This window comes from Chryseobacterium sp. R2ACT005, assembly GCF_049949215.1.
In the GTDB taxonomy this organism is placed as follows: Bacteria; Bacteroidota; Bacteroidia; order Flavobacteriales; family Weeksellaceae; genus Chryseobacterium.
Window position 1 is genome coordinate 2,939,613 of the sequence record NZ_CP188192.1, and the last position, 57,671, is coordinate 2,997,283.

The following is a 57,671-nucleotide window of genomic DNA, read 5'->3' on the forward strand; positions in this document are numbered from 1 at the left end:
GTAGTTTGTTCCTTGTTTTCCATTGTGTTGATTTTCAGTTTTAAAAATTAAAGTGTCCCTGTAGATTTCAAAAGGTTGTAATACTGATACAAAACATTGATTTCGGCGTTAGCATAATCAAGTTCCGACTGCAGTTTCTGGTTTTGGGCATCTATCATTTCTGCCTGTACTGCCAGCTGATTCAGATATTTGGCTTCCGTAATCTTGTAGTTTTCTTCTGCCAGTCTTTTGGAATCATTCAGAATATCTGCCTGCTGAATGGCTTCCTGATATTTTGTATAGGCTGCATTCACTCCCATATCCACATTCTGCTGTACCAGAGTCATTGCATCATTCGCCTGATTCTTTTGCAGCTCTCCTAATTTTACTTTTTCTTTCGTTTTATACAGTGTATCTATGTTATAACTCAAAGAAACTCCGGTCTGCCATCCTCCTGAATACATATCCAAAACAGGATTTCTGGTTGTGATCGGTCTTTGTAGAGTATATCCGCCAAATCCAGCCAGTGTAGGTGCATTGTCCGTTTTGATGATCTCAATATTTTTATCTGCAACCGCAATATTTTTTTTGGCAGATTTCAACAATGGATTACTTTCATGGGCAAGATCTGTATAATATTCCATGCCTATTCCGGATTCTTTATTTTCCAAACTCTCTGTAGGAACAATTTCTGTGTCAGAAGATAAACCTAAGGCAATATTTAAATTATAATTAAGGATTTTTTTATTGTTGGTAAGAGTTAAAATTCCCTGATCGAGATTTTTGATGGCCAATTCTCCACGAATCACTTCATTTCGTGTTACCATCCCCTGCTGATAGAACTTCTGGATATTTTTAAGACGTTCCTGAGCCAGTTTTTTGTTATTCTCAAATACCTCTTCCTGATTGATGATTTTATAGACATCCAGATAATTGGAAATCACTAAAAACTTTACATCCTGCTTATTTTTCTCTAAATCCAGTTCGGAAAGCTGTTCACGAAGTCCTGCCATTTCAATAGATTTATTCACTAACCCTCCTTTGAAGATCAGTTGTGTCGCCTGAACCGCATATGAGCTTCCATAATGTGGCATCGGAACATTTGTAGAATTTGAAAAATCTTTGTCAATGGCTACTGCATCCCCTAAATAGAATTGACTTGTAGAAGCCGTAATTGTGGGAAGTTTCTGAAGCTTAACAACATTCGTGTTTTGCTTTGCAATACCGATGTTCTGTGCAGACACTTTGAGCTGCTGGTGATTCTGAACAGCGAGTTCCGCTACCTCACCTGCGGTCATCTGCTTAATCTGTTGTGAAAAAAACAGCGCAGGAAAAGCTGCTATCAATACAGATAGTGCTGTTTTTATTTTCTTTGTCATTTTACCTTGTTTTACAGATGCAAAGTTAGGTCAACAACAAAATCAATCAAATGTTTGATTTTTGGAAAAAGATGTTCAAATGTAAGATTTTAGTTTTCGAACTGATGTCTGTACTGTGTAGGGCTTACCTTCAGATGCTTCTTAAAAAAGTGAGAAAATGAGTATTGATCACTGAATCCGAGAATAGAAGAAACTTCTGAAACCGGTTTACTGGAAGAGTTTAAGAGCACTTTAGCCTCATTGATGACAATTAAAGCAATGATCTCGCTCGCAGATTTGCCCGTAATGGTCTTCACTACGGAAGATAGATGTCTGGTTGTAATTGACTGCCGTCCGGCATAAAACTCAACCGTTCTCTCTGTAAGATGATGTTCCGCAATATCAGTAAGAAATACAAATACAATTTCTTCCTGCCTGGACATCTGGCTCATAGAACTGTTATCTTCCTTGGAAATAATCCCAGCCATCTGATAACAGAAAACAGAGAAAAGATGTTCTACCATTTCTTTCTTGTAAAGCATTTCTGTTTCAGAATCAAGGATATATTTCAGGAAATTAACACTTTTCCAAACGACTTCCATTTCGTCTTCGGGAAAAGGAACCCCTTTATTCATTTGCTGTCTGAAATAACGATAGGTAATGAGACGGTTAAATTTCAATGATAGATCCGAAATAAATCCTCTTTGGTAAGAAACCATTCTGGACTGAAAATCGTCCGTCACAGAAATCACTTCATAAATAGTCTGCGGATCGGTTACCATAAACATGTTGGCAGAAACTTCCAGGTCACTGAAATGCTGGCAAAGTTTTATAGTTCCTGATTTAATAAATATAAAAGCAGGATTATCAGGACGAAACGGTTTGCCCACGGCTATTCGCTCGAAAATATTACGTTCCGTAAAAATATCAACTCCGAATTTTTCTAGGGCAGACATAAGACAAATGTAAGCAATCTTACCAGTGATTACAAAATTTTATTATTTTAGCACCAATCCAATTTTCTATTAGTATGAGAAAGGTTGATCTCTTATTTGCCGAATACAGTAAAAGCCATAGAAACGCGACCAACAAGTTTATTCACTGGATTTGTGTGCCATTAATCTTTTGGGCGGTTTTAGGTTTTGCATCCCTTATTCCCTCTCCTCATTTCTGCGCTTCCTATTTCGGATGTGTCAGCATCATTAGCCTTATTATGATTGTTCTTATAACTTTATTCTATATAAGACTTTCTCTTTTGATGGCTATCATGATGGCTGTTATCATGCTTATTCTGGAGCATTTCATTTATCTGACCAATATCAGTTTCGGAAAGCAGTCATGGATCGTTTACGTTTCTGTATTTGTTATTACCTGGATTTTTCAGTTGATAGGCCATAAAATAGAAGGACAAAAGCCATCTTTCCTCAAAGATCTTCAGTTTCTTTTGATAGGACCTATCTGGCTTTTAGGCTTTATTCTGAAAAAAAACGGGATCAAATATTAATCTTCCAGGGCATATACTGCAAAACTTGCCAGCCAGTGGTCTCCGCCATAATTCCCTTGAAACAATAAAGGCAATCCATTAGCAAGAAATACATCTGCCGTTTTTCTGAATTCTTTTTTCAGTGGATGGTTGGCAGGAAGTGCATTTGAAATCCCTTTCATACACCATGCCTTTGAAAAAGATAATCCCACAAGATGAACGGTCTGATAATCACTAAGATCACTTACCACAGGAATTTTTTCAACATTTTCCAGACTTCTTTTTTCATAGAAAGCACTCAGCCATTGCACAAATTCTTTTTGTGGAAGAACCCTGCGCATCAGATCTGCAATTTCCAGACTTGGCGAAAAGAAATCCGATCCGTCCGGTTCCAGATAAGCAGGGGTTTTCTGGTCTTTTAAGAAAAAATATTTGGACTTTTCTATCAACTGGTTTTCAAACTCTTTATCTTTATTAGCTCTTGCCCAATCTATAGCAAAAGCCATTGCAAATGCAGTATTGGGATGAACTCCGGTTCTGTTTGGATAGGTTTGCTTTGGAAGATAGGTTTTCCAGGATTTCAGAATCTGATCGGTTAGCGGTTTCAGGTTCTCATGCCATATTTTAGCTTTCGGATGATCCCAATTGGTAAGCTCTTCGTCCAGTTTTAAAATCCATGCCCATCCATAAGTTCTCTCGAAAGTTCCTGTCAGCTGATATTTTGTAAAATAGTCTGCTTCTGTCTTTAGTTTATCCTTCTGAAATGATTCATCCAGGATTTTTTCAATTTCTTTAGCACTAGGCAGATTGGGTTTTGTTTTCAAAAGTCTTGTCAGCATCCAGTGCCCATGAACAGAGCTATGCCAATCGAAACAGCCATAAAAACTAGGGTGAAGATCTTTGGGAGTCAAAGGAACCTCACCTGCATTATTGATAATATGGGCTGTTTTATTCGGGTATTCCTGATTGATACAGTGAAGTGGCTTATCAGATAATTTCATAGCCATCTCGTCTGTAAGTTTCGGAGCTTCCTGGGCATACATCAGAAATGGAGAAAACACAAATGCTAAAAGACTTTTTTTCATGAATTAAAAATAGAAATAATTTACTGTTTCAACAATTTTCCGGACCTATTTTGAGTTTACTCTACTTATTTTTTTGCTTTCCTATATGTATTTTGATCTTTTATTTAAAAATTTCAAACAAATCTGGAACACAATCATTTTTAAGCACACTTTTTGATCATACCCCTAAAAATTAACTTACCCATGAAAAACATTATTCTCCTATTATCAGGTCTTGTTCTGATCAACTGCAGCAAATCAGGCGGTGAAAAATATGAAGTGAAGGCCGATCTGATGGAAGTTATTCCGGAAGATAAAGCATCTGCTGCTTCTGTACCTGTGCCTCCGCCACTTTCTATTTCTGAAAAACTGCTTCCCGATGAAAACAGAGTAAACAAAGATGTTTATACTCCAAAAAAAACAGATACAATTTCCAAAAAAATTATCAAAAACGGAGATATGAAGATTCAGGTGGGTGATATTAAAAAAACTCAGAATCAGGTCAATGAGATTATCAAGAAAAATAAGGCATATATACAAAAGGAGGAGTTCCAAAACACCGATATGGATGATAATCTTACGCTGACCATCCGTGTACCTCATAAAAATTTTGATGCTCTCATCAACTCATTTTCGGACGGAGTAGGATCTGTTTTGTCTAAAAATATTTCATCCAATGATGTGACAGAGGAATATACTGATGTCGCTATAAAACTGGCCAACAAAAAGATATATCTTGAAAAATACCGTGACATGCTTAAAAGTGCTACTACGACAAAAGATATGCTGGAAATTCAGGAAAATATCCGGGAACTGGAAGATGAGATTGATGTGGCAGAAGGCAGACTTCGTTTTATAGATGACCGTGTGAATTACAGTACACTGAATTTAAATCTGTACAAAGAAAAAGTGAGAAGCTCAGCTACCTCAAAAATCGGTTTTGGAAGCCGTTTTATAGATTCTTTGACTGAAGGCTGGAACAGTTTTGTAAGTTTTCTGCTGGGAATGGTATCGTTGTGGCCGTTCTTCTTGCTTATTCCTATTATTATCATTCTTTGGAAAAAATGGAAGTCAAGGAAAAAAGATAAAAACTAATATATAAAAAACCCGGGCATCGAAGATGCCCGGGTTTCTACTGCATTATCAACAATTTATACTGTTTCCAGTATAGTCTTTAAAACAAGAATAATGCAATAGCCTTGTTAAGAGCTGTTAAATATTTTTATAATTTCTGACAAGAAAAAGCCGCCTTATCACAAAGACAGCTTTCTTGGTTTTATTTACTTCCTGATGGTTTTAGTAATACTGTTTCCTTCTTTATAAAGGATTTTCACAAAATATATTCCAGACTGAAGGCGGCTGATATTCATATTGTCCTTTCCAGGATTCATAAAGGTCATTATCTGATGCCCTTGAGGAGTAATGATATCTGCTCTCTTTATTTTGCTGTAATAACTTTCAGGTGCAAAATTGATCAAATGCTCAGATACTATTATTGAAAGATCATTTTCTTTATTGGTAAGACCCGGTGTTTTGCAGCTTTGTCCTTCATTACAATCATTTAAAACTTTCCATACAGCGTTATTTCCAGGTGCTTCTCCCGGATTCGCATACCATTTGTTTTCCCATATCTTGCAGGCATGGAATACCTTCGTTCCGGCTGTTGGATAATTTTTCACCGGATTATATTCCTGTGCTCCACAATAAGTAACCGGACCACTTGATTCACAGCCTGGACCTTCGGTGCATACACTTACTTCCTCCCATACCATATTTGTCCCCGGAAGTTCTCCCGGATTTGCATACCACTTATTTTTCCAGATTTTACAGGAGTAGAAAACTTTCGTTCCGGCTGTAGGATATGCATTGGCAGTATTATACTGTTCTACCCCACAGTAGGTTTGACCATTACCCGGCGTAACTTTCTTAGTTCTTACTTTTAATTCATTACTCATATCAGAGAGCTGATCGTTCATCGCAACAGATCTTACTGTATAGCGATATTCTGTATCTTGTGCTAAGCCGGTTCGTAAAAAGCTTGTTTGCACAGTCTCTCCTACCTTGATTCCATTTTCAAACACTTGGTAATTTTTGATGCCTTGTGTATGCATAGAGGCCATCCACATAAGTGACACAGAGTTCTCGGTAACGCTCATTGAATGAAGGTTAGATGGCGCTGTAGGTTTTTCAGGAATACCTTCACTGTTCGTTTTTACATTGAGTGGTGTACTTTTCCCTGAAGTGAGTCCTGAAGAACCTTTTGCCTGTATTTCATACGTATAAACCGTATTAGCAGTCAAGCCGGTATCTTCAAATGTTGCAGCACTTACCTGCTGAATATTCTGTCCATTACGGAAAACGTTATATGAAACGGCATCTGACTGTGGATTCCAGCCTATTTTAGCAGAAGAACTGGTAACTCCAAGCTGGGTTAATCCTGTAGGAGTAGCCGGTGTAGAAACTCCTGTCCCGGATGTTACGTTAACATCAATTACATTATAAAATGCATTGGCAGTATCTGCTACATCCCAAACCGCTAAAATAATATGGTAACCTGTACGGTTTGCAGGAACTGTAATCTGATGGGAAACATTGTCCTGTGGTGGTGTACCATTATGCACAACTGTACCAATGAGTTCAAGATCCTGGCGAGAAAGAGGTTTACCAGGATCCCAGCCTTGTTTTGTCATATAATAATGCCATTTTGCGGTTGCATGATACGCCAGATATTTCCAGATAAAGGCATTCGCACCGGTGGTGATATTTGTTTTCTTCCATCGGTCAGCTGTTTGAATATCCAGTGTAGTATCTCCGCCAATACTTCCATTAGCAGAAGCGATCTTTCCGTCTATAGGACCGGATGCAGGAAAACCTTTTGGGGCTTCCAGAGATCCGGGCTCATTAATTACTGAGCCATATTTTCCAAATGCTACAGAATAGCCGAGCGCAGCCTTATCAAGACTTCCCTGATATCCTCTTGAAGCAGGACTCAGTACATATCCGTGTGCAGACAGATGAATTAAAGAAGGTACCAGTATGGCCAGCATCAGCAATACCGGAAAAAAAATTTTACGTGTAATCATATTTAAGTATTTGGTGTTGAGTTTATTTGATCAATTTTATACAAAATTGAATTCTAAAATTATCGCCTTCTTTATAATTAAAGAAACACGAAAAATATTAGCTTAAATCTACGAAAACAGTTTAAATTATAAAATTTATAATAAAAATTAAATTAAATAACAAAATATAGTTAATATTATAAATTAAATTACAAATTTACGCCCAATAATGCATTATATATAATTAGAATATTTTACACCCTGAAAATACAATAATTTACATAAAAATTATCACACATTGTTGAAATAATGTCAATTTAAGCCCATATTGAATAGCTGGAAGAATAAAAGAGAAGTTCAGAAGAAATCATAATTATAACATTGAAATCTCTCTTCAAATAAAAAGAAAAAGGATCTGAGAAATAATTCAAAATACCTTTCTAGTTTTCAAACAAAAAAAATACTCCTATGCTTAGATTGTAAAGCTATAGGAGTAAAGTCTATTTCCCAAGTACGAATACCGCAGGAATTTTATGAAGTTCCGGCTTCTGTTTCTGCCAGTCTTTTATAGATTTTGTTTTGATGAATTCATGTTCCGGGTCGTTGATATTGGCCGCAATACACAGCTTGGTATTAGGTGATAAAAACTTGCACAAATCTTCAAAAAGCTGATTGTTTCTGTAAGGTGTTTCCATGAAAATCTGTGAATATCCGGTTTTCTGAACAAGGCTTTCAAGATTTGTGATATGCTTCTTTTTCTCTCCTTTATCAATAGGAAGATAGCCATGGAAGGTGAATTCCTGTCCGTTGAATCCGCTGGAAATCAAAGCAAGTATAATGGATGAAGGACCTGAAACAGGGATTACTCTGATGTTTTTCTCATGACACCATTTCACAATCAGATTTCCGGGATCTGCAATACAAGGCAATCCTGCTTCTGACAGCAATCCGAAGTCCTGGCCTTTCAGCATCAGTTCCTGAGCTTCTTTAATATCTGCATTTTCTGTGTATTTATCTAATAAAAATAACTTCAGATCAGCCTGCTTCTTTTCCGGAGCAAAAAATTTAACAACCTTTCGAGCTGTTTTCTCATTTTCCACAAAGAAGTAATCTGTCTGCATGATATAATCCTTCAAAACAGGTGAAAAGTGGTTGATAGAAGTGTTTTCTGATAAGTAAGCAGGGAGTAAAAAAAGCATCGTATTATTTTTTAGTTCTTTCGTTTAATGAAGGTTGCGGGAAGTATTTTGTAAGATCCATAGAAAAGGTAACGGAAGTGATCTTCCAGGTTCCGTTGATCTTCATCAGTGTCCAGATCTCCTTTCCCCAGTTTTCCATTTTACCGTCGTACCAAAAGCTGTAATCGAAATTGGCAGAAGCTATTGCTCCATCTTCCACGATCTTAATATTGTCAAATTTCTCTTCAGATTTGTCATCTTTAAAACTTTGGATAAAAGCCTTATAGTCATCTGCAAAGTAATAGTCTGCCTTAGGATTTTTCTCAAGGCGTTTGGCCTGTGTTCTGTCTTTGTAAATTCCGGTCCAGAGTACAGGTTCCTGAAATAAAGAGAGATATTTGGCTTCATCTCTGGATTTAATGCATCCCATAAAGTCATCCATTACTTTACGGATCTCAATTTCATCTTTGGTTTGGGCAAAAGAGAAATTAAAGCTTACCAAGAGGAGTAACAGCAGTTTTTTCATAATTATGATTGAAATATTTGGTTCTTAATAGCATCACATCCTCTATCCAGCAGCTGAAAGACCTTTTCAAAATCGCTCATATCTCCCCAATAAGGATCTGGAACCTCAGCATTTTCATGATCTCCCAATACTTCCAGAAATAAAGATACTTTCTGTCGTTCTTCTTCATTCCTGGTTTTAGAAACCACATCTTGTAATACATCAATATCCATACAGTAGATCCTATCAAAGGTTTCAAAATCTTTTCTGGTAATGGGTCTTGATCTCTGTTTTGAGATGTCAATATTATGGTTGGCAGCAGTTTTAACGGCTCTTTTGTCTGGATGCTCCCCTTCATGCATTGAAATGGTTCCGGCTGAATCTACCACAAAGTTTCCCGGCATCTTTGTTTTCATAATTCCCTCTGCCAAAGGGCTTCTGCATATATTCCCCAGACAAACCATTAATATTTTCATATTCTATCTATTTAAAAAGAGTCTTTGTTCCAACAAAACTAAATAAAAAATGAAGAATAAAACTATCCTTCATTTCAATTTATTTTGTTCAACAATGTTATTGTTTGATTCTTTCTGTAAGGTCTTTTACGTACTTCTTGATTTCTTTATCAATTTTCGATACATCTTTGATCGTATCACAAGCATACATTACTGTAGAGTGGTCTTTCCCTCCCATTTCTTCACCGATTTTAGTAAATGTAGAGTTGGTGAATTCTTTAGAGAAGTACATGGCAAGCTGTCTTGGTAATGCAATCTCTCTTTTTCTTGTTTTTGACAGTAATTGTTCTTTTTTGATTCCAAAATAATCACATACAACTTCCTGGATGTAAGGAATGTTGATGATCTTTTTCTGGTTGGCAGCAATCCTGTTGATGGTCTCCTTAAGCAATTCAAGACTCAGGTCTCTCTTGTATACGGTAGAGTAAGCGATCACAGAGTTAATTACTCCGATAAGTTCTCTTACATTGGTTTTCGTTTCCACAGCAAGGAAGTCAAGCATATCTCCTGGAAGAACAATTCCGTCTCTGCTTAGTTTATCTTCAATGATTTGTCTTCTTGTAGATAAATCCGGAGATTTGATTTCTGCAGAAAGTCCCCATTTGAAACGGGAAACAATTCTCTCCTGAATATCCATAATATCAGCAGGAGCTTTATCTGAAGTAAGGATAATCTGTTTTCCGTTCTGATGCAGATGATCAAAAATATGGAAGAAACTATCCTGTGTTGCTGATTTTCCTGATAAGAACTGAATATCATCAATAATCAGTACGTCAACCATTTGATAGAAATTCGCAAATTCTGTCTGCTTATGTGCTTTGGCAGCAGAGATAAACTGCTGGATAAACTTTTCAGAAGATAAATAAAGGACTACCTTATCAGGGAACTGATTTTTTACTTCAAGCCCCACAGCTTGTCCTAAGTGGGTTTTTCCAACTCCATAACCTCCATATAAGAATAACGGGTTGAAGGCAGTTGCTCCAGGTCTTTTTGCAATGGATCTGGCTACAGTGGCTGCAAATTTATTGCTTTCCCCTTCTACATAACTATCAAAAGAATAGTCAGGCTTAAGGTTAGAATCTATATTTACTTTTCTTATTCCAGGAACTACAAAAGGATTTACAATATTAGCAGAGAATCCTTGTGGCATTGTTTCCTGTGTTTTCGGAGTAGGAACACTTTGTCCCTTGATGTTCATGGTAACTGGTTTTTCTTCACCTTTTGGTCTGTTTTCCATCACAGAATACCATAATTTCACTCCTTTTCCAATATTTTTCTTCAGGGCAGCAGAAAGTAAGGACAGGTAATTGTCCTCTATATATTCCTTGTAAAAATCGCTCGGTACGATAAGCGTAAGGTTGTTTGCTACTAATGAAAGTGGCTGCACCTTATCGAATAACATATCGAAAGATTTTTCAAGTTTTTTCAGGTCAGAATTGTCTTCAGCTGCGTTCAGGTTATCACGCATAAACTGAAGGCATTTCTGCCATATCATCATTAAATTGTCATCCATTTTTTATGCCCCGATTATTCTTTGTTTGTACTGTGTTTAGAAGGAAGACAAAGGTCCAATTTTTTCTTTTCAAAAAAAAATATTGCAGGTATTGATTATTTAAAAATATATTTGTATGTATAATTTAGCACCTAAAATGATACACACAACACACTCAATACGAGTACGTTACGCAGAAACGGATCCTATGAAATACGTATACTACGGCAACTATGCAACATACTTCGAAGTGGGGAGAGTTGAGCTCTTCAGAAGCATAGGAATTTCATACGATGAAATTGAAAACCAAGGAATTTGGCTTCCTGTTTCGGACTATAAAATTAAGTATATCAGACCAGCTTTGTATGATCAAAAATTAGAAATCCATACTTATGTTAAAAAAATTCCAGGAGTAAGAATCGAATTTGAATATGAAATTTACAATGAAGAGCATATTAAAATAACAGAAGCTTCCACTACTCTATTCTTTCTGGATGCAAAAACCAACAAGATTATTAAGTGCCCCGATTTTCTGATGGAAATGATAGAGAAGAACTGGAAAGGAGCTTAGATGATAGGAATTAGGTTGCAGGAACCAGGGAAATTTTCTGTGAAATAGTAATGAAGATTTTTTAAGGTATAAGAAACAAGAGCCAAGATTTAAGATATTCGGATAATAACAAAACCGTTCAACCGGGAACAAAAAAAGAGCAACCAGTAACATAAAACCCAAAACCTTAAACTTTGAACTCTATTTATGAATACCTTTGTACCTTTATTTTAATCATCCCTTATATATTATATTATGAAGATTGCATTTTTGGGACCTCATGCCAGTTTCACCCAGCTTGCCGCAGCCCAGTTGTTTCCTGATGAAGAGTTATTACCACAAGCCAGTATTCTGGATTGTTTTAAGGCTGTTGAAAACGGAGAAGCAGTAAAGGCTGTTGTACCTTTGGAAAACTCTATTGAGGGAACGGTTTCTATGACGCTGGATTATTTATATAAAACCCCGTCTATTAAAATTGAAGCAGAAGCGGTAATGCCTATTGCGCATCACCTGATGATTCACCCGGAAAATTCTATTCAGAATATTGAAAGAATATATTCACATCCACAGGCCCTGGCACAGAGCTTCCATTTTCTGGATACACACTATAAGGAAATTCCGAAGCAGGATTTTTCTTCTACAGCTGCTGCTGCGAAATTTGTTTCAGAGAATAGGGAGACTGCTATTGCAGCAGTTGCCAACCAGTTTGCCGCCAATTTATATGGACTGAAAATCATCAACCGTAATATTCAGGATTTCGAACAGAACCATACCAGATTTATCATTATCTCTAAACAACAGAGTACATACCAAAATAACAAGCTGGAAACCTTAGGAGAAAAAGCAGGAATGCTGATCACCCTTCCGGAAGATCATCCAGGTGGGCTACATCAGGTTTTATCGGTTTTTGCATGGCGAAAGATGAACCTCAGCAAAATTGAATCCAGAACATTAAAGACAGGACTGGGCAATTATTTCTTCTTTATTAATGTAGAAGGACCCTGGAAAGAAGTCTTACATGGAAACGCCCTCAAAGAACTGGAATCTATCCATGCTAATGTTGATTTTCTTGGAAACTATAAAGAATTCCTCCTGGAGAGCTAGAAAAAAGTAGATAAATACACTAAAAACACTGCCATTAAAGCAGTGTTTTTGCTTTTAAACCTATTAAAAACGAGAAAAAAAAACAATTTTTATAGAGAAAAATCCGGTGTCCAACATCTTTCTTTTATCACAAAAATAATCCACACAATGGAGAGAAAATTTCATCTTTAAACACCTTATAAACAGATGAATAATTAATCGTCAGATATAATAACTCGTATTTAAATTATGTAATAATATTACCCAAAATACAAATATATGCTTAAATATATTACATCATATTAATGTTAAAATTATAAATTTCACAATGACGAGTGTAATTTTTATTGTATATTTGCTAAGCAACTAATTAAAAATCTTGATCATGAAAACCAAACTTTACAGCTTAATATTAGCATGCGCAACCCTACCTTTATTTTCGCAAGTTGGTATTAATACAGCCACTCCATCCGCAACCCTAGACGTTAATGGAACACTGAAAGTTAGAGATACACCCGCAGCTATAGCATTACCTGGCTATCAGGTTTTAGCAATTAACCAGGGAAGTACTCAGGTTTACTCTGTAGATCCTGCGCTGTTAATAGCCGCATCAGGAACCAACACTACCGTATATGCAGCAAAAAAAACAACCGGTATCAACCTTTTGAGTGTGGGAATTTTCCCTGCATCCTTCCAGCCTGTCAACTTTATAGCAGCTGACCGAAATATAGGTAGCGCAGCTTTATTTACAGATACTGACGGTTCTTACACCATCCCATCTACAGGAGTATATGCTATTGGATTTGCATTCAGATATGGTACAGGGCTACAGGCATCATTATTATCAGGAGGGCCGGGAATTGGAATCGCAAGAACCAGAGCAGCAGTGTCAACAATAATAGACACTCGCCCTTTCAGTGGTATTAATCTTGCGCTAGCAATCAACCTAACACTTTCTGACTCCAGCATCAACTCTTTATATTCATTCCAGGCAGGAGATAAAGTCTCTTTTGGACTTGTAGATTCTGGTGTTATTAATGCAGGCCTTCTAGGATCCAGTATTGCATCATTCTACATTTACAAAGTATCCAACTAGTAAAACATATTGTTAGTTATCTATACCATTTAACCCATCACAGTATAAGTGATGGGTTAATTTTTTAAATAGCTTTTCAAACATTTCTTTATATTTGGTAAAACTAATGAAATGAATGAACTTGTTGCTGTCATCATACTTATAGTAATCTTCATCATTTTCAACAATCTGAATACTAAAATCAGAAGACTTGAAAAGGAAATCTCGGACCTTAATCATAAAATAAATAAGGCTCCGGCTCAATCTGAAGTGATTCATCAAAAAAACTCACCGGAAGAAACTATTGTTCCTCAGCAAGTACAATCTCATCATATTGTTCCTGAAGAAACAAAACATGGGGAAGAAAATGAAGAAGTCCCAACACCAGCTCAAAAAGACTGGCTGGCTCCTGTTTTTGATTTTTTAAAACAAAATGCACTTACCATCATTGGTATTTTTACTCTTGTTCTCGGAATCGGTTATTTTGTGAAGTATGCTATAGATAAAAACTGGATTGGAGAAACAGCAAGAGCAGGTATTGGTTTTTGTACCGGAGCAGGAATTATTATTACAGGACATTTCCTCAGAAAGAATTATACAGCATTTGCCTCTATTATAACCGGAGGCGGAATTGCTGTGTTATATTTCACGGCAACCATTGCTTTCCGGGAATATCATCTTTTTACACAAAATACAGCTTTTGTTATCACCGCACTGATTACAGCAGCATCCATTATCTTATCCTATTACTATAAAAGTGAAGTCTTAATTATTTTCTCTTTAATAGGAGGCTTTAGTGCTCCTTTGATGATCAGTACCGGGCAAAGTAACTACCCTTTCCTTTTTATTTACCTGACTCTTTTAAATATTGGAATGCTGGTTGTCTCTTTTCTTCAACACTGGAAAAGCGTGGGATGGACTGCCTATATTTTTACTACCGCTTATCTATTTTATTGGACGAATGTGAGCCCTGAACTTTTAAGCATTACTTTCTACATGATCAGTTATGTGATTTTTTACCTTTTTGCCCTGCATGATTACATCAGGAAAGGTATACTTTCAACATCTGATATTTTAATACTTGCTTTTGCTAATTTTTCGAGTGTTCTGGGACTGTTCTATATTTTCGATACTTTAGCCTATGAACCTCCAATTATTTTTCCGCTTGTCTTTGCTGCAGTCAATTCTATTCTGCTCTTCAGAGAATATGGGCGCAAAAACTTCGGAATTGCTTTTTCTGTATTTGCAGGACTCGTTACCAGCCTTATCACCATTGCCATCGCTATTCAGTTTAAAACCCACCTTATCACCAGTATCTGGGCCATAGAAACTACCCTGCTTCTTTTTATCTGGAAAAAAACAGGTCATAAAATTTTCAAGATTTTCTTTTACATTCTTTTTCCATTAGTTATGATCGCTCAGATTGTTACCTGGACAGAATATCTGGGAACAACAAATTTTAATATCATATTCAATCCTCCATTTATCACCAGTTCGTTTACCATCATTTCTATAATGATCAATTTATACTTGTTAAGAAATACAGGAAAAGAGTCACAGAAAAAAGTTAATACCTTTTTTGAAGACCTCGTTACCGTGGTGAGCTATGGAGTTATTTATTTAAGTCTTCTTTTTGAGCTTACCTACCACGTTTCAGAGATACCCTGGTCAGCAATTGTCAGCATAGGACTGCTATTCAGTATTTATTATCTATTTACATTACTCCTTTTCAGAAAACCGCTGAATATCAGAAGTGATGTTCAAACCGTTCTGATTTATCTGTTTTTCTTTCTGATAACTCTTAATACTTCAGTTTCTACACTACCCGTTGTCACGGCTGTTTTAACGAAAAAACTTCATTTAAGCTTTTACCTACTGCATCTGCTTCAGTGGATTCCTTTTATATATGTAATTTCACGAATCATTCCGTCATCTGAATTTCATAAAGTCAGAATTTCTTACTGGATCCTGTCTTTGGCACTTATCATTTCCGTAAGCTGTGAGCTTCATCATTCTTATGTTTTAATGGTTTCCAATGACATTCCTCATTCTTATGAAGCAAGCGCACACTTCAATATTCTCTACCTTCCTATTATATGGACTATTCTTGCCAGTATTTTTATTTATATGGGGCTGAAAAAGGATATCCAGGAATATAACAAGGTTGGTTTCGCATTGATAGGGCTCATGGTTTTAAAACTCTACGGTTATGATGTATGGCAAATGGATAATATTTCAAGAATCAGCGCCTTTATTGCGCTCGGAATTATCTTATTATTAAGTTCTTTCGCTTTCCAAAGACTGAAAAATATCATCAGAAACATGGTTGATAAAAAAGACAAAAGCGAGGAAACTACAGACTGATACTCAAGATAAAAGTTTTTATTATAAATAAAATGTAAAACAATCTAAGATTTCATTCACATTTTATAAAAAATAACTATATTTATCACGTTTTTAACAGTTACATATTTCTGATTATGAAAAAATTACTCTACTCTTTTTTAATACTCTCTTCTGCTACTTTATTTGCACAGCAAAAAAATCCTGCTGTGAAGTTTGCAGTCGCTGACAACGCCGTCGGAACAGTAGAATTGTTCAATGCGAAAAAGAACGTATTGCAGGTTTCTAAAGTATACAATACTCCGGCAAGTCTTCCCCAAAGTTTAAAAAAATACAGTTCTGTTTTTACAAAAGGGGTGACTGAATACAAATTCAAAAACGGAGAAAATATACTCGACAGAATGGCATTATCCAATATGAATGCTCAATATAATCTTCCGGCAGACAATCCGGTATTTATTGAAGGCTATGAATTTACAGATACCAGCACAATGATCTATCCTGAGATCAAGAAAAGAGCAGAAACAAAAGATTACAACGGTAAGAAAACATTGTTTATCTATACTACCGAATAACTTGAATAATATAAAAAGGATGCCGTTTTTCAGCATCCTTTTTTATTTTTAATATTTATTGTTCCATTTTTTCTTAAGCTCCTCATAAATCTTCTTTTCCGTAGAGTTATTACCGGGCTCATATAATTTCACATCCCTGATTTCCTCAGGAAGAAAGTCCTGTTCTACAAAGTTTCCTTCATAAGAATGGGCATATTTATATTCTTTTCCGTAATCCAGATCTTTCATCAGTTTTGTAGGAGCATTTCTCAAATGAAGCGGTACCGGCAGATTTCCGGTTTGCTTCACCAAAGCCAACGCTTCATTAATGGCCATATAAGCAGAATTACTTTTAGGAGAAACTGCAAGATATACAGCTGTTTCACTTAATATAATTCTCGCTTCAGGATTCCCGATCACATTGATCGCCTGAAAACAATTGTTGGCAACCACCAGCGCATTCGGATTAGCCAATCCCACATCCTCAGCAGCCAGAATAAGCATTCTACGGGCAATAAACTTAATATCTTCTCCGCCGGCAATCATCCTTGCCAGCCAATAAACAGCACCATTAGGATCACCCCCACGCATTGACTTGATAAAGGCTGAAATAATATCATAATGCTGCTCTCCGTTTTTATCGTACAGCGCCATTGTTTCCTGAAGAACCTCAAGAACATCAGTATTGATGATTTCTTTGGTGTTTGAATTTTTATATTGATTCAAAACCAATTCTATAGAATTGATTAACTTTCTGGCATCACCGCCCGAATATTGAATGAAAGCTTCTTTTTCAAGGATTTTAAAATCAGTCGCTTCATCTTTATTATATCTTTCAGAAGCAATATCAATCAACTCCTCCAGTTTTTCATAGCTCAAGGCTTTTAAAATATAAACCTGACTTCTTGAAAGCAATGCTGAAACCACTTCAAAGCTTGGGTTTTCCGTAGTAGCTCCTATCAGAACAATCCAGCCTTTTTCTACTGCATGCAGCAGCGAATCCTGCTGGGATTTATTGAAACGGTGAATCTCATCAATAAACAGGATGGGAGATTTCCCTGAAAACAGATTTTGTTTTCTGGCATCATCAATTACATCCCGAACATCTTTTACTCCGGAAGAAACGGCAGAAAGTTTATAGAATTTTCTTCCCGACTGCTCTGAAATAATTTCAGCCAATGTCGTTTTCCCGGTTCCGGGAGGTCCCCAGAGAATCAGCGAATTCAGGGTGTCATTTTCAATCATTTTTCTGATTGTTCCTTTATCGCCGGTAAGGTGTTCCTGCCCCAATACATCGTTCAGGATTTTGGGTCTTAATTTTTCAGCTAATGGAATATTTTGATTCAAAGTAATTCTTTTTTTAAGATCAATGTTCCGGACTTTTGATCACCGAAACTTATAACAAAATTAAACTAATTTTCATTTTTTTACCCTATTTTTGCATTGTTTTGAAACTTACATTCAATAAAATCATTACATTTCCGCTGGTAATTTTGATAAAATTTTACCAATGGTTCATCTCGCCCTTACTTCCCAAAAACTGCCGGTACGAGCCCACCTGTTCTCATTACATGATTGAGTCTCTTCGGGTTCATGGGATTTTTAAAGGATTCTGGCTGGGATTTAAAAGAATTTTAAGATGCCATCCGTGGGGAGGCAGCGGTTACGATCCCGTTCCACCCAAACATAAATGTCAATAATCAAACTATTAAATCAATAGAAAATGAATACTATTTTTTTCAGAATTTATCTTGTGCTGTTTGCGTTCACAACGCAGCTTCTTTTTGCACAGGAATACCCTGGGGGTTTATCTGACGGAACTTTAGATATCAACGGAAACAATGTTCCGGTAAAAATCTATTCTACCACAGAAATGGGAGACCTGACCGCTTTTCCGGACAGAGCCGTTAACAATAATGTTGTAGTTATCCTTAACGGATCCAGCATTGAACCTGCTTATTATAATTATGTGGCTTCAGCATTGGCAAGATTCAAGGATTCCAAATATCAGTTTTTTGATAAAAACTTCAAGCTGATAGATGCTCCTGCTACCCAGGAAAATGTTACAACATTCAAATATGCGGTAAAATCTGCAAAACCTATCACAGATTCTGATAAAGTAGAGCTTGAAACTTCATTTAAAATATGGGATCCTTCAAAAGGAATTCATATTGGGTCATTTACCCTTCACTTTTATAGTTTGATGTTTGTATTTGCATTTGGTTTCGGATATGTTTTAATGACCCGAATCTTTAAGATTGACAATATTAACCAGAGATACCTGGAACCTCTTTTCACATGGACTTTAATTGGAACAATCCTTGGAGCAAGACTAGGACATGTTATTTTTTATCAGCCGGAATTATTTAAAGAGGATTTCTGGAGTGTATTTTTACCCATAAGCACAAAAAATGGTTTTAAATTCACTGGATTTTCAGGACTGGCAAGCCATGGAGCGACTATTGCTTTGATTTTTACCACTCTTTATTATTCATTTAAAATCATCAAAAAAAATCCATTCTGGGTATACGACAGATTAGGTATTGTAGTAGCTTTAGGAGGTGCTTTTGTAAGAATGGGAAACTTTTTCAATTCTGAAATCGTTGGTAAACCTGCTGATCCAAACTCTCCGTTTGCTCTTCTTTTCCCACAGCAAAGCAGTGAATACGGTCTTACTGTACCTCGTTACCCAAGCCAGTTATTCGAAGCTGTAGGATATGTTCTTCTTTTCATTTTATTATGGATACTTTACAGAAAAACAGATAAAAAATACCAGCAGGGATGGTTATTCGGTTTGTTCTTTATTATTCTTTGGGCCATCAGATTCTTTGTTGAGTTTCTTAAAGAGCCGCAAGGTGACGAATTCATCCAGATTGGAGGTCTGAATACAGGTCAGGTACTTTCTATTCCGTTTATGATTGCAGGAGTTGTTATTATGATCATTTCCAAGAAATTTAAGATCACTCCGGAAGAAAATGAGAAACCGGAATATATTGAAAAAGCATAAGCACACCCTGGAAACTGAAAAACTCCGGTTTTAAGATAAAAAAGGCAAATTTGTAGCGCTACAAATTTGCCTTTTTCTTTTTAAGTCTATTTTAAAAAGCCATTCAGCTCATTTATTCTGTTACAAGCTCTTTGCAACTTTCCCGTTCAGCTCCTCAAAAACATTTCCGAATTCACCAATAACATCTGTAGGAAGCATAGATTCTTTTGAATATTTTTCTGAAGCAAGATCAGCCGCTCTCCCGTGAAACCACGCCCCTAAAATACAGGTTTCTTCTTCAGAATACTCCTGCGCTAAAAGTGAGGTCAGAATTCCGGTAAGGATATCTCCACTGCCTCCTTTCGCAAGACCTGCATTCCCGGTTATATTGTAAAATACATTTCCCTCCGGAGTAATAACTTGTGTATGATGATCTTTCAATACAATATAAATACAATGTTCTTTTGCTTTTTCTCTGGCCAGGTCTAGTCTCTTAAAAGAATTTTCCGTACTTCCGAAAAGCCTTTCAAACTCTTTCGGATGAGGAGTAATGATTGATTTTTGGGGGATTAATTTTAAATTTTCTGATTTTTTAGAAATAATATTCAATGCATCAGCATCCAGAACCAACGGGCTTGTATAGTTTTTCAGAAAGCTCAGAAAACTTTTTCCAGTTTCTGAATGAGTTCCCAATCCAGGTCCTATGCCGCAGATAAAATCTTTATCTACCTCAAAGCTGGTTACAAACTGCTTTCCTCCTGCTATAAACATAGCTTCCGGACATGAGGTCTGCAGTATCTCATATCCACATTCCGGTGCCAGCGTAAAGGTTAGGCCAGCTCCGGTTTTTAAGGCCGATTGTGTAGCCAGAACAGCAGCACCTATTTTCCCGTAACTTCCTCCTATGATTGCAGCCTTGCCATAGCTTCCTTTATGAGAAAACTCCTGTCTTGGCTTGAATATAGATTCTATCAGCTGATCATCAATGATAAAGTATTCCGCATCAGTTGTATCAGCATAGGTTTTGCTTAAGTCAATATCCAGTACTTCCACTTTTCCGGTATATTTTCCGGTTTCGGGATGCAGGAATGTTCTTTTCCAGCATTGAAAAGTCAGGGTATAATCAGACTTCAGAATAACTGGATCATTGTCAAATATTTCATCTGCAGACAACCCGGAAGGAACATCAATGGATATTTTAATATTCTTTCGGGCGTTCAGCTGCTCAACAAGTTCTTTGTACTCACCTACTAATGGTCTGGATAAACCTGTTCCGAAAAGAGCATCAATAATGATTGTTTTATCATCAAAATTATAGTGTTCACTCTGATCATATTTTCTGACCGAAATTCCTGACAAATCACGGAGTCTTTTCAAATTAACCAAAGCATCTTCCGAAAATTTCCGTTTGGAATCACCTATAAATACATCTACATCAAAGCCTTTCAGGTACAGTATTCTCGCTACCGCCAATCCATCTCCTCCATTGTTTCCGTTACCACAAAATACGGCCAGTTTTTTATGATTTTTACAATGTTCCGAAATCCAGTGGGCCGCAGCCATCGAAGCTCTTTCCATCAATTGGATGGATGAAACCGGCTCATGGGAAATTGTAAAATGATCCCAGCTGCGTATCTGTTCTGCGGTAAAAATCTTCATAAGTAAAACAAACTTTTAAGCAAATTACAAAAGATTTTTCATTATGATGCCACCTCAATAATAAAAATTGGGAGACCTCATGAATGAAATAAAGGATCTGTATAATGCTAAAATATTTACTAAACCTAGTTCTATGAATTCATCATAAAACTCAATGTTTTGGGAATAAAAAACTATAAAAATTAGTGTTTTTTACATTTTTAAATTATATTTTTGTGTATATACTAATTAAAAAAATATAAATTATGGGATTTGTTAAAGAATTTAAAGAATTTGCCTTTAAGGGGAATGTTCTCGATCTGGCTGTCGGTGTGATCATTGGTGCAGCTTTTGGTAAAATTGTTTCGTCTTTAGTGGAAGATGTAATCACTCCTCTGATACTAAACCCCGCATTGAAAGCAGCAGGTGCAGAAAACATTGCAAAACTTTCATGGAATGGTGTTGCATACGGAAACTTCGTTTCTGCTGTAATCAGTTTCCTTTGTATTGCTATGGTTCTTTTCTGGATCATTAAATTTGCGAATAAAGTGAACAAAAAAGAAGCTCCAGCTCCTGCAGGACCTACTGAAGATCAAAAATTACTGACAGAGATCAGAGATTTATTGAAAAGCAAGAATATATAATCTGTAATCTCACAACAGTTTAAAAATAAAAAAGCACCTCCATAGAGGTGCTTTTATTATATCATTTCAAATTAATTATTGAATCTGTAAAATACTTGAAATCTGCTCAGCCAGGGAAAGTCCTATCCTGTCCTGTGCTTCAAGAGTAGAAGCTCCTGTGTGAGGGGTAAGAGAGATTTTAGAGTGACTAAGGATTTCTTTAGAAGGTGTTGGTTCATTAATGAAAACATCTAATCCTGCAAATCTTACTTTACCGGAATCCAATGCCTGAATCAACGCTGCTTCATCAATAACTCCTCCTCTGGAACAGTTGACAACAGCTACTCCGTCTTTCATTATTTCAAATTCATTCTTGCCAATCATATAGCCGTCTTTCTGAGCCGGAACATGCAACGTAATAAAATCTGAATGTTTCAAAACATCCTGTAATGGTTCTGTTTCTATATCAACATTGATAAACTGGTTGTTATAAAACTTTACTTTAATGCTGGCTTTTCCTACATTATTATCAGCTGCAACCACTCTCATCCCGAGTCCTAAAGCAATCCTGGCTACTTCCTGGCCAATTCTTCCCATCCCAACAATACCAATTGTCTTTCCTCTCAGTTCGATACCGGCAGCATATGCTTTTTTAAGACTTCCAAATTCAGTATCTCCTACCAAAGGCATTTTTCTGTTGGAATCCTGAAGAAATCTTGCGCCGGAAAATAAATGGGCAAAAACAAGTTCAGCCACTGATTCCGAAGAAGCTGAAGGAGTATTGATCACGTGGATTCCTTTTTCTCTTGCATAGTCTACATCAATATTATCCATACCTACTCCACCTCTGCCAATAATGTCTATAGATGGGCATCCGTCAATAATATCTTTTCTTACCTGCGTAGCACTTCTCACCAATAGAGTTCGGATTTTGTGCTCGTTAATATAATCTACTAAAAATTCCTGTGAAACTTTTGTAGTGATCACCTCAAAGCCTTTTTCTGTCAATGCATCTATTCCAGATTGATCCAGGCCGTCGTTTGCTAAAATTTTCATAAAATATCGAGTATATTAAAAAATGAAAGATTTAAAAATTAAAGGAACTGATTCACATTTAATCTTTAAATCTTTGAATTATATTTTTATTCGCCGTCTTCTTTGAATACTTCAATGGTCACTTGCTTTTCTACCAAATCTGTAAATCTTCCCTTGTATCTTGTAGCTCTTACCAGGTGATTATCTATCCAGTGATAATTTCCTCCTCTTGGTTTCCCGCAAAGTACGCTGTGGTATTTGAAGCCATGCTTATCCAGCCAGTCTATGGTGATTTGTTTCAGATTTTCGGTTCTTGAAGTAAAAAAGCAGATCTGATGCCCTTCATCATACCATCTGTTGATAGTTTCCAACGCATCAGGATAAGGTTCGCAGGTCACCATTCTTTCCGGTTCTTCGTTGGGAACGTCATCTGTAATGGTTCCGTCGATATCTATTAAGTAATTTTTTATGTCATCCTTTAGAATAGGACTAATGTGTTCAATGTATTCTAATTCCATTACTAAATATTAAGTAACAAAGTTAGCGTTTTTACAACTATCAGGCACGTTAAACTTAGTTTATGTTAAAAATATACTAAAAAAACTATTATTCAAAGAATTATATCAATATTTTATTAGTCATTTCATTACAAATAGTTAAAATTTTTCGTTTTGATATTTCTTTTTATGAGTACTATATAAAGACAGATAAAAGGGGCAAAAGTGAATTTGCCGATTTGCCTGTAAACATTCTCTGCCTTCTCAACATTATTACAAAAAGCATGATGTTTATCTAAAAATTTCCAAAATACATTTATTACTCTTACATTTGTAGGAATGGAAGAATTTGTCGTTTTAGTAAATCCTGAAGATGAAGTTTTAGGGCTGATGGAAAAACAGCAGGCTCACATCAATGGCCTGTTACACCGTGCTTTTTCTGTATTTCTGTTCAACAGTAAAGGAGAAATGCTTCTTCAGAAAAGGGCTTCAGGCAAGTACCATTCTCCCAATCAATGGACCAATGCTGTGTGTTCACATCCAAGACATGGGGAAACCTATAAGGAAGGAGCAATACGCAGATTAAAGGAAGAACTCGGAATTGAGGCAGAACTTTCGGAAAAATTCAATTTTATTTATAAAGCAGATGTAGGTAGCGGCCTTTGGGAGCACGAGCTGGATCATGTATTTGTGGGAAACCATGAAGCTGATTTCAATCTGAATAAAGAAGAAGTGGAAGATGTAAGGTTTATTTCCCCGGAAAATCTGGACAGAGAAATCTCTGAACATCCTGAAAACTTTACAGAATGGTTCAAAATCATCCTCGAAGAATATAAACACCATTTTTAATGATGAAAAAAATATTGCTTTTTTCTGCAATTGTAACGGGAAGTCTGTTTTTTGCCCAAAAAGCAAAAGTATACGAAAATTCCAACTACTCTATTAACGTTCCTGACGGCTGGAAATCTACGAATGACAGTGAGATCATCAATATTTTTCCTACCAGCCAGATTGGGGCTATTACGATTTCGGAATATCATGATTTAGCACTTTCAAAAGAAGAAGTTAAAAAATTCATCCTGGCACTTTATCAGTCACAAAATCAAGTGAACAAAGTAAAAGATAAGAAGAGCCAAAAAGGATATACAGAATATCTATATGAACACTTTGATGAAAAAGAAAAGCTGTTCTGGATAACCAAAGTTTTTCAAAAAGACAAAAACTTATATTTAGTTTCCATCAACTGTGGCCAGAAATTCTGGAACGGAAACTACATGACCCAATTCAATGAGACTTTTAACAGTTTTAAAATAAAGAAATAAAAATTAAATATGAAGAAAACAGCCTTGTACGACAAACATGTTTCTTTGGGAGCTAAGATCGTACCTTTCGCGGGTTTTGAAATGCCTGTTCAATATTCAGGGGTTACAGAAGAGCACTTTGCAGTAAGAGAAAAAGCAGGATTATTTGATGTTTCCCATATGGGACAGTTTTTCATCGAAGGGCCGGGTTCAAAAGATCTTTTACAGTTTGTAACGACCAATAATGTAGATGCTCTGGAAAATGGAAAAGCTCAGTATTCTTGTCTTCCAAACGAAAACGGAGGAATTGTAGATGACCTTATCGTTTACAAAATGGAAGATGACAAATATTTCGTGGTTGTAAATGCATCTAACATTGACAAAGACTGGAATCATATTTCAAAATACAATACTTTCGGGGCTAAAATGACTAATGCTTCTGATGAAATGTCATTATTGGCAGTTCAGGGGCCTAAAGCAACGGAAATCCTTCAAAAGCTTACAGAGGTAAATCTTTCAGAAATTCCTTACTACCATTTCACAGTGGGAAGTGTTGCAGGAGAAAATAATGTGATTATTTCAAACACCGGATATACAGGAAGCGGTGGTTTTGAGATTTATTTCAATAACGAAAGTGCTGAAAAACTTTGGGATGCGGTAATGGAAGCAGGTAAAGAAGAAGGAATTATTCCTTGTGGATTGGCTGCCAGAGATACTTTAAGATTAGAAAAAGGGTTCTGTCTTTACGGAAATGACATTGATGATACTACTTCTCCTATTGAAGCTGGTTTAGGATGGATCACTAAGTTTGATAAAGACTTCGTTTCTAAAGATACTTTCGCAAAACAGAAAGAGGAAGGTGTTACAAGAAAATTAGTAGCTTTCGAACTTACAGACAAAGGAGTTCCAAGACATGATTATCCTGTAGTAGATGCTGAAGGAAATGTAATTGGAAAAGTAACTTCAGGAACACAGTCTCCAATGAAGAAAATCGGTTTGGGTCTTGCGTATGTAGACAAGCCTCTTTTCAAATTAGGATCTGAAATCTTTATTCAGGTAAGAAACAAGAACATTCCTGCAAAAGTGGTAAAAGCTCCTTTTGTATAATTGTTCAAGAAGATATTGACAAAAAAAGGATGTTCTCTACTTTGAGACATCCTTTTTTTATTCATTATTATACATCAAATTCAGGTTTCACCTTTACTGGAATTCCGATACAGGAAAAATAAACCCAGCCTATAAAAACCAGCTGAAGTGGAATTCTGTACCATAAATAAGACACTCCACTTCCTGAAAAGTCCCCCGCCTTCATATTCACATGTTCCCATGCAGCATATATATTGGCAGGAAGGATGAGAACAAAAAAACACAATGAGCAGCCAGCCAATGGTTTTCTGAAATCCCGGAATCAACAATGCTGCCGCTCCGATAATTTCCAAAAAACCGGTTGCATACACCATTTCTGTTTTATAAGGTATGATTTGAGGAATCATCAATGCCATTCCCTGTGTATATACAAAGTGGGCAATTCCGGCAGTTAAAAGCATCACCGCCATAGCGATTCTGGCTGAAAAAGCAAATTCATACTCTTTACGGGTCAGTTTAAAAATGATCAGGGAGATGATCAGAACGATAGGTAAAATAGCTTCAGGCATTTCTTTTTTTTGCAAAGTTCTGCCATCCGTTCAGGCAAAACAATGAACCCATGTTAAGAAATTCTACGCCTGATTCTACTGAGGGCTTGTGGAGTGATCCCAATATAAGATGCAATATATTTCAAGGGAATATACTTTAAAATATCCGGCTGTTCTGAAAATAAGGCGAGATACCGTTCTTCGGCGGTTTGGGTCAGCAATGATATTTCTCTTTTAAAATTATCCAGATAAAGCCCTTCACTGGCAAATCTCCCAATCTTATTTCCTATTTCTGTTTTCTCATAGACTGTATTGAGATCCTGATGTGAAATACGCCAAAGCACAGTTTCTTCAAGGGCCTGAATATGATAACTGCAGGGTTTCCGCGTAAGAAAAGAGTCGTAAGCACTCACAAACTCTCCGGCAAACGAAAATGAAAATGTAAAATCATCTTCTTCCCCAGGAATATAAAACCTTACACTTCCCTTTTCTATAAAAGCAAGATAATTTTCCGTTTTTCCGGCAGTGATCAGATGTTGTTTCCGGGAGAATTTCTGTCTTTCCAGTTTCGATGAAAATAACTCCCAATCCTGATCAGACATTGTCACTGATTTTTCAAAATAAGTCCGGATCTGTTCCATTTAAATATTAAAATTAAGAAGAGTAAAGTTAGGATTTAACCTTTAAAAACAAAAAAAAGAGACCATAACAGCCTCTTTTTACATTTAATTACAGATACAGCAGACTTTTCTGTCCGGACTACAGGCATCGCCTACTCCCGGTGTATTGGAAATTACTCCGCCTGCGGGCCCGCATAAAGTAAAGCAGTTAACAATAAGAGGTCTCAATCCTCCATTAATGTTCTTTAGTGCAGCTCTGTTAAGATTCTTTGTTTTTGAAAAGTTTGTTTTCATATTGTAAATTTTGGTGATTACAAATATAAACATTCAAACACAAAACCGATAATAATCAAACACTTATAAAATTAGAGCATTTTAATTAGGATATAAAAATGTCCTGCTCAATAATGAAAGTTATCATTACTGAGCAGGACAGATTAGCTATTTAAAGTCTTATGAGTTAATTTACCCCAAAGAATTTCTGTAATTCTTCAACATTTTTCTTATCATTTCCTACGAAAATCTCCTTATCTGTAATAAAAACTGGTCTTTTCAGAAAAGTATAATGGTCTAATAAAAGTTCTTTAAAATCTTTTTCTGTTAAGGATTTTACATCTAATCCTCTTAATTTGATCTGAGTAGATTTTTTACTGAACAACGCTTCATATGATTTTGTTTTTTTATGCATTTCCGCCAATTCTTCTTTCGAGATTGGTTCTTTTTTGATTTCGCGAAGTTCCCAGCCTGTAAGATCAAATTGGGCTAAAATTTTTCTGCAGGTATCACATGTGTTGAGATAAAATACTTTCTTCATTACGGTTTCTAAATCTGTTATGGGTTAAAATTCTCTTTCATCGAAAGTTTCGTCTTTCAAAAGTAGGATTTAATCTAAAACTTTGGAAATTATTAAATAACTTTATTAAAATTTTATAAAGATGCAGAACAAGCCTATTACTTTTCAGTTTATTTCGGAGCCTTCAGATGTTAATTACGGAGGAAATGTACATGGAGGAAGTGTTATGAAATGGATTGACCAGGCCGGTTATGCATGTGCGACAACCTGGAGTGGTAATTATTCCGTCACAGTATATGTAGGCGGAATCCGTTTTTATGACCCTATTAAAATTGGTGAAGTGGTAAAAGTAGATGCCCAGGTAATCTATACGGGAACTTCAAGTATGCATATCGCCATCAATGTTTTTTCAAGAAACCTGAAACAGCCAAATTTTGAGAAAAAAACCCACTGTATTATTGTTTTTGTTGCTGTAGATGAAAATGGGAAAAAACTGCCTGTACCCAAATGGATACCGGAAACGGAAGGAGAAAAACAGCAGGAAATATATGCAAAACGTCTGATGGAATTAAGAACACAGATTGAGGATGAGATGAAACCTTTTTTATAATGGAAAGAAAAGATTTTATCAGACTTTCTTCATTGGGATTTTTGGGTTTGTATTCTTGTGGGGTTTCAAATTTAAATATGAATAAAAAACCATTAGCCATTCAACTGTACACTGTTCGTGATTCCATTGCTAATAATCTCGAGAAGACTTTTGAAAAACTGGCAGAACTTGGTTTTACAACATTTGAAATCTATGGTTATGACGGAAAGTTTTTCGGAAAAACAGCAAAAGAATTTAAACATATTTTGTCTGCTCATGGTTTAAAGGTGATCAGTTCACATCATCAAACCGGAATTACAGATCTGAAAGATGGAACTCTTTTGAAAAACTGGAATACAACGTTGGATGATCTCAGCATTATTGGTTCTACATATGCAGTTTGCTCCTACCTTCCCGAAGCGGAAAGAACACTTGAAAATTATAAAAAACTTCCTGAGATTCTTGAAAATGCAGGAAATCTCTCCAAACGAAACGGAATTCAGCTGGCTTATCATAATCATGATTTTGAATTTCTAAAGATGGATGAAAGGAATAATTTTTATGATTACATTTTAGAAAATACTTCATCAGATGCAGTTAAGATGGAACTGGATTTATATTGGATTTCAAAAGCAGGTTTAGATCCGTTACTATATTTTGAAAAATATCCGAAAAGATTTCCATTGTGGCATGTGAAAGATATGAAAGCAGGAACAAAAGATTTTGCAGAAATCGGAAACGGAACCCTTGATTTTAAAAAAATTTTCGAAGCCAGAGAAAAAGCAGGATTGAAACATTGGTTTTTGGAACAGGATTCCAGTGATAAAGATATTTTTGACAGCATAAAGATGAGTAAAAAGTATATTCTTGAACATTCTTATTTTAATGAAACTTGAATCTAAAGATATTTAATCATGAAAAATATTTTACAACTCTTTTGCTTACTGATTATTATTTCTTTGAACTCACAAACCCATCGATTTATTTATGAGCTTCAATTAAAAATGGATTCTACAGAATCTGAATATCAGAAATTCAACATGATTTTAGATATTAATCCGAAAGAGGTAAAATTTTACGGAAGAAATCTTCTTATCGCAGATTCTTTGAATAAAAAATTCGGAAACATGGACAATAAACACGTTGATATGACCGGACAAGTGGTAAAAAGAAAGATAAACACTACTGAAAATGAAAATTTTATCAATATAAAATTTGGATATTACTCCTTTAAAACCAATGATAAAATAAAGTGGAATATTTCCAGCGAAACCAGACAGGTTCAGCAATATACATTACAAAAAGCAACGGCTGAGTTTGGTGGAAGAAGCTGGATTGCCTGGTTCAATAAAGAGATCCCATTTAATGAAGGTCCTTTTAAATTTTCAGGACTTCCAGGTTTGGTATTTGAAATCTCTGATACAAAGAAAAATTTCATTTATCATCTTATCAAAAGTCAGGAGCTGACAGAGACATATGTTACCGATAACTTTCTTGAATCCAATTTCGGAAATAAAGCTATTCCCATCAATGAAAAACAGAAATATAAACTGATCATGGAGTTTTACAATGATCCTTTTGCTTTTGAAAGAAACAATTTCAGCAAATCCAACAACGACCTGAAAATAAATATCAACGGAAAAGAGATCCGCAATGTGGATGAACTGAACACTCAGACCAAAAGCATGCAGGAAGTGATAAAAAAGTACAACAATCCGCTTGAGATTGATAAGGCCATACATTATTAAAAACATAGAAGTTGTTTAGCGACTTTATCTTTTATCTTTTATCTTTTATCTTTTATCTTTTATCTTTTATCTTTATTCATATATTTGCATGAACAAAAGGAAATGGTGTTCTTCCTTACCCAACCGCTTTACAAAAGCTGATGACGCCTGATTAAAAGATTATTAACAAATAACTAATCAGGATTATTATGTCAAAAAGTCAAAGAACACTTGGTAAAAAAGCAGTATTCCACACTCATTTTTTCTTCAGAAAGTTTCCGTCGCTGCCTTATATTTTAAAATGGCTGTGTATTAGTACCATTATTGGCGCATTGGTAGGAACTGCTTCTGCAGGATTTCTTCAATCATTGGAATGGGCAACAAATTTCAGGGAAAATCATCTCTGGCTGATTGCTTTACTTCCTGTAGCAGGATTTCTGATAGGACTTCTCTATTATTACTTCGGAAAAGATGTGGAAGCGGGAAACAACCTGCTGATTGATACTATTCATGAGCCCAAAGGAATTATTCCGTTCAAGATGGCACCTTTTGTGTATCTCGGAACAATGGCAACCCATTTTTTCGGAGGTTCTGCAGGCCGTGAAGGAACAGCTCTTCAAATGGCAGGTGCTATTGCTGATCAGCTTGCGAAACCTTTTAAACTTGACAGAAATGAAAGAAAAATATTAATTATTGCGGCTATTGCGGCCGGGTTTGGTTCTGTTTTCGGAACTCCACTGGCGGGAGCAGTGTTTGGTCTTGAGGTTTTTCTGATCGGAAGAATCCGTTATAATGCCATCTTTCCGGCATTCGCTTCTGCAATTCTGGCAGACTGGGCTACTAATCTCTGGAATGTAAAACATACCCATTATCATATTGATTTTATCCCAAAACTTGAGTTTTTACCGATTCTATACAGTATTCTGGCAGGAATAATCTTTGGAATATGTGCCGCTGCTTTCAGTAAAATCATTCACTGGATGGGTTCTGTTTTCAAATCAAAAATTACATATCCACCCTTTCGTCCTGTAGCAAGCGGAGTTATCATTGCCCTGGCAGTTTTTGCAATGGGTACCACCCGATATATCGGATTAGGAATTCCTGTGATTGTAGAATCTTTTGAAAAGCAGCTTCCTTTGTATGATTTTGTTTTAAAAATGATTTTTACTATTGTTACACTTTCAGCTGGATTCAAAGGTGGAGAAGTTACCCCGCTGTTCTTTATCGGGGCAACTTTAGGCAGTGCTTTGTCTGTGTTTATTCCTTTGCCGTTCGGATTACTGGCAGGGATGGGATTTGTGGCAGTATTTGCCGGAGCAACCAATACTCCTTTGGCCTGTATGCTGATGGGAATTGAATTATTTGGAGCAGAATGTGGTGTATACATAGCCATTGCCTGTGTTGTATCTTATCTTCTTTCAGGGCACAATAGTATTTATACCCAACAGAAAATCGGAGACGCGAAAAACAGAAGATTTGAAAGTCAGCAGGATAAGTCTGTTTCGGATTTTTTATGAGCCGTTTTCTTGTTGCTGGTTGCTAGTTGTTTTTGTTGCTGGTTACCTACAACCTTAAACTCTAAACCTTAAACTCTCCCACTCTCCAACACCTCTTTCTCCCATTTCCAACTATAATTCGTAATTTTACGCCATGTTCGATTACAGATTAAAAGTTTTCCATACGGTGGCTTCCCGATTAAGTTTCACTAAAGCTTCAGAAGAGCTTCATATTTCACAACCTGCTGTTACCAAACACATTAAAGAAATTGAAACTCAGATAGGTGCCAAGCTATTTGACCGTAAAGGAACTTCTATTCAGCTTACTCGGAGTGGAAAGATTCTGTACGAACATGCAGAAAAGATCAGAAGTATCTACCGTGACATGGAATTTGAAATCAGCCAGATCAGTCAGCAGCATAAAGGAAAACTGATTATCGGGGCCAGTACAACCGTTGCACAGTATATTTTACCTGAAATTTTAGCCAAATTCAATTCTTATTATAAAGATATTAAGATTGAGCTTCTTACGGGAAATACAGAAACGATTTCAACACTTTTAAAAGAAGAAAAAATAGATCTGGGTATTATTGAAGGAGAATCACAGTCTTCTTATTTTGAATACAGGACTTTTAAGCCTGATGAAATTGTTCTGGCAGCAAAATCAGACCATCCTCTTGCCCATAAAACTTTAAACTTAAAAGATCTCTATCATCTGGACCTGATCTTCAGAGAACAGGGTTCCGGAACACTTGAGTTTATACAAAACAGGCTTAAAGAGAAAGACATCAATATCCATAAACTGAATACCGTTATGCAGCTGGGAAGCAGTGAGAGTATCAAAAACTATCTTCTTCACTCGGAATGTATGGCATTTCTATCGATCAGCACGATCCTCAACGAACTTAAGAATAATGTACTGGCTGTCATTGACATCAAAAACTTCAGTATTGAAAGAGATTTTCATTTTATTCTGCCTAAAGGACAACAATCTGAGCTGATTAAGCTTTTCCTGAGATTTGCAGAGTAATCCTCTTATGATGTAAAAATCTATTAATAATAGAAAATCCTATTATTTTTTAGCATGGTTATTGAAAATATACAAAGCTTTTAAGTTTTGGCTAAAGCCAATGCAATTTTTAAAATTTATTTGGCTGGGCTAAAGCCCAACCCTATTGATGGAGTCAAGCAAATAGTAAATTTAACGACAAGATCTTTCATCTTTCATCTTTCATCTTTCATCTTTCATCTTTTATCTTTTATCTTTTATCTTTTATCTTTTATCTTTATTAATTATAACTTTTAGTTATCCAATATAACAAAATACGATTTACTTTGTAATACTATTTTCCGGAATTTTGGTGCAGATTTTAAAAGTTCGCATTATGAAAGATTTCATCCAAAATGAAATGATCCGAAAAGTATTTTTTATTGTATTGGCAGTTCTATGTCTTACTCCGCTTATATCTTCACCAATTGCTCTGGTTTTGGGATTTGCTCTGGCTGTTTTTATAGGAAATCCGTTTGAGAAACACCTTCATCACTATATCCATTTGCTCCTGCAGATTTCGATTGTCGGTCTGGGATTCGGATTGAAACTGGATGAAGCTCTTCATGCTGGAAAAACAGGATTGATGTTAACGGTTATAAGTATTATTACAGTAATGGTATTGGGATATTTCCTGGGAAAAGTATTTAAACTGGAAAGACCTTTATCTTATCTTATTTCTGCAGGAACCGCTATTTGTGGAGGGAGTGCAATTGCTGCAATATCTCCTATTATCAAACCGAGCACGAAACAGATTTCACTTGCTTTAGCTATTGTTTTTACATTAAATTCTATTGCATTGTTTGTTTATCCTGCCATAGGACATTTGCTGAATCTTTCACAGGAACAGTTTGGGCTTTGGTGTGCAGTGGGAATTCATGACACAAGTTCTGTTGTGGGTGCCGCCAGCAAATATGGGGATGAAGCATTGAAAATAGCAACGACTGTAAAATTGGCACGTGCCCTTTGGATCATTCCGGTTTCATTGATCACGATGTTCATTTTTAAAAGTAAAGATTCAAAGATAAAAATTCCGTGGTTCATCGGTTATTTTATTGCGGCCATTCTTCTGAATACGTATTTCCCGTTTCTTGACCGTTTCAGTACTTCTATAACTGTTTTAGCAAAATCCGGACTGAATCTGACCTTGTTTTTCATAGGTTCTACTCTTTCTCTTCAAACCCTGAAATCAATAGGATTAAAACCTTTATTAGCCGCTGTACTCCTTTGGATTACTATAAGTGTTGGCAGTCTTCTTTATATTATCCATTAAAATGAGCAGAACCCTTTTGATATCAAAAGGGTTCTGCATATTAAATGTGGAAATGTTTATTTCGTATTGAAATAATTTCTTTAGATTGCGGCGTCACCACAAGTATAGACCTGTGGACAACCGATATACTGTACGCAATACCATGGTCCTGTTACTGATCCTGAGCAACTACATCCACAAAGAGATAAATCAGGGTTACCGCTTATTCCTCCTGTGATATTTTTTAGATCTTGCTTTCTTAATTTTTTAGCGTTTTTCATAATGTTCATGTGATTTAGTTTGATTAAACAATATAGTTTTAGTTACCTTCCAAAGTTAAACAAATATTAATTACACGCAACAAAAATCACTATAAAAATTAATAATTTATTGATTATAACGTTATTATTATATTAAAAATAAGAAATAACCTTTTTATTTTTTTAAACAGTTTAAATTATTCTGTAAATTCAAGATCGCGGTCGTGGGTTTCAGAAATAGTAAGTGAAGAATAAAATGCAAGTCCAAATACCACGACTCCCACTATCGCCGCGCTCTCCACAACCGGAAAATGACCTTTAAGAGAATCAAAAGCAAAAATCATAACCGGCACCAATCCTCTTACCATATTAGGCACCGTTGTTGTTGCTGTATTTCTGATATTAGTCCCGAACTGTTCTGCAGCCAGTGTCACAAACATGGCCCAATATCCTGTTCCGAAACCAAGCCATACACAAAACAGATAGTATTTTGTTTCTGTATTGGTATTACCGAATAACATCACTGCTACCCCAATCAGAGTAAAGATCAGCATATAGAAGATGGCCATTTTCCGGGATTTTAAAGCATGGGAAATAAATCCGCTCAATAGGTCACCCACAGAAATCCCTACATATGCCCACATAATTGCTTTTCCTGGGTTGATCTCTTTAATTCCTAATTCAGGGGCAAACTGATTGGCTAAAACAGCCAGAATCCCTATACAATACCATGTAGGCAATCCTACAGCAATACATTTTAAGTATCTTATCAATCTTTCTTTATTGGTAAAAAAGGACAGAAAATTTCCTTTTGAGACATTTTTATGTTCAATATTCTTATAAATTCCGGATTCGGACACACTTATTCTCAGTATCAATAACATAATTCCCATGATACCACCGATAATATAAGAGATATTCCAGCCACCGGCCAGTTCTACCGTAAGCTGAGCCACTACAGCTCCCATTAATCCAAAACCGGCAACAACCGAGGTCCCGATTGCTCTCAAACTCTTCGGCAGGCTTTCAGAAACCAGTGTAATTCCCGCTCCAAGCTCTCCGGCAAGCCCAATACCTGCAATAAACCTCAAACCGGCATATTGGTACAACAAATGTTCTTTTGGAAAATAAGGAAGAAAACCGCAGGCAATATTAGCTAAGGAATACACTAAAATAGATCCGAAGAGTACGGAAAGCCTTCCTTTTTTATCTCCGAAAATACCCCAGAAAACGCCTCCGATGAGAAGACCTACCATCTGACAGTTCAGAATAAAAGTTCCGTCAGCATCCGGATTAAGTCCCAGAGCTTTTAAACTTGGTATTCTAACGATTCCGAATAAAAGGAGATCATAAATATCTACAAAATAGCCTAAGGCAGAAATAATAACGGGAATTGAGAAAATGTACTTCAGTTTTGAAGACATGGACAGTTCTTGCATTTTTAAGTTTTGATAAAAATAAAAAACCTTTCAATTTCTTGAAAGGTTTTTATCAAATATCTTTTTCTGATTATTATCTGGCAATATTCACAGCTCTCGTTTCTCTGATTACTGTTACTTTTACCTGTCCAGGATAAGTCAGTTCATTCTGAATTTTCTCAGAGATATCGTAAGAAAGTTGAGAAGCTACTTCATCGTTCACTTTTCCGCTCTCTACCATTACTCTTAGTTCTCTACCCGCCTGGATTGCATAAGCACTGGAAACTCCGTCAAAGCTTAATGCTGCAGATTCAAGGTCTTTCAATCTCTGGATATAAGATTCCAGCACCTGTCTTCTTGCTCCCGGTCTTGCTCCTGAGATTGCATCTGCAACCTGAATGATTGGAGATAATAAAGACTTCATTTCAATTTCGTCGTGGTGAGCTCCAATAGCGTTTACTACTTCAGGGTTTTCACCATATTTCTCAGCCCACTGCATTCCTAACAAAGCGTGTGGTAATTCTGATTCCTGCTCAGGAACTTTACCGATATCGTGTAAAAGACCTGCTCTTTTTGCTAATTTTACGTTTAATCCTAACTCAGCAGCCATAGTTGCAGCGATGTTTGCTACTTCTCTTGAGTGCTGCAGTAAGTTTTGTCCGTAAGAAGAACGGTATTTCATTCTACCTACGATTTTGATCAATTCAGGGTGTAATCCGTGGATTCCTAAATCAATGATGGTTCTCTTACCTACTTCAATGATTTCCTCTTCGATCTGTTTTCTAGTTTTTTCAACTACTTCTTCGATTCTTGCCGGGTGAATTCTACCATCGGTTACCAATCTGTGAAGTGATAGTCTTGCAATTTCCCTTCTTACAGGGTCAAAGCATGAAAGAAGAATAGCTTCCGGGGTATCATCAACGATGATTTCAACTCCTGTTACGGCTTCTAAAGCACGGATATTTCTACCTTCTCTACCGATAATTCTACCTTTTACTTCATCGGATTCAATATTGAAAACGGATACTGAGTTTTCGATAGCCTGCTCTGTTCCGATTCTCTGAATCGTTTGGATAACGATTTTTCTCGCTTCGTTTTTGGCATTCATCTGAGCTTCTTCCATAATGCTCTGAACGTGTGCCTGTGCTCTTGTTTTTGCTTCCGCTCTCATGGTTTCTACCAATTCAGCTTTAGCTTCTTCAGCGGTATAATTAGAGATTTTTTCAAGTATTTCTACTTTCTTAGCGTTAGCTGTATCTAATTCCTGCTGTTTTCTTTCAAGGATTTCGGTCTTCTTTGCATAATCTGCAATTTGCTTATCCAGATCTTTTTCAAGCTTTCCTGTCTTGCTAAGTTCATCATTCAGCTTATGCTCCTTGTCTTTCGTTCTCTTTTCAACTTCCTGCATTTTCTTTTCACGGGACTGAATGTCTGCATCATGCTGAGATTTCAGTTCCAGGAATTTTTCTTTTGCCTGAAGGTTCTTTTCTTTCTTTATGGATTCAGCTTGTACATTAGCTTTTTCTATAAGGTTTTCGGCGTTTTTCTTAGCATCATCTATGATGAATTTTGCCTTAGTATTCAGAGAGCTTTTTGAGAAAAACATTCCCACTACAGCCCCGATTACTAAACAAACAACACCGACTATAACTTCTATCATAATTTATATTGAGTTTTAATTGTATTCATATCCTTGTTAAATAAAAAAAGCCTACAATAATCCAGAGATTGAGAGTAAACTCCTAATCAACACGATTTGAACTGATTTCCACTGTCTGTAATCCGGAAATCCGGCACGCCATTCGATGGACATTTGTTCGGTAATTGTTTAGCGTTGAGTTTACCTTTAATGTGTTAGAATTATTGTAGGCAGTAATTTTTCAGGAAAAAAAATCTATTTCCCGATTTCATTCAACGACTGATTAATCTGCATTAACCTTTCGTTGGTAGAATTAATATTTTTTTCGTAGTTCAGAGAAACTACTTCTGCATTGGTTCCCAGTTTCAGGGCACACATTGCCAAAGCATCCTGTTTATCTCTTACATCGAAGTTCTGTTCAAAATCTTTAATCATATTCTCGATCTGCTTCCCTACTTTTCGCAAAGTTTCCTCCTCTGCTGCCGGTACGTTCAGCGGATACACTCTTCCTGCAATGTTGACGGTTATTCTCCTTATCTCCATTATAATCCACTGTTTTGAAGCTGAGCAATACAGAAATCAATTTCTTTCACCAATCTGTTGATATGGTTTTTCATTAATCTATTGTGTTCAGGATTTCCTGATATTGCTGAATAAAGTTTTATATTTTTTTGTTCTTCTGCTAATACCTGATTCTTTCTTCTTTCCTCATCATACTTCTTCTTCAACTCTTCATGCTCAATATTTAATTCTTTTAAATTTTCCGTAAGATTTTTATAGTTCTTTTGCAGAGTCGAAATCTTTCTCTCTAATTCTGAAAAATTGTTTTCTAAATCTTGAAGCATTTCAGGTTTGTATATTCTAACTAAAAGCAAAAATAAAAAAATAATAACACTAACAAAAATAAAACGCTCTATATTTTGAAATACAAACAAAAAAGGAGGTGCTAATGCACCTCCTATGTATTTTCAATGGAATATTTTTATTCAAATTTCAGAACAAACATTACGGCTCTTGTCTGTAATGTTGAAATTGCAGAAGCCCAGTAAGGAGGTGTAGTAGCATTATCAGCCACTTTCTCGTTGTTCATGAAGAATGTTCCTCTTACAGCTGGAGTCAGTTTAAATTTGTTGAAATAAAACTGAATTCCCATTTCTGCAGACCATGCAAAGTTGTGGGTAGTTGATCTGTAGATCCCCTGCATGTTATCATCTGTGGAAGTTGAGTTAGACTGAAGGTTTACAACATAGTTCACCCCTGCGGCAACGTAAGGCCTTGAATTGTACCATCTTTGTCCGTGAAGCTCCAACATTACAGGAACATCAATTAACGTAGATTTAATTTCTCTTACTTTATCCTTTTCCTGTAAAGGGAACGGCATAAAAGGAGGATTGGTTAAAGAACCACCTGCATAAATGTCATTGGATTGAGTATTAAAAGTCAACTGTCTTTGAGCAAACTGTAAACCTGGTTCTATCCTTACATCAAGATAATCATTCAGTCTCCATTTTGCAATAAGCCCGGCACCGAAACTATAGCTTTCCTTGGATGTAACAAGGTTTTCATTATCATTCATCCCGTATTTCGGATGCAAAACAATGCGGTAATCCAGTCTGTTCCCGTTCAAATAAAAACCCCAACTGAATTTCTGCTCGTCGAAATCTTCCAACTTATCCATTCTGTTTCGGGTTCTGAATTGCGCGTTTGCAAAAACGGCAACATTTACTGAGGTTAAAACCAGTGCTTTTAATAGAAATTTATTCATAGGTTACTTTGTTGCTTTATAAATTGTGGCTATACCTAAACTTAATTTTTTATATTCTACTTTCTTAAATCCCGTATTTAAAAGAATTTGCTTCATCTTCTCCCCGAAAGGAAAAGCATTTACAGAATCCGGAAGGTATGTATACGCCCTATTATCCTTAGAAACCAATCTGCCAATGGCAGGCAATATATTTTTGAAATAAAACATATAAAATGGTCCCATGAAACCCTCAACCTTTGAAAACTCCAGTATATAAACACTTTTGTTATCTTTAACTACTCTTCTTAACTCTGCTAAACCTTTGGTAAGATTCTCAAAATTCCTTACTCCAAATGCAACGGAAACAGCATCAAATCTATTGTCCTCGAAAGGTAAATTTTCTGCATCCCCTTTTTGCATGGAAATTTTGCCGTCTAATTTAAGTTTTTTTATTTTAATAACGCCAACATTCAGCATTTGTTGTGATAAATCTAATCCAACTACTTTAGAACCGGTTCCTTTTTCAATGGTAATTGCCAGATCTCCCGTTCCTGTAGCCACATCCAGCACTTCCTGCGGATTATCATTTTTCATCCATTTTACCAGTTTATTTCTCCACAAAATATCAATTTTCATGGATAAAACACGGTTCAGAAGGTCATACTTCGGTGCAATATTGTCGAACATATCCTCTACCTGGCTTTTTTTTGTAGCCTCTGAATTGTAGGGAGTAACTTTGGTAATATCTTTTGTCAAAACTTAAAACTTGTAATATTCTTTATAATAATTTAGGTAATCCTGCTTTCTGAAGATTTTAGATCGGGATTCCACTTTCTGGATATTCTTGATCACTTTATCATAATCTTCATCTACATTGTAATAAAAATCTTCTGTGTAAAGCTTATTGAAGCGTCTGGCTCCTCCGTAATAATCCTTTCCATCAATGACCGTTTTATCAAGGTTTGCCAGCAACGAATCTTTTTTAAGATTGTATCCGTAATACTGGTCATTTACGTAGTAATCCTGGTGTGTAATATTAATCAGACCACGAAGCTTATTCACTTCAAATGCTGAATCGTAAAGCATTTTTTTGTTCTGATCAAAAACCTGAATAGAGTTTTTCCCTTTATTCAAATCCACATGCACATACTGCCCGGCAGAGATAACTCCTTCAGATCCGTTATTGATCTTAAAGTAATACGTATTCGGGGTAGGATTATCTACAACATAATAATTCTTCTTGGCTAAAAAAAGGAAGTAGATCCCAAAGGCAATGATAAACACCACAGCTGCAATAAGTAAGCCTTTTAAGGACGAGTTGTTTTTCATAGATTGTAAAGTACAATTTTTGCAAATTTAATAATATTTTTAATTCTCCGTTATTAATATTAATTATTAACTTTGCATCTTTAAAAAAACCATATAAACGAATGCCGAATACGATCATTATTGGCTCTGGATCTTATATTCCGAACAGAGTTATTGGTAGAGATTACTTCATGAATTCCGAGTTCTACACAGAAGACGGAGTAAAGATTGAAAAGCCTGTGGAAGAGACCATTGCGAAATTTGTAGAGATTACAGAAATCGAAAACAGGAGATTCATTGAAGATGATCTTTCCAACTCACAAATCGGTTATGAAGCTGCAAAAATTGCCCTTGAGGATGCAAAAGTGGATGGTGAAGAATTGGATTATATCATTTATGCAAGCAATTTCGGGGAAGTTACTGAAAACGGATATGCTGATTTTATGCCAACAATGGCAGCAAGAGTAAAGAATAAACTGGGCATTAAAAACAGAAAATGCGTAACGTATGATATGATTTTCGGATGTCCTGGATGGGTAGAAGCTATGATTTTGTCTGATAATTTAATTAAAGCTAAAGTTGCCAAAACAATTCTTGTCATCGGCGCTGAAACTTTAAGCAGAGTAACAGATCCATATGACAGAAACAGAATGATCTTTGCTGATGGTGCCGGAGCCGTAGTGGTAAAAGCAACTGATGAAGAGAATGTAGGAATTATTGCCCACAACACAATCTGTGACAACGGCCCGGAATTAAACTACCTTGAAAATCAACCTTCTATCAATAAAGAAGCAGATCAGAAGCGCCTTTATGTAAGAATGCTGGGAAGAAAGATTTACGAATACGCTCTTAAAAATGTACCGGATGCTATCAAAGATACCATTACAGATGCAGGTCTTTCTATTGAAGATATAGATAAAATCTTAATTCACCAGGCAAACGCTAAAATGGATTACGCTATGATTGAAAGACTTCACAGGTTGTATGACATCAAAGAATACGATCATGCGATCTCTCCTATGACGATTCAGGATCTTGGAAACACTTCTGTAGCAACAATTCCTACCATGTATGATTTAATAATTAAAGGAAAAATGGAAGGTCAATCGTTTAAAGAGAATGGGAACATTGTGATGACTTCGGTAGGTGCCGGAATGAACATCAATGCGCTCGTTTACAGATTTCCTTAAAATATTTAATAAACAAAAAAAATATAAAAGCACAGGGAAGTTATTCTTTGTGCTTTTTTTAATCAGAACATGCAAAAGAATTTTTTAATTATCGCTGGAATCTTCCTGTTTTTGGAAGTTTATATTTATCAGGCTATCAGAACACTCACTGATAATTCATGGATAAGAATCGGATATTGGGTACTCTCTTTAGCCGTATATGGAATTTTCGCTTACGAAGTTACCCACTTCCAAAGATCAGACAGAAGTACGGTAAGAGCTCAGATTATGATCTCTTTATTCTTAATTTTCATCCTTCCTAAAATTTTTGTAGTTCTGTTTTTATTAATTGATGATATTTTCAGAACCGGAGGCTACCTGATCGGTTTTACAAAACCTTCAGAAAATTTCTTCCCGGAAAGAAGGAAATTCCTGAGCATCGTAGGCCTGGGAATGGGAGGCGTTCTTTCTGCTCTTTTCATAGACGGAATTACTTTTGGTAAATACCGCCATACCGTAAGAAGAGTAAGGGTAAAATTCAATAATCTTCCGAAAAGTTTCAAAGGATATAAAATTATCCAGATTTCTGACGTTCACAGTGGAAGCTTCTCCGATCCCGGCAAATTACAGCACGCCATTGATCTTATTAATGAACAAAAACCTGACCTGGTATTATTCACCGGAGACATGGTGAATAACGTTGCGGATGAGTTCAAGCCTTTCATTCCTTTATTTTCAAAAATCCAGGCTAAAGACGGCAAGTTTGCCGTATTAGGAAATCACGACTATGGAGATTATGTATCCTGGGAGTCACCCACAGCTAAAAAAGAAAACCTTGACACTTTGATTAGTTATGAAAAGCAGGCAGGTTTTGATATGCTGAGAAATGAACACAGAGTCATCGAAAAAAATGGAGAAAAAATATACATTCTGGGCGTTGAAAACTGGGGATTAAAACCATTCCCTCAATTCGGAAAAATAGATGACGCTTTAAAAAACGTACCGGAATCAGCTACAAAGATATTAATGAGCCATGACCCTACCCACTTTGATTATGTGGTGAAAAAGCACCCTGCAAACATCCACCTGACCCTTTCAGGACATACGCATGGGATGCAGTTTGGACTGGATCTTAAAAATATAAAATGGTCACCTGTTCAGTACCGATACCCAAAATGGGCTGATTTATATGAAAGCGAAGGAAAGCTACTGTATGTAAACAGAGGATTCGGAGTACTGGGATATCCGGGAAGAGTGGGTGTATTGCCGGAGATTACACTTTTTGAGCTAAGCTAGTTAAAGTTCAAGGTTTAAGGTTTAAGGTTTAAAGTTAGAGGTTTAGAAATTTAATACCTCTGTTATCATGAGAAACAGTCTCCTTACTCCCTGCCACCTAATACCTATTACCTGCAGCCTATCATCTACTCCCTAAAAAATATAATCTTTCATACGGGAGGTAGCCATTTCCCTGTCATTGAGAAAAGTAAGGAGGGCATCTAGTTTGTCCTCCATTTTTTTACCCGAAAATAAGCTCCGGTAAAAAGGGATATCAAAACGGTATTTCTTGAAATCTGTAAACTGCCATGTGTTCAGGTAGATCAGTACAAATTCTTCATTCTGCAATGTTTCCAGGACCATATTCTGGTAATACTTCATCGGCAGAATCTGAAACACGAAATCATTATAGGGAAGCTGACTGTAAGGAGAGATACTTTCAGGAACAATACTTAGTCCGTCCTCTTCTGTAATTTCCGTATCTCTTTTGAGTCTTTTGAAAGGAAAAAGAATATTGGCATTGTCGATATTGGAAACATAATTAAATTCCATCAGCTTCAAAATTTCCTGTGAAACCTTTACATCTTTTTGACGAATTCCCCTGATCTGTTTTTCCAGCAGACCCTGAATATTCTTTTTAGCATTTTCAATTTCTTCAGGATTTGAGTCTTTATTATAAAAAGCAATTTCATGCCCTTTGGATGAAATTGCTTTTATTAAATTCTGAAGTTTTCCGATAAGAGAAACCTCTACGAAAAAACTTGATTTGATATCATGAATATCTAAAATTCTAAGAATTGCTCTGGTATTATTTTCTATAATTTTCAATCGCTCATCATCAGTTATTTGGGAGCCGTTTTTTACTTCAGCTTCAATACAGGTGATGTTAAAAGTCAATAATACCATTTAAATTAAAATTTATATAAATTACATAAAATACTATAAATCAGATATTAAAACAATTATTAATTAAAGTATTACTTTATATTATTAATTCTTGCTTAATTTTATCTTCAGATTCTTGATCATATCCTTAGTCATTTCAGAAATTCCGAAATCATAAGTAAGACCCCAGTCTTTTTTGGCGACTGAATCATCAATAGAAGCCGGCCATGAATCTGCAATTGCCTGTCTGAAATCCGGGTTATAATCAATAGCAAAATCTGGAATTTCTTTCTTGATTTCTGCTGCCAATTCTTTTGGAGTAAATGACATTCCACCTAAATTATAAGAAGAGCGAACAGATAAACTTTCTTTCGGAGCATCCATTAATTTCAAGGTTGCATTGATGGCATCGTCCATATACAACATCGGCATTCCTGTATCTTCGGAAATGAAACTTGTATACTTTCCATCTTCAATTGCTTTATAGAAAATCTCAACAGCATAGTCAGTAGTTCCACCCCCTGCCGGAGTTTTCCATGAGATCAATCCAGGATATCTGATACTTCTTACATCTACACCATATTTATCGAAATAGTATTCACACCACTTCTCCCCTGCCATTTTGGAGATCCCATAAACCGTTGTAGGATTCAACACTACATCTTGTCCCACATCATGTTTTGGAATTCCTTTTCCAAATACAGCGATAGAACTTGGCCAGAAGATCTTTTTCAGAAGCCCTTCTTTCGCCATTTCACAAAAATGAAGCAATGGCTCAAGATTCAGTTTCCAAGCGAAAACAGGCTGCTTTTCCGAAGTTCCGGATAAAAGCGAAGCCAGGTGATACACTGTAGTGATATCGTAATCTTTAATCACCTGTCTTACCAATTGTGTATTGGTAACATCCATTCTTTCATAGTGTCCGGCAGAAGTAATTCCTTCCTGCCATCTGTCCAATCCTGAAGCAACAACGTTCTCCGCTCCGTGGATTTCAACAAGTCTGTTCGTAAGTTCGGTACCAATTTGTCCCAAGGCACCTGTAATCAGTATTCTTTCCGTATAGGATTCCATTTTTCAGATTTTTTTAGAATTGTACAAAAGTAAAAAAAACATGCCAACCATAATAAAAAAGGTGTATTTAAAAAACACTCCCCCAATAATGAATACGGATATATTCAACTTAAACAGTTAAAATTCTCTTTTAAACAATAGAAAAAATCAAATGCAGTGATCACAGTCTATGATTAACTTAAAATTCAATAATTTTGTTTCAAAGAAAACAATCATATGAAGAAGATTTTAATTGCTTCGATTTTACTGGCCAGCCCATTTAGCTGGGCTCAGTTTACCAATTTCAATATCATCAAGGAAGCACAGGTAAAAAATAAAGGTGTTGTAGTATCTGCACATCCGTTAGCCAGTGAAGCTGGAGCCAAAATCTTAAAGATGGGCGGAAATGCCTATGATGCCGTTACAGCAACACAATATGCCCTTGCTGTAGTGTATCCTCAGGCCGGAAACATTGGTGGTGGCGGGTTTTTAGTAGGCGTAAAAAATAATGGGGAAAAATTCACATTGGACTACAGGGAAACTGCTCCGAAAAAGGCTTCCAGGGATATGTACATTGATAAAAAAGGGAAAGCAGATACAGATCTTTCCCAAAACGGAAGACTGGCAGTGGGTATTCCCGGAAGTGTAGCGGGTTTTTTTGCTACCCTGAAATACTGCAAACTGCCTATGGAAAAGATTATCCAGCCTGCCATTGATCTTGCGGAAAAAGGATTTGCTATTACCGACAAGGAAGCAGAAATGCTGAATAACCAAAGGGAAAAATTCCAGAAACATAATAAATCTTCTATCATTTTCGTAAAAGATGCTCCATGGAAAGCGGGAGATTTATTGATCCAGAAAGACCTGGCCGAAACCTTGAAATTGATTCAAAAATCGGGGGCAAAAGGCTTTTATGAGGGGAAAACAGCTGATCTTCTGGTTGCTGAAATGAAAAGAGGTAACGGAATCATCACATTGGAAGATCTTAAGAATTATAAGGTTGCAGAGAGAAAAGCTCTTGAATTTGAATACAAAGGAAGTAATGTGGTAACCATGCCTTTACCTTCAAGCGGCGGAGTTCTTCTGGCTCAAATGCTGAGAATGGCAAGTTTTGAAAACCTTGAAAAATACCAGCAAAACTCTACAAAAGCAGTTCAGATCATGACTGAGGCAGAGCGAAGAGCTTTTGCAGACAGAGCAGAATATATGGGAGATCCGGATTTTATTCAGGATAAAACTTCTTACCTGATCTCTGATGACTATCTGAAAGGAAGATGGAAAAGCTTCAGTTTTGATAAAGCAACTCCAAGTGCAGAGGTTGGCAAAATCATAGAACAGCCTAAAGAATCTATGCAGACTACTCATATTTCCGTATTGGATAAGGATGGAAATGCTGCTTCTGTAACCACAACTCTTAACGGTTATTATGGAAGTAAAGTATTGGTTTCAGGAGCAGGATTCTTTTTAAATAATGAAATGGATGATTTCTCTATCAAACCGGGTGTACCAAACATGTTCGGAGCAGTAGGCGGAGAAGCCAATTCGATCCAGCCTAACAAGAGAATGCTTTCTTCCATGACCCCAACTATACTCCTTAAGAATGGAAAACCTTATATGGTAGTGGGAACTCCCGGAGGAACAACGATCCCAACCTCGGTATATCAGTCTATTGTGAATGTTGTGGATTTTAAACTGAACGCAAATATGTCAGTGAATACACCAAAATTCCATCACCAGTGGCTTCCGGAAACTATTACGGTAGAAAATAATTTTCCTGAAAGCACAATTTCGGAGCTGAAAAGCAAAAATTATGTCATTGAAAAGATCAAATACATCGGAAAAACAGAAATGATTGTTCTTGATGAAAACGGAAGCATCCATGCAGTGGCAGACGGCCGCGGAGATGACTCTGTTGCAGTGGAATAAATATCATCTGTCAATATTATAATACAGCTCCGGCTTCATTCTAAAAGGCTTTGCCTTTTAGAATGAAGCCGGAGCTTTTTACTGATCAATCTACTGCTGCAGATCTTTTCAATGACTTTTGTCATGTTTTCAGATAAATTTTCTTAATTTTCGCCCTTAAAAAAACAAAACGACTGTTCTTTGAAAGCAAAAAAAATATACAATCAGCTTTATTTCCAGGTGATTATAGCGATAGTTGCCGGTATTCTTCTTGGAAAATTTTATCCCGAATTGGGAGAAAAAATGAAACCTCTTGGAGATGGATTCATCAAATTGGTGAAAATGATTATCGCCCCGGTAATTTTCATTACGCTTACTTTGGGAATCGCCCATATGACCGATTTGAAAAAAGTAGGCCGGATTGCCATAAAAGCAATGATCTATTTCTTTACATTTTCAACTCTTGCGCTTATCATCGGATTATTGGTAGGAAATATCTTACAGCCGGGCCATGGTTTAAACATTGATCCTGCTACTCTCTCAGGTGATGTTTCACAATACCAGGCAAAAGCTCATGAATCAACGCTTACAGGATTCATTATGAATATTATTCCGGAGACTTTATTCAGTCCTTTGGTGGGTGATAATATTCTTCAGGTTCTTTTGGTTGCTATTTTAATGGGAGTGGCTTTGGTTTTAACAAAAGAAAAAAGCCAGAAAGTAACCGATTTTTTACAGGATCTATCAACTCCGGTATTTAAAATCGTTCATATGCTTATGAAAATGGCACCCATCGGAGCATTCGGGGCTATGGCGTTTACTATCGGAAAGTACGGACTTCACTCGGTTATAAATCTTATTTTTTTGGTCGGCACATTTTACATCACTTCTGCTCTTTTTGTGGTGTTGGTGTTAGGAGCGATAGCATGGTATAACGGATTTAACATTTTCAAGTTTCTTTTTTACCTTAAAGAAGAACTTCTTCTTGTTTTGGGAACCAGCTCTTCAGAGTCTGCTCTTCCGGGAATCATGGAAAAACTTGAAAAAGCGGGCTGTTCGAGAGCTATTGTAGGTCTTGTAGTGCCTACAGGATATTCTTTCAATCTTGATGGAACCAATATTTATATGACACTTGCCTCTCTGTTTATCGCACAGGCATTAAACATCCATCTTCCTATTGAAAAACAGCTGATGCTTCTTCTGGTAGCCATGTTAAGCTCAAAAGGAGCAGCTGGCGTTACCGGAGCCGGATTTGTAACCCTGGCAGCAACCCTGGCTGTAGTTCCGGAAATTCCAATTGCCGGAATGACATTAATTCTTGGGATCGATAAATTTATGAGTGAATGCAGAGCGCTGACGAATGTAATCGGAAATTCTGTAGCTACCGTAGTGGTTGCCAACTGGGAAAAACAGCTTGATAAAAAACAGCTTCAATATTGTCTGGATCATCCGGCTGAAGTTGAGAAAAAGCTGGAAGTATAAACAGGTAGCAGATCATAGATATCAGGAGGTATTCTATGAAGCTTCAGTGGAAGTTTATTAAGGTCAATAGTGAATTTTGCTTTGCAAATGAATGGTGAATTTTTTATATGAAATCATAAATCAAGATTCATCAATAATCAACTAGTAACAAAAGAAAGTAGCAACAAACAACGGTCAACCTGAAACCTTAAATCAAAATACTTAAGCTTGCCGGCTGTACTTTAACATGAACTGGTGATTTGATTTTATTGAATTCACCGTCCAGATGCCAGTTTTTGGTATTGACTTTAAATGATATTTCAGAAACCGGGAGATAAGTGACATATTCATCATCTTTCAATCTTTTGGTGAACATTCTGAAAGCAAACAGCGCAGAATAGGTCAGAGGAAACTTCTTCACCAAAACCATATCCACCAAACCATCACTTTTGCTTGCTTTTGGAGCAATGTAAGCGTTGTTTCCAAACTGGCGGGTATTGGCAATATTCATCATCAGATATCTTCCGTTGTACTGCTGATATTCTTCGTCAAAAAACTTCACCTTGATGGGTTTATAGTTGAAGAAGGTTTTTAAGGAAACTTTGATATAATTTTTGAATCCGCGGGTTGTTTTTTCAAATTCCTTGACAACTTTACCGTCAAATCCTGTTCCTGAAACATTGATAGAAAGCCTGTCATTCACTGTAAAAGTATCAATCTTTCTGGAATTTTTGATTCTTATTTTTTCTAAAAGTTCATCCAGATTTTTACTGAACTGGGTTTCATTGGAAAATCCGTTTCCTGAACCAGCAGGAAAAATAGCCAGAATTTTTTCTGTATTAATCAGATTTTTGGCTACGGTAGAAATTGTACCATCCCCTCCTATTGCCACAAAAATGTCCACCTCTTCAAAATGAGCCTGAATAAACTCATCTGTTCCCGGAATAGATTCTGACACATAATACAACGGGTTGTTAACCTTTTTTTTAAGTTCGTTCAAAAACGGCTGATAGTTTTTTTTGGCCGAAAAAGGGTTGATAATAAAAGCTACTTTTTCCATTACCGCAAAATTAAAAAATGCTTCCTGATCTGGAAGCATTAATTTACTTAATTTTCATTCTTTCTTTAAATTCAGCATTTAATGTCCCTTTAAGGTCTTCCCATGAAACAGGAATGGTGATATCTCCTGCAGCAAAAGCGGCAATTTCGTAAGGGCTGTAATGGAAATACAGATTTTTATCATCAAAATAGAAGTTATCGGATGCTGGAATTTTCTCAACTAGCAGCATTTCCGAGTTTTTCACTTCTCCGTCACCATCCATTGTTCCACTGTTGATTTTGTCGATATTTTTCATCAGAATTGCTTCAATTTTATTCTTAGGCATTGAAGTAATATCTTTCAGTTCTAATTTTTTACTGTTTTTAAGATCAAAAACTCTTTCTGAAAAACCATAATTATCATGTGCCCCCCCTTCATATCCGCTTCCTACATACTGGATATGCATATAATTGTTTGCATTGGAAATCAGATTCATATGTGAGCTTGAATACCAATTCTGAGCATAGGTAACATCTGAAACCCAATCTTTATTATCATTTTTCATAGAACTGAAATAATCATTCTTTTCTTTATCAAGATAAGCCTGAAGGCCTGCTTTGGAAAAGTCTTTGATTTTTTCATTCTGGAAATAGATACTGTCTAATAGCTTTTTATCTTTCAATGATGGAAAAACCAACAGTTTTGAAGTGTAGCTCACTTTTAAAGAGTCTGTAATCTTTGTAGAATCATTCACTTTCACAGAGTCTACCACAAATCCTTCAGTGGTTTTATTTTCAGTTTTTTCTACTGGCCCTGCCTTTTCATTTTTTTTACAGGCAGTCACTGCTAAGAAAGAAGATAATGCTATAACAGCAATCGTATTTTTCATAATTCTAATTTTTGATATCAAATACAAAAACCATTCAAAAGATGAATGGTTTTTGAAAAAACTTTATTTTTTTTATAAATCTTGCTTAAGTTTTCTTAAATATTACTTTTTAACAAGGCTTATTACCTGATTTTCAAACTTAGATGCTACTCCCCAGATTTGTTTAAATGCAGGATAATATTCTTTCGGATAATCTGAACTGCTAACTTTCGTTGTGGTAGTCACTTCCAGCTTATTTCCTTTTTGTTCTACAGAATAGGTATAGGCTATTTCTTTATCTTCGGTAACGATCCTTTTTTCTTTAGGCATTTCCTCAATTACATAACCTTCAGGAATTTCAAGAGTGATTTTTTTCACTTTGGTGATAGGCGATCCAAAATCGATGGGATACTGTCTGGCTTCCGTTTGGTCAAACTCATTGGAACTTTTGTTTAAAAATAGCATCGGATTGATGATCATTTTCTTTCCTACTCTGTCAATAAGGTTCATTGAAGAGAATTTCATGCTGCTTTCAAAATCTCCATTTTCCAACACTTTTGAATTAATATCCGTAAAGTCCATAGAAAAGTTTTCTTTATACTGCTTTTTATATTTTTCTGCATTATCATCATAGCTGTCTTTCACATACATGGCATAGGCACCTGTATCTCTGTCTGAATAGGTTCCGGAAATACTTCCGTCATCATTAATCTTACCATTGACTGTAAGGAAAGTATTGCTTGATTTCACATTGGACATTTGAATCTGCAGAGCCTTTTCTTTAGTTACCAAAATCCCATATTGATTCCAGTTTTTAAGAGGAATTTCATCCAGAGAGGATTGCTTTGAGGTAGCATCATAAATATGCAGTTGCTTATCAATATTGATCGCAGCCAATACAAAATTCATATTGGAAATATTGGGAGACACCAGATTAATCAATCCGTTTTCCACGGTAGAAATTACCAGCGGATCAGCCTTAAGCCCGGCTTCGCGAAGCATCATTACCAGAAAAAGGTTGATTTCTGCTGCATTTCCAACTTTAGTTTCCAACAATTTTTTGATACCATCTTCTGTATAAATTCCTTTATCTTTATTCCAGGTAAAAGTTTTCTGAACATATGAAAAAATAGCATTTGCCTTTTCAAGATCGGTTTTCATTTCTGAAACTCCTGCCGGCATGTTTTCTTTTGCCAGTTTTGTTCTTTTCAGTTCTCCTCCAAAATCGTCACTTTCATAAAGTCTTTTCCCAATCTGATCCCATGATGATGAATAGAGTTTAAGCTCACCGAAATTAGTAGAGTTGAGCTCTGCACTGATTTTCGTTCTGAAGTTCCTGTCATTTCTTACAAATTTTTCAGTTTTAAAGCCTTTCAGGTTTTCATAAGCAAATCTAAAGGTTTTGTATTGGGCACCGTACAGATTCCTTTCCTCCATTTCCCTGTATTTAGGTGAAAGCCCTCCAGTATAGTTTACATTGTAAGACATATTGATAGGAGTATCAAAAACATATTCTGTATTCAGTGAAGGAGTATCAGATTCTATCAATACCTCTGGAATCATAAATCGGAACGGAGATACAATTTCATACTGATATTCTAAGACTGATCCATTTTTTACACTTGGAAAAGCAAATTTTGTCAGGGTAACATATTTATTCTCCTTACTTCTATATTGTGAACTTTTTTCCACTTTCACCGGAACTGTGTTTCCGTTTTCAAGATTGTATGTAAAAGCCTTGAACTTACCCAATGATTCTCTGTTGGTTCCAACATTATAAATAGGGATTTCAAGATTCAGCCAGTCTTCAGCCTTATCTTTATCATAAATCTTAACTCTATAATAATATCTTTTATGCAGATTTCCTGTGTTTGCATCCACCATAAAATAAGCAGATTTATACAAAATTTCAGCAGGAGCATTTTCATCCAATAAAGATTTAGCTTTAGACAAATCTGCATCGTTAAATTTCGGAGGATTCAGAAATTCGTATTTCTTCTGAGCATTAATCATTATTGCATTGGCAGAGCAAAGGACCAATACTATTAGTTTTTTCATGGTTATATTTTTGTTATTAAAATTTTTGAATTATCCATGTTCAGAATTTTTTTTCTGAAATTGATGTAGTCATTGTATTTTTCTTTTGGGTACAGACCTTTATTGATCTGCATTTTTCTTGTTACTTTTATCTGATTATCATTTTTTACAAAGCTTAGCTTATAGGAACCAAATTCAGAAGTGATGTTTGAATTATCCGGAGTTTCATCAATTTTATAGCCCATAGGAAGAATAAAAGCAATTTCATATTCATCTTCAAAGGACATATTGACTTCAAAAGGAAGTTCACGGTTCTCATCTGTCTTATAAACAACATCAGAAAAAATGGGTACAGATCTGAATAAAAGGCTGTTTCCTGCTTTTTTAGAAAAATTATTGGTCTTAAAATCAAGGTCATATGTAATAACAGCCTTGTCTCTGTCATTGGTAAAGTTTTTCATTTCCACTTTTTCAAAGTTTAAAATGTCAAAGTTTGCTTTTACCGCGTCATTTTTCTCTTTTGGATTGAGATTTACGAATCTTAAATTATAATCATATTGATTTCCCGTGTAGAAAAAATTACCTGCCCCAGTAATACTGTTATCCTCGTTAAGGTTAATTTTCAACACCTGTTTTTCCTTATTTTGTTCGGCTTTATACACAGGCGTATTGATCAATTCAATTCCTTTTGGGGTTACTGCCAGTACATTTCTATCCGTTGTACTGTAGCTCAAATGGTTAAAAGCCATCTGTTGTGAAGTGTTTTCAAGCCAGATATTTCCTTTTTCAGTCGGAACCATCAGGATAACGTGGTTACCACCCATAGAAGGAAATTCAGGATCAAAGGAAACCTGAGAACGGCCGGAAGTAATGATACAATAATTGGAAGGAATTCCTGCTTCATTCAGAAGAACTTTCATATAATTCGTAAGTCCCTTACAGTCTCCATAACCTTTTTTCTGAACCTCATCCGGCATCATAGGCTGCCAGCCCCCTATTCCTAAAGCCACAGCAATATATCTGCTTTTGTTCTGCATGTACTGATAAATTTTCTTCACCTTATCTTCCACAGATCCCTGGAGTTGTAAAGATGCCACTTCAGCCTTGATTGAAGGAGTAGAAGCTGAAACGGGTATCAGAAGATCATTATAAATCCAGGTTCCGAAATCTGTCCAGTTATTTAAAGTCCCCTGTTTTCCTGCCAAACTGAATTTTGCCAGTGCAAAGTTTACTGCAGGCAAGATTTTAACAGGCTGCGGTATCATAAAAGCATCGTCTATAGCAGGTACGTTTTTATATGAATAGGTTTTATCATTTGCACTGCCGCTTTCTATAACAGAAGCATAATTGTATTTTGATGGGTAGACCTTAAAGCGAAGTTCAATTCCTGAAGTATTAATGATTTTAAACTGTGCTTCTTCCAGTGATGTTTTGATAGAAGTAAATGGCACAAAATCAGGGATGAAAACTGTGTTTTCGTCATCAGTTTCATAAGAAAAGTCAACGGTATAAGGATACTGAGCCGGTGTATACGAATATACCAAGACTCTGTTATCAGAATAAAAGATCCCCTGAGGATTGTTTGCTATATCCTGAAAATCAGACTTTGAAACACTTTTAATCTTTTTTCCGGCTTCATCATAAATGGTTACTTTTATATTTGAAATACGTCTTTGCTTATCATAAGGAATATAGGCTGTAGCCTGATCATTACCGTCTTTGTTTAAAACCGTAGTAACTGTATTATGCTGATATTTTATCTGATCAACTTTATTGATCTGAGCCGTTGTAAAATCTTTTCGTATAACAGCATTAGCATTTTTCTTTAAATTCTCAGGAATAGCAGAAGCAGGATAGCTTTGTGCAAAATATAATGAGGCAACAGAGAACGCCCCAAGAACTAATATTTTCATCATAGTTATTAAAATTAAGCAAAAATAAGAAAATCTTAATAACTGTTAAAAAAAATATAAAAGGCTTCAACATTGTGAAGCCTTAACCTAATACTTAAAAAGTACTTTTTTAAATGTACTTATAAGGATATGAACACATTATCAACTTTTCATTATTATATTCTGAAAAGTTAAAACAGAATATTTATACTTATTCTAGATATTTATTCTGTGCCATGAAGTGGTAAACTCCATATTGTCTGCGTTTCAAATTTAAAATAAATTATGATTCATATAATTCAAAATCTGTAGAATTAATAATAAACAGAAGTACAATTAATTCTACAATAAAAAAAGACCTCATTTCTGAAGTCTTTACGTTTTTACATTTTCTTTTTAATCATTTGGAACCAGTTTACTATCATACTGATCACCTCCAAGTCCCAGTACAGGAATAAAGATAAATCCAAAAAGGAGAATCAGAATAGTGTACAGAGGAGTTTCTTTGGCAAAACCTTTAGCAAGTCTGTCATATACAACCCAAAATGCATAGATATTTACCAACGGAATAAAGAAAAGAATGATCCACCATATTGGTTTTTTCACTATTTCCAGCAATACTATTGAATTATAAATCGGGATAAAAGCGGCCCAGGCATCTTGTCTTCCTGCCTTCTGAAAGATTTTGTACATGCAATATCCATAGAATATATAGCATAATAGACCGAAGAACATTGTTCCGAGTCCTAATCCTGCAGCGGCTGCACCAGACACTGCATCTGCCCCATTATAAGGGTCTGTTTGTAAAAGAGTTAACATATTATTGTTTTTTTGGTTTGTCCAAATATAAAAAAAGCTTCTAAATAATTAGAAGCTTTTTTTATTATATTTTTAAAAACGTTTATGCATCAATTTTTGCATATTTCGCATTTTTCTCGATAAACTCTCTTCTCGGCGGAACCTCATCTCCCATTAACATTGAGAAAACACTGTCTGCTTCCACTGCATTATCAATAGTTACCTGTTTCAGAATTCTGTGTTCAGGATTCAGGGTTGTTTCCCAAAGCTGTTCAGGGTTCATTTCCCCAAGACCTTTGTAACGTTGTACTTCTACCCCTTTTCCGTCTGGAGACATTTCTAAAGTAAACTCTTCACGTTCTTTTTCATTGTATGCATACACTTTTTTATTACCTCTCTTTAACAGGTATAAAGGCGGTTGAGCAATATAAATATATCCGTTCTCAATAAGTTCCTTCATATATCTGAAGAAGAAAGTAAGAATCAGAGTAGAGATGTGAGAACCATCGATATCAGCATCGGTCATAATCACAACTTTATGATATCTAAGCTTCGCCATATTCAAAGCTTTGCTATCTTCTTCAGTACCTACAGATACTCCAAGAGCGGTATAGATATTTCTGATTTCCTCGTTGTCATATACTTTATGAAGCATAGATTTCTCTACGTTCAAAATTTTACCTCTTAAAGGAAGAATAGCCTGGAAGTGTCTGTCTCTTCCCTGTTTAGCTGTTCCACCTGCGGAATCTCCCTCTACAAGGAAAAGTTCAGATTCAGCCGGGTCTTTGGATGAACAGTCAGAAAGTTTTCCGGGAAGACCAGAACCTCCCATCGGAGATTTTCTCTGAACCATTTCACGGGCTTTTTTCGCAGCTTGTCTTGCTTTGGCAGCTAAAACAACTTTTTGAACGATTATCTTCGCTTCATTAGGATTTTCTTCCAGGAAGTTTGTAAGCATTTCCCCTACAATCTTATCAACAGCACCAGAAACTTCAGAGTTTCCTAATTTTGTTTTGGTCTGCCCTTCAAACTGAGGTTCCATTACTTTTACAGAAATTACAGCTGTTAATCCTTCACGGAAGTCATCACCCGTAATTTCTACTTTTTCTTTTGCAGGAAGTCCCAATTCATCTGCGTATTTCTTTAAAGTTCTTGTTAAAGCTCTTCTGAAACCTGCAAGGTGAGTACCTCCTTCGTGGGTATTAATATTATTAACATAAGAGTGAAGATTTTCGTTGAATGACGTATTATAACGCATCGCCACCTCAACAGGAATATCATCTCTTTCACCTTCCATGAAAATCACGTGTTCCATAATAGATTCACGGCTACCATCGATATAAGCAACAAATTCTTTCAACCCTCCCTGAGAATGAAAAATTTCTGAACGGAAAGAACCATCTTCCAGTTTTTCTCTTTCATCAGTAAGCGTAATTGTAATTCCTTTATTAAGGTAAGAAAGTTCTCTTAAACGGCTTGCTAATGTATCATAGTTGTAAATCAGTTCCGTAAAAATGGTATCATCCGGCTGGAAAAACTGCTTTGTTCCTCTTTTATCACTATGTCCGATCTCCTCAACCTGAGTCTGTGCTTTTCCTTTAGAATAGATTTGTTGATAAACATTCCCGTCTCTGTAAACAGTAGTAACCATTTCATTGGAAAGTGCATTCACACATGATACCCCAACTCCGTGAAGACCTCCTGAAACTTTGTAAGAGTCTTTATCAAACTTACCTCCGGCTCCAATTTTTGTCATTACAACTTCAAGGGCTGATTTCTGCTCTTTTTCGTGGAAATCAACCGGGATACCTCTACCGTTATCACTTACTTCAATTCCGTTTCCTTCCTTGATGCTAACGAAGATTGTATCGCAGTATCCTGCCAATGCCTCGTCAATAGAGTTATCTACTACTTCATAAACCAAATGGTGAAGACCTCTTGTTCCTACATCACCAATGTACATTGAAGGACGCATACGAACGTGCTCCATTCCTTCCAATGCCTGAATACTACTAGCTGTATATTGTTTTTGACTCATATTAAATATTAAAAATCTTGCTCTATGCAAAGACTTACAAATATCGTGATTTTTTTCGAGGTATGAAAGTTAAAAAGTGTCAAAAAAATGTAGAGTTTTCTTATTGAAAACATAAGGAACAGCAATTCATAAAAGAATCAAAATTAATTGGTATTCCTGAAATATCAACTGTTGTAAATCATACTCAACATCAATAATTTATGCGTAAATTTATTTACTGAAAAGTTGATATTATGGATGATTTTATTGCTGCCCGTGCCCAGATGGCACTTTCTTTGGGCTTTCATATCATATTCTCCTGTGTGGGTATGGTGATGCCTTTTCTCATGGCTTTTGCCCATTGGAAATACCTAAAAACCAATAATGAAGTTTATAAAGGTCTTACAAAGGCATGGAGCAAAGGAGTAGCCATCCTTTTTGCTACCGGAGCTGTTTCAGGAACAATGCTTTCTTTTGAGCTGGGTCTTTTATGGCCTGGTTTTATGAAACATGCCGGCCCTATTTTCGGAATGCCTTTTTCACTTGAGGGAACCGCCTTTTTTATTGAGGCTATTGCCATCGGGTTCTTTTTATATGGCTGGGAAAAATTCAACAAATGGTTTCATTGGTTCTGCGGATTTCTTGTAGGAGTAAGCGGACTTGCTTCCGGAATTCTGGTAGTGGCAGCCAACTCATGGATGAATTCTCCAACAGGTTTTGATTATATTAATGGACAGTATCTTAATATAGATCCTATCAAAGCGATGTTCAACGATGCCTGGTTTCCGCAGGCTCTTCACATGACTGTTGCTGCATTTTGTGCCACAGGGTTTGCCGTAGCCGGAGTTCATGCCTTTATGATCATGCGAAAAAGAAATATTGAATTTCATACCAAAGCATTTAGAATTGCAGTAGGTTTCGCCCTTATCGGAGCATTCGGAGCACCTTTAAGCGGTGATGTTGCGGCAAAATCAGTAGCGGAAAGGCAACCGATAAAACTGGCTGCTATGGAAGCTCATTTTGAAACTGAAAAAGGAGCTTCATTTATCATCGGGGGAATTCCTGATGAAGAAAAAGAAGAAGTAAAATACGCTGTGAAAATTCCGAAGGTTTTAAGTTTCCTGGTGAGTAATGATTTCAATGCTGAAGTAAAGGGTCTTAAAGATTTTCCGAGAGATGAATGGCCTCCGATTGCAGTTGTTCATTATGCTTTTCAGATCATGATCTTTTTCGGAGTGGTCATGATTGGTATTGGAGTTATTTATTTATATTCTTTTTTCTTCAGAAAAGAATGGCTGAGTAAAAACTGGCTGTTAAAGACCTTCTTAATAGCAACGCCTTTTGGATATATTGCGCTGGAAGCGGGATGGACAGTAACAGAAGTAGGAAGACAGCCATGGATCATTTATGGGGTCATGAAAACAAT

The 57,671-nt window shown here is 36.1% G+C and carries 56 protein-coding genes and 1 riboswitch (2 of these 57 cut by a window edge); of the genes, 24 read left to right on the plus strand and 32 right to left on the minus strand.

All coding sequences use genetic code 11. The features are described 5' to 3' along the window. The 3 genes from ACPF63_RS13440 to ACPF63_RS13450 form a co-directional block, all read right to left on the minus strand. Window positions 1-23, minus strand: partial view of an HlyD family secretion protein gene (locus tag ACPF63_RS13440; protein WP_077415022.1) — the 5' portion only. It extends 1,096 nt beyond the left edge of the window; 23 of the gene's 1,119 nt are visible here — the first part of the coding sequence; it begins with the start codon at window positions 21-23; its stop codon lies off the left edge, out of view. Window positions 24-47: 24 nt separating this feature from the next. Beyond that, entirely contained in the window at window positions 48-1,358 is a 1,311-nt protein-coding gene (locus ACPF63_RS13445) for a TolC family protein (protein ID WP_426480256.1), read from the minus strand. An 89-nt stretch (window positions 1,359-1,447) separates the two neighbouring features. After that, entirely contained in the window at window positions 1,448-2,293 is an 846-nt protein-coding gene (locus ACPF63_RS13450) for a helix-turn-helix domain-containing protein (protein ID WP_426480257.1), read from the minus strand. 74 nt (window positions 2,294-2,367) lie between these two features. On the opposite strand from ACPF63_RS13450, the gene ACPF63_RS13455 reads away from it, so the two are divergent. Beyond that, complete coding sequence (locus tag ACPF63_RS13455; protein WP_426480258.1) at window positions 2,368-2,841, plus strand: DUF962 domain-containing protein; 474 nt, start codon at window positions 2,368-2,370, stop codon at window positions 2,839-2,841. Here ACPF63_RS13455 and ACPF63_RS13460 read toward each other — a convergent pair. Next, on the minus strand, window positions 2,838-3,905 hold the full coding sequence (locus ACPF63_RS13460) for a DUF2891 domain-containing protein (protein ID WP_219072448.1): 1,068 nt from the start codon (window positions 3,903-3,905) through the stop codon (window positions 2,838-2,840). The two genes, ACPF63_RS13455 and ACPF63_RS13460, sit on opposite strands and share 4 nt — an antisense overlap. A 183-nt stretch (window positions 3,906-4,088) precedes the next feature. On the opposite strand from ACPF63_RS13460, the gene ACPF63_RS13465 reads away from it, so the two are divergent. Next, on the plus strand, window positions 4,089-4,979 hold the full coding sequence (locus tag ACPF63_RS13465; protein ID WP_426480259.1) for a DUF4349 domain-containing protein: 891 nt from the start codon (window positions 4,089-4,091) through the stop codon (window positions 4,977-4,979). Between the two features lie 185 nt (window positions 4,980-5,164). On the opposite strand, the gene ACPF63_RS13470 is transcribed toward ACPF63_RS13465, so the two are convergent. The 5 genes from ACPF63_RS13470 to dnaA form a co-directional block, all read right to left on the minus strand. Next, window positions 5,165-6,967 carry a lytic polysaccharide monooxygenase gene (locus ACPF63_RS13470; RefSeq protein ID WP_426480260.1) on the minus strand — a complete coding sequence of 601 codons (1,803 nt, stop codon included), beginning with the start codon at window positions 6,965-6,967 and terminating at the stop codon, window positions 5,165-5,167. Between the two features lie 479 nt (window positions 6,968-7,446). Next, window positions 7,447-8,145 carry an SAM-dependent methyltransferase gene (locus tag ACPF63_RS13475; RefSeq protein ID WP_219072446.1) on the minus strand — a complete coding sequence of 233 codons (699 nt, stop codon included), beginning with the start codon at window positions 8,143-8,145 and terminating at the stop codon, window positions 7,447-7,449. Window positions 8,146-8,149: 4 nt separating this feature from the next. Further along, entirely contained in the window at window positions 8,150-8,650 is a 501-nt protein-coding gene (locus tag ACPF63_RS13480; RefSeq protein WP_077415038.1) for a nuclear transport factor 2 family protein, read from the minus strand. A 2-nt stretch (window positions 8,651-8,652) separates the two neighbouring features. Continuing rightward, window positions 8,653-9,105 (minus strand): low molecular weight protein-tyrosine-phosphatase, encoded by a 453-nt coding sequence (locus ACPF63_RS13485; protein WP_426480261.1) that lies wholly within the window; start codon window positions 9,103-9,105, stop codon window positions 8,653-8,655. A gap of 97 nt (window positions 9,106-9,202) precedes the next feature. Beyond that, the gene (gene dnaA, locus ACPF63_RS13490) at window positions 9,203-10,657 is read right to left on the minus strand and encodes a chromosomal replication initiator protein DnaA (RefSeq protein WP_077415042.1); all 1,455 of its coding nucleotides are present in this window, start codon (window positions 10,655-10,657) and stop codon (window positions 9,203-9,205) included. Window positions 10,658-10,793: 136 nt separating this feature from the next. Between dnaA and ACPF63_RS13495 the strand changes: the two genes are divergently transcribed. The 5 genes from ACPF63_RS13495 to ACPF63_RS13515 all read left to right on the plus strand — a co-directional run bounded on the left by ACPF63_RS13495 (window position 10,794) and on the right by ACPF63_RS13515 (window position 16,262). Continuing rightward, window positions 10,794-11,207: an acyl-CoA thioesterase gene (locus tag ACPF63_RS13495; RefSeq protein WP_077415044.1), complete on the plus strand. Its 414-nt coding sequence runs from the start codon at window positions 10,794-10,796 to the stop codon at window positions 11,205-11,207. A 234-nt stretch (window positions 11,208-11,441) separates the two neighbouring features. Continuing rightward, a complete protein-coding gene (gene pheA, locus ACPF63_RS13500) occupies window positions 11,442-12,290 on the plus strand; it encodes a prephenate dehydratase (protein WP_426480262.1) in 849 nt (282 codons plus the stop codon). Window positions 12,291-12,654: 364 nt separating this feature from the next. Continuing rightward, window positions 12,655-13,365, plus strand: a complete 711-nt coding sequence (locus tag ACPF63_RS13505; protein WP_426480263.1) for a hypothetical protein — start codon at window positions 12,655-12,657, stop codon at window positions 13,363-13,365. A 111-nt stretch (window positions 13,366-13,476) separates the two neighbouring features. Next, window positions 13,477-15,708: a DUF2339 domain-containing protein gene (locus ACPF63_RS13510; protein WP_426480264.1), complete on the plus strand. Its 2,232-nt coding sequence runs from the start codon at window positions 13,477-13,479 to the stop codon at window positions 15,706-15,708. A gap of 116 nt (window positions 15,709-15,824) precedes the next feature. Beyond that, window positions 15,825-16,262, plus strand: coding sequence for a hypothetical protein (locus ACPF63_RS13515; protein ID WP_077415052.1), 438 nt, complete (start codon window positions 15,825-15,827; stop codon window positions 16,260-16,262). A gap of 48 nt (window positions 16,263-16,310) precedes the next feature. Here ACPF63_RS13515 and ACPF63_RS13520 read toward each other — a convergent pair whose 3' ends face one another. Beyond that, window positions 16,311-17,588 carry a replication-associated recombination protein A gene (locus ACPF63_RS13520; protein WP_426480265.1) on the minus strand — a complete coding sequence of 426 codons (1,278 nt, stop codon included), beginning with the start codon at window positions 17,586-17,588 and terminating at the stop codon, window positions 16,311-16,313. Between the two features lie 101 nt (window positions 17,589-17,689). Between ACPF63_RS13520 and yidD the strand changes: the two genes are divergently transcribed. Together yidD and lgt are read left to right on the plus strand one after the other, a co-directional pair. Continuing rightward, window positions 17,690-17,941, plus strand: a complete 252-nt coding sequence (gene yidD, locus ACPF63_RS13525) for a membrane protein insertion efficiency factor YidD (protein ID WP_047423501.1) — start codon at window positions 17,690-17,692, stop codon at window positions 17,939-17,941. Window positions 17,942-18,444: 503 nt separating this feature from the next. Continuing rightward, the gene (lgt, locus tag ACPF63_RS13530) at window positions 18,445-19,248 is read left to right on the plus strand and encodes a prolipoprotein diacylglyceryl transferase (protein WP_257469013.1); all 804 of its coding nucleotides are present in this window, start codon (window positions 18,445-18,447) and stop codon (window positions 19,246-19,248) included. A gap of 120 nt (window positions 19,249-19,368) precedes the next feature. On the opposite strand, the gene ACPF63_RS13535 is transcribed toward lgt, so the two are convergent. Further along, on the minus strand, window positions 19,369-20,886 hold the full coding sequence (locus ACPF63_RS13535; protein WP_426480266.1) for an NAD(P)H-hydrate dehydratase: 1,518 nt from the start codon (window positions 20,884-20,886) through the stop codon (window positions 19,369-19,371). A 245-nt stretch (window positions 20,887-21,131) separates the two neighbouring features. On the opposite strand from ACPF63_RS13535, the gene mscL reads away from it, so the two are divergent. Next, the gene (mscL, locus tag ACPF63_RS13540; protein WP_077415058.1) at window positions 21,132-21,509 is read left to right on the plus strand and encodes a large conductance mechanosensitive channel protein MscL; all 378 of its coding nucleotides are present in this window, start codon (window positions 21,132-21,134) and stop codon (window positions 21,507-21,509) included. Between the two features lie 75 nt (window positions 21,510-21,584). On the opposite strand, the gene ACPF63_RS13545 is transcribed toward mscL, so the two are convergent. Next, window positions 21,585-22,544 (minus strand): D-2-hydroxyacid dehydrogenase, encoded by a 960-nt coding sequence (locus ACPF63_RS13545; protein ID WP_426480267.1) that lies wholly within the window; start codon window positions 22,542-22,544, stop codon window positions 21,585-21,587. Window positions 22,545-22,630: 86 nt separating this feature from the next. Then, window positions 22,631-23,041, minus strand: a complete 411-nt coding sequence (locus tag ACPF63_RS13550; RefSeq protein WP_077415062.1) for an LNS2 domain-containing protein — start codon at window positions 23,039-23,041, stop codon at window positions 22,631-22,633. A gap of 318 nt (window positions 23,042-23,359) precedes the next feature. Here ACPF63_RS13550 and idi point away from each other — a divergent pair, with 318 nt between their 5' ends. From idi to gcvT, 3 genes are read left to right on the plus strand one after another with little or no spacing between them, the layout of a single operon-like run. Further along, window positions 23,360-23,869, plus strand: coding sequence for an isopentenyl-diphosphate Delta-isomerase (gene idi / locus ACPF63_RS13555; RefSeq protein ID WP_077415064.1), 510 nt, complete (start codon window positions 23,360-23,362; stop codon window positions 23,867-23,869). After that, entirely contained in the window at window positions 23,869-24,342 is a 474-nt protein-coding gene (locus tag ACPF63_RS13560; protein WP_426480268.1) for a hypothetical protein, read from the plus strand. The genes idi and ACPF63_RS13560 overlap by 1 nt, the downstream gene beginning before the upstream one ends. A 9-nt stretch (window positions 24,343-24,351) precedes the next feature. After that, window positions 24,352-25,428, plus strand: coding sequence for a glycine cleavage system aminomethyltransferase GcvT (gene gcvT, locus ACPF63_RS13565; RefSeq protein WP_047383418.1), 1,077 nt, complete (start codon window positions 24,352-24,354; stop codon window positions 25,426-25,428). Window positions 25,429-25,508: 80 nt separating this feature from the next. Here gcvT and ACPF63_RS13570 read toward each other — a convergent pair whose 3' ends face one another. From ACPF63_RS13570 to ACPF63_RS13585, 4 genes are all read right to left on the minus strand, one after another. Beyond that, window positions 25,509-25,976, minus strand: a complete 468-nt coding sequence (locus ACPF63_RS13570) for a DoxX family protein (RefSeq protein ID WP_426480269.1) — start codon at window positions 25,974-25,976, stop codon at window positions 25,509-25,511. 53 nt (window positions 25,977-26,029) lie between these two features. Beyond that, a complete protein-coding gene (locus tag ACPF63_RS13575) occupies window positions 26,030-26,596 on the minus strand; it encodes a Crp/Fnr family transcriptional regulator (protein ID WP_047383414.1) in 567 nt (188 codons plus the stop codon). An 84-nt stretch (window positions 26,597-26,680) separates the two neighbouring features. Beyond that, window positions 26,681-26,869, minus strand: coding sequence for a hypothetical protein (locus ACPF63_RS13580; protein ID WP_180565537.1), 189 nt, complete (start codon window positions 26,867-26,869; stop codon window positions 26,681-26,683). A 166-nt stretch (window positions 26,870-27,035) separates the two neighbouring features. After that, the gene (locus tag ACPF63_RS13585) at window positions 27,036-27,389 is read right to left on the minus strand and encodes an arsenate reductase family protein (protein ID WP_180565536.1); all 354 of its coding nucleotides are present in this window, start codon (window positions 27,387-27,389) and stop codon (window positions 27,036-27,038) included. Window positions 27,390-27,510: 121 nt separating this feature from the next. On the opposite strand from ACPF63_RS13585, the gene ACPF63_RS13590 reads away from it, so the two are divergent. From ACPF63_RS13590 to ACPF63_RS13615, 6 genes are all read left to right on the plus strand, one after another. Beyond that, the gene (locus tag ACPF63_RS13590) at window positions 27,511-27,978 is read left to right on the plus strand and encodes an acyl-CoA thioesterase (protein WP_077415078.1); all 468 of its coding nucleotides are present in this window, start codon (window positions 27,511-27,513) and stop codon (window positions 27,976-27,978) included. Then, window positions 27,978-28,853, plus strand: a complete 876-nt coding sequence (locus ACPF63_RS13595) for a sugar phosphate isomerase/epimerase family protein (RefSeq protein WP_426480270.1) — start codon at window positions 27,978-27,980, stop codon at window positions 28,851-28,853. Before ACPF63_RS13590 ends, ACPF63_RS13595 begins: the two co-directional genes overlap by 1 nt. A gap of 18 nt (window positions 28,854-28,871) precedes the next feature. Further along, complete coding sequence (locus ACPF63_RS13600) at window positions 28,872-29,705, plus strand: GLPGLI family protein (RefSeq protein ID WP_426480271.1); 834 nt, start codon at window positions 28,872-28,874, stop codon at window positions 29,703-29,705. Window positions 29,706-29,794: 89 nt separating this feature from the next. Beyond that, a riboswitch (Fluoride riboswitch) is annotated at window positions 29,795-29,862 on the plus strand. Window positions 29,863-29,893: 31 nt separating this feature from the next. After that, a complete protein-coding gene (locus tag ACPF63_RS13605; RefSeq protein ID WP_426480272.1) occupies window positions 29,894-31,201 on the plus strand; it encodes a voltage-gated chloride channel family protein in 1,308 nt (435 codons plus the stop codon). A 133-nt stretch (window positions 31,202-31,334) separates the two neighbouring features. After that, window positions 31,335-32,210, plus strand: a complete 876-nt coding sequence (locus tag ACPF63_RS13610; protein WP_426480273.1) for a LysR family transcriptional regulator — start codon at window positions 31,335-31,337, stop codon at window positions 32,208-32,210. 355 nt (window positions 32,211-32,565) lie between these two features. Further along, on the plus strand, window positions 32,566-33,501 hold the full coding sequence (locus tag ACPF63_RS13615) for a YeiH family protein (RefSeq protein ID WP_426480274.1): 936 nt from the start codon (window positions 32,566-32,568) through the stop codon (window positions 33,499-33,501). A gap of 436 nt (window positions 33,502-33,937) precedes the next feature. Here the strand turns inward: ACPF63_RS13615 and ACPF63_RS13620 are convergent, their stop codons facing one another. From ACPF63_RS13620 to ACPF63_RS13650, 7 genes are all read right to left on the minus strand, one after another. Further along, window positions 33,938-35,179, minus strand: coding sequence for an MFS transporter (locus tag ACPF63_RS13620; protein ID WP_426480275.1), 1,242 nt, complete (start codon window positions 35,177-35,179; stop codon window positions 33,938-33,940). Window positions 35,180-35,252: 73 nt separating this feature from the next. Continuing rightward, window positions 35,253-36,818: a ribonuclease Y gene (gene rny, locus ACPF63_RS13625; RefSeq protein ID WP_426480276.1), complete on the minus strand. Its 1,566-nt coding sequence runs from the start codon at window positions 36,816-36,818 to the stop codon at window positions 35,253-35,255. 234 nt (window positions 36,819-37,052) lie between these two features. Then, window positions 37,053-37,340: a cell division protein ZapA gene (locus ACPF63_RS13630; RefSeq protein WP_105701518.1), complete on the minus strand. Its 288-nt coding sequence runs from the start codon at window positions 37,338-37,340 to the stop codon at window positions 37,053-37,055. Beyond that, window positions 37,340-37,732 (minus strand): hypothetical protein, encoded by a 393-nt coding sequence (locus tag ACPF63_RS13635; protein ID WP_228408711.1) that lies wholly within the window; start codon window positions 37,730-37,732, stop codon window positions 37,340-37,342. Before ACPF63_RS13635 ends, ACPF63_RS13630 begins: the two co-directional genes overlap by 1 nt. Before the next feature lie 47 nt (window positions 37,733-37,779). Beyond that, window positions 37,780-38,562: a porin family protein gene (locus ACPF63_RS13640; protein ID WP_047383392.1), complete on the minus strand. Its 783-nt coding sequence runs from the start codon at window positions 38,560-38,562 to the stop codon at window positions 37,780-37,782. Between the two features lie 3 nt (window positions 38,563-38,565). Next, the gene (gene ubiE, locus ACPF63_RS13645; RefSeq protein ID WP_426483221.1) at window positions 38,566-39,228 is read right to left on the minus strand and encodes a bifunctional demethylmenaquinone methyltransferase/2-methoxy-6-polyprenyl-1,4-benzoquinol methylase UbiE; all 663 of its coding nucleotides are present in this window, start codon (window positions 39,226-39,228) and stop codon (window positions 38,566-38,568) included. 72 nt (window positions 39,229-39,300) lie between these two features. Next, window positions 39,301-39,870 (minus strand): hypothetical protein, encoded by a 570-nt coding sequence (locus ACPF63_RS13650; protein ID WP_077415092.1) that lies wholly within the window; start codon window positions 39,868-39,870, stop codon window positions 39,301-39,303. A gap of 101 nt (window positions 39,871-39,971) precedes the next feature. Between ACPF63_RS13650 and ACPF63_RS13655 the strand changes: the two genes are divergently transcribed. Then, on the plus strand, window positions 39,972-41,039 hold the full coding sequence (locus ACPF63_RS13655) for a 3-oxoacyl-ACP synthase III family protein (protein ID WP_219072438.1): 1,068 nt from the start codon (window positions 39,972-39,974) through the stop codon (window positions 41,037-41,039). A gap of 69 nt (window positions 41,040-41,108) precedes the next feature. Then, window positions 41,109-42,314 (plus strand): metallophosphoesterase, encoded by a 1,206-nt coding sequence (locus tag ACPF63_RS13660; RefSeq protein ID WP_426480277.1) that lies wholly within the window; start codon window positions 41,109-41,111, stop codon window positions 42,312-42,314. A 132-nt stretch (window positions 42,315-42,446) separates the two neighbouring features. Here the strand turns inward: ACPF63_RS13660 and ACPF63_RS13665 are convergent, their stop codons facing one another. Both ACPF63_RS13665 and ACPF63_RS13670 read right to left on the minus strand, forming a co-directional pair. Beyond that, window positions 42,447-43,199, minus strand: coding sequence for a polysaccharide deacetylase (locus ACPF63_RS13665; protein ID WP_426480278.1), 753 nt, complete (start codon window positions 43,197-43,199; stop codon window positions 42,447-42,449). Between the two features lie 84 nt (window positions 43,200-43,283). Continuing rightward, entirely contained in the window at window positions 43,284-44,249 is a 966-nt protein-coding gene (locus tag ACPF63_RS13670) for an NAD-dependent epimerase/dehydratase family protein (RefSeq protein ID WP_219072437.1), read from the minus strand. A gap of 216 nt (window positions 44,250-44,465) precedes the next feature. Between ACPF63_RS13670 and ggt the strand changes: the two genes are divergently transcribed. Beyond that, window positions 44,466-46,154, plus strand: a complete 1,689-nt coding sequence (gene ggt / locus ACPF63_RS13675; RefSeq protein ID WP_426480279.1) for a gamma-glutamyltransferase — start codon at window positions 44,466-44,468, stop codon at window positions 46,152-46,154. 180 nt (window positions 46,155-46,334) lie between these two features. Next, a complete protein-coding gene (locus ACPF63_RS13680; protein WP_426480280.1) occupies window positions 46,335-47,615 on the plus strand; it encodes a dicarboxylate/amino acid:cation symporter in 1,281 nt (426 codons plus the stop codon). Between the two features lie 187 nt (window positions 47,616-47,802). Here ACPF63_RS13680 and ACPF63_RS13685 read toward each other — a convergent pair whose 3' ends face one another. The 6 genes from ACPF63_RS13685 to gyrB all read right to left on the minus strand — a co-directional run bounded on the left by ACPF63_RS13685 (window position 47,803) and on the right by gyrB (window position 56,266). Next, window positions 47,803-48,693, minus strand: a complete 891-nt coding sequence (locus tag ACPF63_RS13685) for a diacylglycerol/lipid kinase family protein (protein WP_426480281.1) — start codon at window positions 48,691-48,693, stop codon at window positions 47,803-47,805. Between the two features lie 4 nt (window positions 48,694-48,697). Further along, a complete protein-coding gene (locus tag ACPF63_RS13690; protein ID WP_077415106.1) occupies window positions 48,698-49,522 on the minus strand; it encodes an RsiV family protein in 825 nt (274 codons plus the stop codon). 102 nt (window positions 49,523-49,624) lie between these two features. After that, window positions 49,625-51,559 (minus strand): transglutaminase domain-containing protein, encoded by a 1,935-nt coding sequence (locus ACPF63_RS13695; RefSeq protein WP_426480282.1) that lies wholly within the window; start codon window positions 51,557-51,559, stop codon window positions 49,625-49,627. Between the two features lie 2 nt (window positions 51,560-51,561). Next, on the minus strand, window positions 51,562-53,454 hold the full coding sequence (locus tag ACPF63_RS13700) for a DUF3857 domain-containing protein (protein WP_426480283.1): 1,893 nt from the start codon (window positions 53,452-53,454) through the stop codon (window positions 51,562-51,564). Between the two features lie 372 nt (window positions 53,455-53,826). Continuing rightward, a complete protein-coding gene (locus ACPF63_RS13705; RefSeq protein ID WP_426480284.1) occupies window positions 53,827-54,249 on the minus strand; it encodes a DUF5684 domain-containing protein in 423 nt (140 codons plus the stop codon). A gap of 82 nt (window positions 54,250-54,331) precedes the next feature. After that, window positions 54,332-56,266, minus strand: coding sequence for a DNA topoisomerase (ATP-hydrolyzing) subunit B (gene gyrB, locus ACPF63_RS13710; protein WP_077415114.1), 1,935 nt, complete (start codon window positions 56,264-56,266; stop codon window positions 54,332-54,334). 233 nt (window positions 56,267-56,499) lie between these two features. On the opposite strand from gyrB, the gene ACPF63_RS13715 reads away from it, so the two are divergent. Continuing rightward, window positions 56,500-57,671: the 5' portion of a cytochrome ubiquinol oxidase subunit I gene (locus ACPF63_RS13715; protein WP_077415116.1), read on the plus strand. It continues 172 nt past the right edge of the window; only the first 1,172 of its 1,344 coding nucleotides appear in the window; the start codon lies at window positions 56,500-56,502; its stop codon lies beyond the right edge, outside the window.

What these genes read in the sequence shown, in the direction of transcription:
- ACPF63_RS13445 (WP_426480256.1), bottom strand. Translation starts at nt 1,358, where the DNA reads ATGACAAAGAAAATAAAAACAGCACTATCTGTATTGATAGCAGCTTTT.
- ACPF63_RS13450 (WP_426480257.1), bottom strand. Translation starts at nt 2,293, where the DNA reads ATGTCTGCCCTAGAAAAATTCGGAGTTGATATTTTTACGGAACGTAAT.
- ACPF63_RS13455 (WP_426480258.1), top strand. Translation starts at nt 2,368, where the DNA reads ATGAGAAAGGTTGATCTCTTATTTGCCGAATACAGTAAAAGCCATAGA.
- ACPF63_RS13460 (WP_219072448.1), bottom strand. Translation starts at nt 3,905, where the DNA reads ATGAAAAAAAGTCTTTTAGCATTTGTGTTTTCTCCATTTCTGATGTAT.
- ACPF63_RS13465 (WP_426480259.1), top strand. Translation starts at nt 4,089, where the DNA reads ATGAAAAACATTATTCTCCTATTATCAGGTCTTGTTCTGATCAACTGC.
- ACPF63_RS13470 (WP_426480260.1), bottom strand. Translation starts at nt 6,967, where the DNA reads ATGATTACACGTAAAATTTTTTTTCCGGTATTGCTGATGCTGGCCATA.
- ACPF63_RS13475 (WP_219072446.1), bottom strand. Translation starts at nt 8,145, where the DNA reads ATGCTTTTTTTACTCCCTGCTTACTTATCAGAAAACACTTCTATCAAC.
- ACPF63_RS13480 (WP_077415038.1), bottom strand. Translation starts at nt 8,650, where the DNA reads ATGAAAAAACTGCTGTTACTCCTCTTGGTAAGCTTTAATTTCTCTTTT.
- ACPF63_RS13485 (WP_426480261.1), bottom strand. Translation starts at nt 9,105, where the DNA reads ATGAAAATATTAATGGTTTGTCTGGGGAATATATGCAGAAGCCCTTTG.
- dnaA (WP_077415042.1), bottom strand. Translation starts at nt 10,657, where the DNA reads ATGGATGACAATTTAATGATGATATGGCAGAAATGCCTTCAGTTTATG.
- ACPF63_RS13495 (WP_077415044.1), top strand. Translation starts at nt 10,794, where the DNA reads ATGATACACACAACACACTCAATACGAGTACGTTACGCAGAAACGGAT.
- pheA (WP_426480262.1), top strand. Translation starts at nt 11,442, where the DNA reads ATGAAGATTGCATTTTTGGGACCTCATGCCAGTTTCACCCAGCTTGCC.
- ACPF63_RS13505 (WP_426480263.1), top strand. Translation starts at nt 12,655, where the DNA reads ATGAAAACCAAACTTTACAGCTTAATATTAGCATGCGCAACCCTACCT.
- ACPF63_RS13510 (WP_426480264.1), top strand. Translation starts at nt 13,477, where the DNA reads ATGAATGAACTTGTTGCTGTCATCATACTTATAGTAATCTTCATCATT.
- ACPF63_RS13515 (WP_077415052.1), top strand. Translation starts at nt 15,825, where the DNA reads ATGAAAAAATTACTCTACTCTTTTTTAATACTCTCTTCTGCTACTTTA.
- lgt (WP_257469013.1), top strand. Translation starts at nt 18,445, where the DNA reads ATGTTTGTATTTGCATTTGGTTTCGGATATGTTTTAATGACCCGAATC.
- ACPF63_RS13535 (WP_426480266.1), bottom strand. Translation starts at nt 20,886, where the DNA reads ATGAAGATTTTTACCGCAGAACAGATACGCAGCTGGGATCATTTTACA.
- mscL (WP_077415058.1), top strand. Translation starts at nt 21,132, where the DNA reads ATGGGATTTGTTAAAGAATTTAAAGAATTTGCCTTTAAGGGGAATGTT.
- ACPF63_RS13545 (WP_426480267.1), bottom strand. Translation starts at nt 22,544, where the DNA reads ATGAAAATTTTAGCAAACGACGGCCTGGATCAATCTGGAATAGATGCA.
- ACPF63_RS13550 (WP_077415062.1), bottom strand. Translation starts at nt 23,041, where the DNA reads ATGGAATTAGAATACATTGAACACATTAGTCCTATTCTAAAGGATGAC.
- idi (WP_077415064.1), top strand. Translation starts at nt 23,360, where the DNA reads ATGGAAGAATTTGTCGTTTTAGTAAATCCTGAAGATGAAGTTTTAGGG.
- ACPF63_RS13560 (WP_426480268.1), top strand. Translation starts at nt 23,869, where the DNA reads ATGATGAAAAAAATATTGCTTTTTTCTGCAATTGTAACGGGAAGTCTG.
- gcvT (WP_047383418.1), top strand. Translation starts at nt 24,352, where the DNA reads ATGAAGAAAACAGCCTTGTACGACAAACATGTTTCTTTGGGAGCTAAG.
- ACPF63_RS13570 (WP_426480269.1), bottom strand. Translation starts at nt 25,976, where the DNA reads ATGCCTGAAGCTATTTTACCTATCGTTCTGATCATCTCCCTGATCATT.
- ACPF63_RS13575 (WP_047383414.1), bottom strand. Translation starts at nt 26,596, where the DNA reads ATGGAACAGATCCGGACTTATTTTGAAAAATCAGTGACAATGTCTGAT.
- ACPF63_RS13580 (WP_180565537.1), bottom strand. Translation starts at nt 26,869, where the DNA reads ATGAAAACAAACTTTTCAAAAACAAAGAATCTTAACAGAGCTGCACTA.
- ACPF63_RS13585 (WP_180565536.1), bottom strand. Translation starts at nt 27,389, where the DNA reads ATGAAGAAAGTATTTTATCTCAACACATGTGATACCTGCAGAAAAATT.
- ACPF63_RS13590 (WP_077415078.1), top strand. Translation starts at nt 27,511, where the DNA reads ATGCAGAACAAGCCTATTACTTTTCAGTTTATTTCGGAGCCTTCAGAT.
- ACPF63_RS13595 (WP_426480270.1), top strand. Translation starts at nt 27,978, where the DNA reads ATGGAAAGAAAAGATTTTATCAGACTTTCTTCATTGGGATTTTTGGGT.
- ACPF63_RS13600 (WP_426480271.1), top strand. Translation starts at nt 28,872, where the DNA reads ATGAAAAATATTTTACAACTCTTTTGCTTACTGATTATTATTTCTTTG.
- ACPF63_RS13605 (WP_426480272.1), top strand. Translation starts at nt 29,894, where the DNA reads ATGTCAAAAAGTCAAAGAACACTTGGTAAAAAAGCAGTATTCCACACT.
- ACPF63_RS13610 (WP_426480273.1), top strand. Translation starts at nt 31,335, where the DNA reads ATGTTCGATTACAGATTAAAAGTTTTCCATACGGTGGCTTCCCGATTA.
- ACPF63_RS13615 (WP_426480274.1), top strand. Translation starts at nt 32,566, where the DNA reads ATGAAAGATTTCATCCAAAATGAAATGATCCGAAAAGTATTTTTTATT.
- ACPF63_RS13620 (WP_426480275.1), bottom strand. Translation starts at nt 35,179, where the DNA reads ATGCAAGAACTGTCCATGTCTTCAAAACTGAAGTACATTTTCTCAATT.
- rny (WP_426480276.1), bottom strand. Translation starts at nt 36,818, where the DNA reads ATGATAGAAGTTATAGTCGGTGTTGTTTGTTTAGTAATCGGGGCTGTA.
- ACPF63_RS13630 (WP_105701518.1), bottom strand. Translation starts at nt 37,340, where the DNA reads ATGGAGATAAGGAGAATAACCGTCAACATTGCAGGAAGAGTGTATCCG.
- ACPF63_RS13640 (WP_047383392.1), bottom strand. Translation starts at nt 38,562, where the DNA reads ATGAATAAATTTCTATTAAAAGCACTGGTTTTAACCTCAGTAAATGTT.
- ubiE (WP_426483221.1), bottom strand. Translation starts at nt 39,228, where the DNA reads ATGTTCGACAATATTGCACCGAAGTATGACCTTCTGAACCGTGTTTTA.
- ACPF63_RS13650 (WP_077415092.1), bottom strand. Translation starts at nt 39,870, where the DNA reads ATGAAAAACAACTCGTCCTTAAAAGGCTTACTTATTGCAGCTGTGGTG.
- ACPF63_RS13655 (WP_219072438.1), top strand. Translation starts at nt 39,972, where the DNA reads ATGCCGAATACGATCATTATTGGCTCTGGATCTTATATTCCGAACAGA.
- ACPF63_RS13660 (WP_426480277.1), top strand. Translation starts at nt 41,109, where the DNA reads ATGCAAAAGAATTTTTTAATTATCGCTGGAATCTTCCTGTTTTTGGAA.
- ACPF63_RS13665 (WP_426480278.1), bottom strand. Translation starts at nt 43,199, where the DNA reads ATGGTATTATTGACTTTTAACATCACCTGTATTGAAGCTGAAGTAAAA.
- ACPF63_RS13670 (WP_219072437.1), bottom strand. Translation starts at nt 44,249, where the DNA reads ATGGAATCCTATACGGAAAGAATACTGATTACAGGTGCCTTGGGACAA.
- ggt (WP_426480279.1), top strand. Translation starts at nt 44,466, where the DNA reads ATGAAGAAGATTTTAATTGCTTCGATTTTACTGGCCAGCCCATTTAGC.
- ACPF63_RS13685 (WP_426480281.1), bottom strand. Translation starts at nt 48,693, where the DNA reads ATGCTTCCAGATCAGGAAGCATTTTTTAATTTTGCGGTAATGGAAAAA.
- ACPF63_RS13690 (WP_077415106.1), bottom strand. Translation starts at nt 49,522, where the DNA reads ATGAAAAATACGATTGCTGTTATAGCATTATCTTCTTTCTTAGCAGTG.
- ACPF63_RS13695 (WP_426480282.1), bottom strand. Translation starts at nt 51,559, where the DNA reads ATGAAAAAACTAATAGTATTGGTCCTTTGCTCTGCCAATGCAATAATG.
- ACPF63_RS13700 (WP_426480283.1), bottom strand. Translation starts at nt 53,454, where the DNA reads ATGATGAAAATATTAGTTCTTGGGGCGTTCTCTGTTGCCTCATTATAT.
- ACPF63_RS13705 (WP_426480284.1), bottom strand. Translation starts at nt 54,249, where the DNA reads ATGTTAACTCTTTTACAAACAGACCCTTATAATGGGGCAGATGCAGTG.
- gyrB (WP_077415114.1), bottom strand. Translation starts at nt 56,266, where the DNA reads ATGAGTCAAAAACAATATACAGCTAGTAGTATTCAGGCATTGGAAGGA.